Annotated in this window: 60 protein-coding genes (2 of these 60 cut by a window edge); 37 read left to right on the top strand and 23 right to left on the bottom strand. The window is 59.7% G+C overall.

The features are described 5' to 3' along the window. Positions 1-1,204 carry the 3' portion of a sigma-54-dependent transcriptional regulator gene (locus AB731_RS10850; protein ID WP_047094119.1) on the top strand. 215 nt of this gene lie to the left of the window's left edge, so 1,204 of the gene's 1,419 nt are visible here — the last part of the coding sequence; its start codon lies beyond the left edge, outside the window; it ends in the stop codon at positions 1,202-1,204. Between the two features lie 95 nt (positions 1,205-1,299). Then, positions 1,300-1,899 (top strand): hypothetical protein, encoded by a 600-nt coding sequence (locus AB731_RS10845; RefSeq protein WP_156167446.1) that lies wholly within the window; start codon positions 1,300-1,302, stop codon positions 1,897-1,899. A 15-nt stretch (positions 1,900-1,914) separates the two neighbouring features. On the opposite strand, the gene folP is transcribed toward AB731_RS10845, so the two are convergent. Both folP and AB731_RS10835 read right to left on the bottom strand, forming a co-directional pair. After that, positions 1,915-3,027 carry a dihydropteroate synthase gene (gene folP, locus AB731_RS10840; RefSeq protein ID WP_047094121.1) on the bottom strand — a complete coding sequence of 371 codons (1,113 nt, stop codon included), beginning with the start codon at positions 3,025-3,027 and terminating at the stop codon, positions 1,915-1,917. Between the two features lie 12 nt (positions 3,028-3,039). Beyond that, on the bottom strand, positions 3,040-4,185 hold the full coding sequence (locus tag AB731_RS10835) for a site-specific DNA-methyltransferase (RefSeq protein WP_269429537.1): 1,146 nt from the start codon (positions 4,183-4,185) through the stop codon (positions 3,040-3,042). A 217-nt stretch (positions 4,186-4,402) separates the two neighbouring features. On the opposite strand from AB731_RS10835, the gene AB731_RS10830 reads away from it, so the two are divergent. Then, positions 4,403-5,098 carry a sulfotransferase family protein gene (locus AB731_RS10830; protein WP_047094123.1) on the top strand — a complete coding sequence of 232 codons (696 nt, stop codon included), beginning with the start codon at positions 4,403-4,405 and terminating at the stop codon, positions 5,096-5,098. A 54-nt stretch (positions 5,099-5,152) separates the two neighbouring features. Here AB731_RS10830 and AB731_RS10825 read toward each other — a convergent pair whose 3' ends face one another. Genes AB731_RS10825 through AB731_RS10815 form a run of 3 tightly spaced genes read right to left on the bottom strand, consistent with a single transcriptional unit; the run spans position 5,153 to position 7,694 of the window. Beyond that, the gene (locus AB731_RS10825) at positions 5,153-6,058 is read right to left on the bottom strand and encodes an oxidoreductase (RefSeq protein ID WP_047094124.1); all 906 of its coding nucleotides are present in this window, start codon (positions 6,056-6,058) and stop codon (positions 5,153-5,155) included. A 60-nt stretch (positions 6,059-6,118) separates the two neighbouring features. Further along, entirely contained in the window at positions 6,119-7,045 is a 927-nt protein-coding gene (locus AB731_RS10820) for a calcium/sodium antiporter (RefSeq protein ID WP_047094125.1), read from the bottom strand. Between the two features lie 10 nt (positions 7,046-7,055). Next, positions 7,056-7,694 carry a ribonuclease HII gene (locus AB731_RS10815; RefSeq protein ID WP_047094126.1) on the bottom strand — a complete coding sequence of 213 codons (639 nt, stop codon included), beginning with the start codon at positions 7,692-7,694 and terminating at the stop codon, positions 7,056-7,058. Here AB731_RS10815 and AB731_RS10810 point away from each other — a divergent pair. From AB731_RS10810 to AB731_RS10785, 6 genes are all read left to right on the top strand, one after another. Then, positions 7,693-8,895, top strand: a complete 1,203-nt coding sequence (locus AB731_RS10810; protein ID WP_047094127.1) for a PQQ-dependent sugar dehydrogenase — start codon at positions 7,693-7,695, stop codon at positions 8,893-8,895. The genes AB731_RS10815 and AB731_RS10810 overlap by 2 nt on opposite strands. An 81-nt stretch (positions 8,896-8,976) precedes the next feature. Further along, entirely contained in the window at positions 8,977-9,498 is a 522-nt protein-coding gene (locus AB731_RS10805) for a GNAT family N-acetyltransferase (protein ID WP_047094278.1), read from the top strand. 26 nt (positions 9,499-9,524) lie between these two features. Beyond that, complete coding sequence (locus tag AB731_RS10800; RefSeq protein WP_047094128.1) at positions 9,525-10,088, top strand: DUF1285 domain-containing protein; 564 nt, start codon at positions 9,525-9,527, stop codon at positions 10,086-10,088. After that, positions 10,085-10,687, top strand: coding sequence for an NUDIX hydrolase (locus AB731_RS10795; RefSeq protein WP_052769028.1), 603 nt, complete (start codon positions 10,085-10,087; stop codon positions 10,685-10,687). The genes AB731_RS10800 and AB731_RS10795 overlap by 4 nt, the downstream gene beginning before the upstream one ends. Continuing rightward, positions 10,680-11,849: a CCA tRNA nucleotidyltransferase gene (locus AB731_RS10790; protein WP_047094129.1), complete on the top strand. Its 1,170-nt coding sequence runs from the start codon at positions 10,680-10,682 to the stop codon at positions 11,847-11,849. The genes AB731_RS10795 and AB731_RS10790 overlap by 8 nt, the downstream gene beginning before the upstream one ends. Positions 11,850-12,082: 233 nt before the next feature. Continuing rightward, entirely contained in the window at positions 12,083-12,580 is a 498-nt protein-coding gene (locus tag AB731_RS10785; RefSeq protein ID WP_156167445.1) for a hypothetical protein, read from the top strand. A gap of 62 nt (positions 12,581-12,642) precedes the next feature. Here AB731_RS10785 and parC read toward each other — a convergent pair whose 3' ends face one another. Together parC and AB731_RS10775 are read right to left on the bottom strand one after the other, a co-directional pair. Continuing rightward, positions 12,643-14,955: a DNA topoisomerase IV subunit A gene (gene parC, locus AB731_RS10780; RefSeq protein ID WP_047094131.1), complete on the bottom strand. Its 2,313-nt coding sequence runs from the start codon at positions 14,953-14,955 to the stop codon at positions 12,643-12,645. A 76-nt stretch (positions 14,956-15,031) separates the two neighbouring features. Further along, a complete protein-coding gene (locus AB731_RS10775) occupies positions 15,032-15,811 on the bottom strand; it encodes an ion transporter (protein ID WP_047094280.1) in 780 nt (259 codons plus the stop codon). A 145-nt stretch (positions 15,812-15,956) separates the two neighbouring features. Between AB731_RS10775 and AB731_RS10770 the strand changes: the two genes are divergently transcribed. Then, complete coding sequence (locus AB731_RS10770) at positions 15,957-16,517, top strand: type 1 glutamine amidotransferase domain-containing protein (protein ID WP_047094132.1); 561 nt, start codon at positions 15,957-15,959, stop codon at positions 16,515-16,517. A gap of 131 nt (positions 16,518-16,648) precedes the next feature. Continuing rightward, a complete protein-coding gene (locus AB731_RS10765) occupies positions 16,649-17,545 on the top strand; it encodes a DUF4349 domain-containing protein (RefSeq protein ID WP_047094133.1) in 897 nt (298 codons plus the stop codon). 9 nt (positions 17,546-17,554) lie between these two features. Here AB731_RS10765 and AB731_RS10760 read toward each other — a convergent pair whose 3' ends face one another. The 3 genes from AB731_RS10760 to AB731_RS10750 form a co-directional block, all read right to left on the bottom strand. Beyond that, complete coding sequence (locus AB731_RS10760) at positions 17,555-17,884, bottom strand: 2Fe-2S iron-sulfur cluster-binding protein (protein ID WP_047094134.1); 330 nt, start codon at positions 17,882-17,884, stop codon at positions 17,555-17,557. Positions 17,885-17,889: 5 nt separating this feature from the next. Next, positions 17,890-18,963 carry a cysteine desulfurase family protein gene (locus AB731_RS10755; protein WP_047094135.1) on the bottom strand — a complete coding sequence of 358 codons (1,074 nt, stop codon included), beginning with the start codon at positions 18,961-18,963 and terminating at the stop codon, positions 17,890-17,892. 252 nt (positions 18,964-19,215) lie between these two features. Then, a complete protein-coding gene (locus AB731_RS10750) occupies positions 19,216-20,241 on the bottom strand; it encodes a cysteine desulfurase family protein (RefSeq protein ID WP_082126463.1) in 1,026 nt (341 codons plus the stop codon). 104 nt (positions 20,242-20,345) lie between these two features. Here AB731_RS10750 and AB731_RS10745 point away from each other — a divergent pair, with 104 nt between their 5' ends. Together AB731_RS10745 and AB731_RS10740 are read left to right on the top strand one after the other, a co-directional pair. After that, complete coding sequence (locus tag AB731_RS10745) at positions 20,346-21,002, top strand: alpha/beta hydrolase (protein WP_047094136.1); 657 nt, start codon at positions 20,346-20,348, stop codon at positions 21,000-21,002. A gap of 161 nt (positions 21,003-21,163) precedes the next feature. Next, a complete protein-coding gene (locus AB731_RS10740; protein WP_047094137.1) occupies positions 21,164-21,859 on the top strand; it encodes a TonB family protein in 696 nt (231 codons plus the stop codon). A 19-nt stretch (positions 21,860-21,878) separates the two neighbouring features. Here AB731_RS10740 and AB731_RS10735 read toward each other — a convergent pair whose 3' ends face one another. Continuing rightward, on the bottom strand, positions 21,879-22,085 hold the full coding sequence (locus AB731_RS10735; protein ID WP_047094138.1) for a hypothetical protein: 207 nt from the start codon (positions 22,083-22,085) through the stop codon (positions 21,879-21,881). Positions 22,086-22,169: 84 nt separating this feature from the next. On the opposite strand from AB731_RS10735, the gene AB731_RS10730 reads away from it, so the two are divergent. Together AB731_RS10730 and AB731_RS14000 are read left to right on the top strand one after the other, a co-directional pair. Next, positions 22,170-24,017, top strand: a complete 1,848-nt coding sequence (locus AB731_RS10730) for a DUF885 domain-containing protein (RefSeq protein WP_047094139.1) — start codon at positions 22,170-22,172, stop codon at positions 24,015-24,017. 90 nt (positions 24,018-24,107) lie between these two features. Further along, positions 24,108-24,266: a hypothetical protein gene (locus AB731_RS14000; protein ID WP_156167444.1), complete on the top strand. Its 159-nt coding sequence runs from the start codon at positions 24,108-24,110 to the stop codon at positions 24,264-24,266. A gap of 40 nt (positions 24,267-24,306) precedes the next feature. Here the strand turns inward: AB731_RS14000 and AB731_RS10725 are convergent, their stop codons facing one another. The 3 genes from AB731_RS10725 to AB731_RS10715 all read right to left on the bottom strand — a co-directional run bounded on the left by AB731_RS10725 (position 24,307) and on the right by AB731_RS10715 (position 26,943). Further along, complete coding sequence (locus tag AB731_RS10725; RefSeq protein ID WP_047094140.1) at positions 24,307-24,831, bottom strand: DUF937 domain-containing protein; 525 nt, start codon at positions 24,829-24,831, stop codon at positions 24,307-24,309. Continuing rightward, entirely contained in the window at positions 24,832-25,152 is a 321-nt protein-coding gene (locus AB731_RS10720; RefSeq protein WP_047094141.1) for a hypothetical protein, read from the bottom strand. It lies immediately after the preceding gene. 183 nt (positions 25,153-25,335) lie between these two features. Next, a complete protein-coding gene (locus tag AB731_RS10715) occupies positions 25,336-26,943 on the bottom strand; it encodes a phosphoenolpyruvate carboxykinase (RefSeq protein ID WP_047094142.1) in 1,608 nt (535 codons plus the stop codon). A gap of 248 nt (positions 26,944-27,191) precedes the next feature. Between AB731_RS10715 and AB731_RS10710 the strand changes: the two genes are divergently transcribed. The 7 genes from AB731_RS10710 (at position 27,192) to AB731_RS10680 (ending at position 32,544) form a co-directional block, all read left to right on the top strand. Further along, on the top strand, positions 27,192-28,010 hold the full coding sequence (locus AB731_RS10710; protein WP_082126482.1) for a response regulator transcription factor: 819 nt from the start codon (positions 27,192-27,194) through the stop codon (positions 28,008-28,010). Beyond that, a complete protein-coding gene (locus AB731_RS10705) occupies positions 28,003-29,574 on the top strand; it encodes a stimulus-sensing domain-containing protein (RefSeq protein ID WP_047094143.1) in 1,572 nt (523 codons plus the stop codon). The genes AB731_RS10710 and AB731_RS10705 overlap by 8 nt, the downstream gene beginning before the upstream one ends. 10 nt (positions 29,575-29,584) lie before the next feature. Next, complete coding sequence (locus AB731_RS10700) at positions 29,585-30,004, top strand: HPr kinase/phosphorylase (protein ID WP_047094144.1); 420 nt, start codon at positions 29,585-29,587, stop codon at positions 30,002-30,004. 45 nt (positions 30,005-30,049) lie between these two features. Then, entirely contained in the window at positions 30,050-30,958 is a 909-nt protein-coding gene (rapZ, locus tag AB731_RS10695; RefSeq protein WP_047094145.1) for an RNase adapter RapZ, read from the top strand. A gap of 67 nt (positions 30,959-31,025) precedes the next feature. After that, positions 31,026-31,430, top strand: coding sequence for a PTS sugar transporter subunit IIA (locus AB731_RS10690; protein ID WP_047094146.1), 405 nt, complete (start codon positions 31,026-31,028; stop codon positions 31,428-31,430). Positions 31,431-31,455: 25 nt separating this feature from the next. Then, positions 31,456-31,731: an HPr family phosphocarrier protein gene (locus AB731_RS10685; RefSeq protein ID WP_047094147.1), complete on the top strand. Its 276-nt coding sequence runs from the start codon at positions 31,456-31,458 to the stop codon at positions 31,729-31,731. Positions 31,732-31,743: 12 nt separating this feature from the next. Further along, a complete protein-coding gene (locus AB731_RS10680) occupies positions 31,744-32,544 on the top strand; it encodes a TrmH family RNA methyltransferase (RefSeq protein ID WP_047094148.1) in 801 nt (266 codons plus the stop codon). Here the strand turns inward: AB731_RS10680 and AB731_RS10675 are convergent. Then, entirely contained in the window at positions 32,541-33,956 is a 1,416-nt protein-coding gene (locus AB731_RS10675) for a DNA recombination protein RmuC (RefSeq protein WP_047094283.1), read from the bottom strand. The genes AB731_RS10680 and AB731_RS10675 overlap by 4 nt on opposite strands. Before the next feature lie 92 nt (positions 33,957-34,048). On the opposite strand from AB731_RS10675, the gene AB731_RS10670 reads away from it, so the two are divergent. Then, positions 34,049-34,453, top strand: coding sequence for a ferredoxin (locus AB731_RS10670; protein WP_047094149.1), 405 nt, complete (start codon positions 34,049-34,051; stop codon positions 34,451-34,453). Positions 34,454-34,567: 114 nt separating this feature from the next. Then, the gene (locus tag AB731_RS10665; protein WP_231638925.1) at positions 34,568-36,640 is read left to right on the top strand and encodes a spermine/spermidine synthase domain-containing protein; all 2,073 of its coding nucleotides are present in this window, start codon (positions 34,568-34,570) and stop codon (positions 36,638-36,640) included. 76 nt (positions 36,641-36,716) lie between these two features. On the opposite strand, the gene def is transcribed toward AB731_RS10665, so the two are convergent. Both def and recR read right to left on the bottom strand, forming a co-directional pair. Next, positions 36,717-37,283, bottom strand: a complete 567-nt coding sequence (gene def / locus AB731_RS10660) for a peptide deformylase (RefSeq protein WP_047094150.1) — start codon at positions 37,281-37,283, stop codon at positions 36,717-36,719. A 35-nt stretch (positions 37,284-37,318) separates the two neighbouring features. Continuing rightward, a complete protein-coding gene (gene recR / locus AB731_RS10655) occupies positions 37,319-37,915 on the bottom strand; it encodes a recombination mediator RecR (protein WP_047094151.1) in 597 nt (198 codons plus the stop codon). 53 nt (positions 37,916-37,968) lie between these two features. Between recR and fmt the strand changes: the two genes are divergently transcribed. The 3 genes from fmt to AB731_RS10640 are packed head-to-tail and all read left to right on the top strand — an operon-like array spanning position 37,969 to position 40,744. After that, the gene (gene fmt, locus AB731_RS10650; RefSeq protein ID WP_047094152.1) at positions 37,969-38,874 is read left to right on the top strand and encodes a methionyl-tRNA formyltransferase; all 906 of its coding nucleotides are present in this window, start codon (positions 37,969-37,971) and stop codon (positions 38,872-38,874) included. Beyond that, a complete protein-coding gene (truA, locus tag AB731_RS10645) occupies positions 38,871-39,629 on the top strand; it encodes a tRNA pseudouridine(38-40) synthase TruA (protein WP_047094153.1) in 759 nt (252 codons plus the stop codon). The genes fmt and truA overlap by 4 nt, the downstream gene beginning before the upstream one ends. Before the next feature lie 2 nt (positions 39,630-39,631). Further along, the gene (locus tag AB731_RS10640; RefSeq protein ID WP_047094154.1) at positions 39,632-40,744 is read left to right on the top strand and encodes a zinc-binding dehydrogenase; all 1,113 of its coding nucleotides are present in this window, start codon (positions 39,632-39,634) and stop codon (positions 40,742-40,744) included. A 15-nt stretch (positions 40,745-40,759) separates the two neighbouring features. On the opposite strand, the gene AB731_RS10635 is transcribed toward AB731_RS10640, so the two are convergent. The 4 genes from AB731_RS10635 to cobS all read right to left on the bottom strand — a co-directional run bounded on the left by AB731_RS10635 (position 40,760) and on the right by cobS (position 47,583). Then, on the bottom strand, positions 40,760-42,949 hold the full coding sequence (locus AB731_RS10635) for a transglycosylase domain-containing protein (protein ID WP_082126462.1): 2,190 nt from the start codon (positions 42,947-42,949) through the stop codon (positions 40,760-40,762). 216 nt (positions 42,950-43,165) lie between these two features. Then, on the bottom strand, positions 43,166-44,803 hold the full coding sequence (locus AB731_RS10630) for a M28 family peptidase (RefSeq protein WP_052769030.1): 1,638 nt from the start codon (positions 44,801-44,803) through the stop codon (positions 43,166-43,168). A gap of 112 nt (positions 44,804-44,915) precedes the next feature. Beyond that, positions 44,916-46,523, bottom strand: a complete 1,608-nt coding sequence (locus tag AB731_RS10625; protein WP_052769031.1) for a M28 family peptidase — start codon at positions 46,521-46,523, stop codon at positions 44,916-44,918. A gap of 76 nt (positions 46,524-46,599) precedes the next feature. Continuing rightward, complete coding sequence (gene cobS, locus AB731_RS10620; RefSeq protein ID WP_047094157.1) at positions 46,600-47,583, bottom strand: cobaltochelatase subunit CobS; 984 nt, start codon at positions 47,581-47,583, stop codon at positions 46,600-46,602. A 71-nt stretch (positions 47,584-47,654) separates the two neighbouring features. On the opposite strand from cobS, the gene AB731_RS10615 reads away from it, so the two are divergent. The 3 genes from AB731_RS10615 to AB731_RS10605 are packed head-to-tail and all read left to right on the top strand — an operon-like array spanning position 47,655 to position 49,526. Beyond that, a complete protein-coding gene (locus AB731_RS10615; protein WP_047094158.1) occupies positions 47,655-48,014 on the top strand; it encodes a DUF1428 domain-containing protein in 360 nt (119 codons plus the stop codon). Then, complete coding sequence (locus tag AB731_RS10610) at positions 48,014-48,622, top strand: glutathione S-transferase family protein (protein ID WP_047094159.1); 609 nt, start codon at positions 48,014-48,016, stop codon at positions 48,620-48,622. Before AB731_RS10615 ends, AB731_RS10610 begins: the two co-directional genes overlap by 1 nt. A gap of 40 nt (positions 48,623-48,662) precedes the next feature. Then, positions 48,663-49,526, top strand: coding sequence for an oxygenase MpaB family protein (locus AB731_RS10605; RefSeq protein ID WP_047094160.1), 864 nt, complete (start codon positions 48,663-48,665; stop codon positions 49,524-49,526). Between the two features lies 1 nt (position 49,527). Here the strand turns inward: AB731_RS10605 and AB731_RS10600 are convergent, their stop codons facing one another. Further along, positions 49,528-50,124 (bottom strand): J domain-containing protein, encoded by a 597-nt coding sequence (locus AB731_RS10600; RefSeq protein WP_047094161.1) that lies wholly within the window; start codon positions 50,122-50,124, stop codon positions 49,528-49,530. A gap of 55 nt (positions 50,125-50,179) precedes the next feature. Here AB731_RS10600 and AB731_RS10595 point away from each other — a divergent pair, with 55 nt between their 5' ends. From AB731_RS10595 to AB731_RS10575, 5 genes are read left to right on the top strand one after another with little or no spacing between them, the layout of a single operon-like run. Next, positions 50,180-50,473 (top strand): BolA family protein, encoded by a 294-nt coding sequence (locus tag AB731_RS10595; RefSeq protein WP_047094286.1) that lies wholly within the window; start codon positions 50,180-50,182, stop codon positions 50,471-50,473. Positions 50,474-50,475: 2 nt separating this feature from the next. Continuing rightward, a complete protein-coding gene (locus AB731_RS10590; RefSeq protein WP_047094162.1) occupies positions 50,476-51,177 on the top strand; it encodes a glutathione S-transferase in 702 nt (233 codons plus the stop codon). Between the two features lie 12 nt (positions 51,178-51,189). Further along, positions 51,190-52,077, top strand: a complete 888-nt coding sequence (locus AB731_RS10585; RefSeq protein WP_047094163.1) for a pirin family protein — start codon at positions 51,190-51,192, stop codon at positions 52,075-52,077. Positions 52,078-52,117: 40 nt separating this feature from the next. Then, positions 52,118-52,624, top strand: a complete 507-nt coding sequence (locus tag AB731_RS10580; protein WP_047094164.1) for an FKBP-type peptidyl-prolyl cis-trans isomerase — start codon at positions 52,118-52,120, stop codon at positions 52,622-52,624. A gap of 2 nt (positions 52,625-52,626) precedes the next feature. Further along, positions 52,627-53,547: an alpha/beta fold hydrolase gene (locus tag AB731_RS10575; RefSeq protein ID WP_047094165.1), complete on the top strand. Its 921-nt coding sequence runs from the start codon at positions 52,627-52,629 to the stop codon at positions 53,545-53,547. 224 nt (positions 53,548-53,771) lie between these two features. Here AB731_RS10575 and AB731_RS10570 read toward each other — a convergent pair whose 3' ends face one another. Further along, on the bottom strand, positions 53,772-54,872 hold the full coding sequence (locus tag AB731_RS10570; protein ID WP_231638924.1) for a DUF2332 domain-containing protein: 1,101 nt from the start codon (positions 54,870-54,872) through the stop codon (positions 53,772-53,774). A gap of 42 nt (positions 54,873-54,914) precedes the next feature. On the opposite strand from AB731_RS10570, the gene hisG reads away from it, so the two are divergent. Then, positions 54,915-55,610, top strand: a complete 696-nt coding sequence (hisG, locus tag AB731_RS10565) for an ATP phosphoribosyltransferase (protein ID WP_047094166.1) — start codon at positions 54,915-54,917, stop codon at positions 55,608-55,610. Next, on the top strand, positions 55,610-55,994 hold the 5' portion of the coding sequence (gene hisD, locus AB731_RS10560) for a histidinol dehydrogenase (protein ID WP_047094167.1). It continues 911 nt past the right edge of the window; the window shows 385 of its 1,296 coding nt (coding positions 1-385); it begins with the start codon at positions 55,610-55,612; its stop codon lies beyond the right edge, outside the window. The genes hisG and hisD overlap by 1 nt, the downstream gene beginning before the upstream one ends.

The following is a 55,994-nucleotide window of genomic DNA, read 5'->3' as shown; positions in this document are numbered from 1 at the left end:
TGCAGAGCTGAAAGAACGTCGGCCTGCATTGCCGATTTTCATGCTGACCACCAGCACCAGCCCGCAGCTTGCCGTCGAAGCGATGCGGGCGGGCGCAACAGATTATCTGGTCAAGCCGATTGCTCCGGATCGACTGATGCATGCGCTTCTCAATGCGACAACGCGCGAAACTCCGCATGACGAACTTACTCCGCTGACAGAAAAAATGCCCGCCAACCTCGATTTCGACGCGATGGTTGGCACGGCCCCGCCCTTTCGCGATGCCTTGGCAAAGGCTGCCAAGGCCGCACGCGGTCACGGACATGTGCTGATCGAAGGCGAAAGCGGTACCGGCAAGGAAATGCTGATCCACGCGATGCAGGCTGCCAGCCCGCGCGCGAAAACGGCGTTTCGTTTGCTCAACATCTCAGGCGTTCCGGCAAGCAGCCTTGAATCGGTGCTGTTCGGACACGAAAAAGGCGCGTTTCCCGGTGCTTTCGAGCAACAAGTCGGCGCACTGCAAAACTGTGATGGCGGCACGCTGGTGCTGGACGAGATTGATCGGCTGTCGATGGACTTGCAGGATCGCCTCGCCGATGTAATCGAAAGCGGCCAGGTCAAACCCATCGGTGCGCAATACAGTTTCAAAGTCGATGTTCGTATCATCGCCGCCAGCAATCTGCCGCTGGCCGATCTGGTGGCAACCGGCCATTTCCGGGAAAACCTGCTGGCAGCGCTTTCCCGGACAGCAATCGAACTTCCGCCGCTGCGCGATCGCATTGGTGATGTTGCGGCACTGACCCGCCATTTCCTTGACCGCATTGGCGAGCAGCCCGGTCTGCGACCACTCGGCATTACATCCGACGCACTGCAATTGCTGTCCGCTTTTGAATGGCCGGGCAATGTCCGCCAATTGCAGGCCGTTCTTTTCCGCGCTGCCGTGTTCTGCGATGGAGATGCGCTGACCGCGGATGACTTCCCGCAATTGCGCGAGCTGGTTGGCGATTTCGATCCGCCCGAAGTGCCCGTTCGCGAAAGCTCCGGCGTCCAGCTATATGCCAGCGATGGGAACTTGCGGCCGCTCGAGGACATAGAGGCTGACGTGATCCGTCTTGCCATCGGCCATTATCGCGGCCGCATGACGGAAGTCGCCCGACGCCTCGGGATCGGGCGCTCGACCCTGTATCGCAAGCTTTCCGATCTGGGCATCGATAACGCCGCCTGAACCGGATGCCGGTCAAACTCCTGGGGCTCGGCCTAATCGCACAGGCAATGCGATAAGTTGTGGAACGAAACCCTACGCCCGTGCGCTATATTAACATGTGTAAGTTTCGTGCATTTGCAGCGCCCCTACTCGTGCTGATCCTTGCAGCCTGTGGCAGCGATCCTGTGGCAGATCAGCCGGGCACGCCGGCAGGCGTCCAGAGTTCGACAAACCTGAGCAACGGTGCCCTGGGCACAGTCCGCTATAAGTATGATCCTGCAGCATTGACGCGTGCCGAAGTCGATCTGGTCTTGCCGCCGGATTTTGAACAAACTGTGTTTGCGATCAAGTTCATCCCTGCACCGCTCGCATCACGATTGGGGGGCGCATATTGTTCGTTCGGAAGAGTTGCACAGGGGCAGGAATGCACTGCCAGATCCGAAATCGGGTTTGCAATAGCGCTTCTGGAGCGTCCAATCGCAGATTACACAACCGCCCTTGCCCAGGCTTCGCCTTCCATCGCGACGCTTGAACCTGTCATGGTCGATGGTCAGGAAGGGATGTCTTTCGTATTAGATTCCGAATTTGCGCATACACGGTACACCTATCTTCCATCGGGTGGGCGCACGCTGCTTCTGGTCGACCGCTATACCGACGGTGGCATTGATGCCGGGACGGAGGCGTTGGATCAAGTGCGTCGCAGTATCGACCTTTAGGCGCGGTTTCCCGCTCTAATCCGGCAGTCCGCCAAAGTCTGTCAGCGCCGCATCACGCAATCCGCGCCATACATTGCGCGCCTGCACCGTTTCGAACACATCATGTACGCGAAGCAGCTGAACACCTGCATCCATGCCGAGCTGCGCTAACGCCAGCGAACCGCCAGCGCGCTGATGCGCAGGCGCTTCATTGCTCAACGCGCCGATCATCCGCTTGCGACTTGCACCCAGCAAAAGCGGGCAACCAAGCGCATGATACATTGGCAAATGGTTGAGAACTGAGAGGTTGTCGGCAAGTGTCTTGCCAAATCCGATGCCGGGATCAAGAATCATGCGATCTTGCGAAATTCCTCCCGCCAATGCCCGGTCGCGCGCTTCCTTCAGGAAATCGAACACATCAAACGCGACTGCTGTGTAATCCGGCGCTGCATGCAGATCCTCACCCGAACCCGGCGCATGCATCAGTATGACAGGCGCACCGGACGATGCAGCGAATTCCAGGCTGCGCGGATCGTACCGCAGGGCTGATACATCATTGATAATGCGCGCCCCCGCTTCGATCGACGCTTCCATCACGGCTGGGCGGCGCGTGTCGATGCTGACTACCGCACCCATGCCTGCACAATGCGCCACCGCGGGTCGAACCCGCTCGATCTCCTCGCCTTCCCATATTGCCTTCGCGCCGGGGCGCGTGCTTTCCCCGCCAATATCGATAATGGCCGCGCCCGCTTCGTGCATGGCGGCAGCGTGCGCCTGCATTTCTTCGGGATCATCCATGAACTTGCCGCCATCGGAAAAGCTGTCCGGTGTGACATTGAGGATGCCCATGACCTGCGGCTGGTCGAGCCGGATTGTGCGGTCGCCCAGTTCCATCGCAGGGTGGGCCATGCGCAGTGCGGACCACTGGGCCTCTGCCTCGGGGCCAAGATCCGCTGGCAGCTTCGCGAAGGCATCTGCGATTCCTGATGCGTTGGTTACTTCGCGCGAAACGGTCTGCCCTTCACGCCGCACAATAACAGCAAACTCGCGTGCATAGACCATGCCGCCAGCCAACCGCACTGCATCGCCTTCGACAGCCTGCGGTCCGGATACAGTGCTGATCGGATAGACATAAAGCCTGTCTGTCATTGCCTGAAGCGCCTAATCTTCGGCTGCAAGCAGATACAGGCCGCGTGCTGCATCAATCGGCTGCACCAGTTTTTCGCCATTCGGGCCATCAGCCTCGTAATGCCAGAAGGTCCAGCCGTTACAGCTTGGCGCGTCTTGCAACACCTTGCCGACGCCGTGGATGGAGCCGGTTTCCTTGCCGCACTCCACGCTGCCATCGGCGCGCACGGTTGCTGTCCAGCGGCGCTTCTTGTCGAAAATCTCTGTCCCGGGCTTCAGTAGTCCGGCTTCCACCACGGCACCAAAGGCCACGCGCGGCTGGGTCTTTCGGCTCTGCATTGTGGCGAGCGCGCTTTCATCCAGCGGCAATTCCTTCTCAATGCGTGCTGAGGCAACCTTCCGGTAATCCGCCTCTCTCTCGCAGCCGATCCAGTCACGGCCCAGTCGTTTGGCGACAGCGCCGGTTGTGCCAGTGCCGAAAAACGGATCGAGCACCACATCGCCAGCCTCGGTCGTGGCGAGCAATACCCGGTAAAGCAAAGCCTCCGGCTTCTGCGTGGGGTGCGCCTTGTGGCCGGTATCGTCCTTCAAACGCTCTCCGCCGGAGCAGATCGGAAATATCCAGTCAGACCGCATCTGCAGTTCGTCATTCAATGTTTTCATCGCGCGGTAATTGAAGTGGTAACGGGATTTTTCCCCCTGCGAACACCACAGCAGAGTTTCATGGGCATTGGTAAAGCGGGTGCCGCGGAAATTCGGCATTGGGTTGGTCTTGCGCCACACGACATCGTTGAGAATCCAGAACCCCAGATCCTGCAAGATCGCGCCGACACGGTAGATGTTGTGGTAACTGCCGATCACCCACAGCGCGCCGTCTGGCTTAAGGACGCGTTTGCACTCTGTCAGCCAATCCCTTGTGAACTTGTCATAAATGGCAAAGCTATCGAACTGGTCCCAATCGTCGGTGACCGCATCGACATGGCTGCCATCGGGCCGGTTGAGATCGCCGCCGAGTTGCAAATTATACGGCGGGTCCGCGAACACCAGATCAACGCTGGCATCGGGCAATTTACGCATTTCTGTCACACAGTCGCCTGACAGGATCTGCCCCAATGGCAGAACTGCCTTGTCGACTGGCTTGGCACGCGTTTTTGCCTTCGTCACACGGATTTTCGTCAGTTCACCCACTGGATACCCCTTAAGTTATCCACAGGGTGTGAGTCCTCGGAGTCCCGCGGTCAAGGTGCAATAATGTCGCAGCGCTTGTGACCTTGAACGAGAACGAAACGAGTCCGGCACAAGATGTTGAGTCTTTCATCAGGGCTAAGACTCGATATGCTGGGGTGTGGCCACAAGGACTCGCCCGGCGTGTTTCGGGCAAATGGGGGGATTTTTGATGACATTGAAGGTAATCGGCGCCGGGCCGGGACGCACTGCGACGTTCTCGACCAAATTCGCGCTGGAGCACGTCGGATTTGGGCCTTGCTATCATATGGTCGAGGTCTTTCGGCGGGCGCGCCGCAACATCGCGCTGTGGCAAGATGTTGCCGACGGGAAGCCCGACTGGGATACAATCTTTGACGGATATGCTTCGACCGTCGATTATCCCGCAGCGATCTACTGGCGCCAACTGGCCGAGCATTACCCACAGGCAAAGGTTCTGCTGACGGTGCGCGATGCGGATAGCTGGGTGGAATCATGCAACGCCACGATCAATTCGCCGCGGATGCTCGCGTCCCTGGAAGGCAGCGATCTGGACCGAATGTTCAAAGGCACGTATCTCAAATCATTCGGTGAACACATCAACGATCCGCAGTGGATGGCCGATTGGTACCGCGCCTATAATCAGGAAATTATCGACACGATCCCGGCAGAGCGTCTGCTGGTTTTCCACCCGAAAGAAGGCTGGGGGCCTTTGTGTGAATTCCTCGAAGTGCCAGTCCCGGCCGAGCCGTTTCCGCGGGTCAATAGCCGTGACGAATTGGGCGATGCTTCTGACGAGCAAGGCGGCCTGCCTTCCGATCCGGAAGAGCTGGAAGGCTTCGCGGGCGGCTATATCGAAATGCTGCGCGCAAAGGCCTTTGCCGCTTGAGCAGCCGGCAGACCCGGCCCAATCCGGGCTGGGTCTGCCGATATGCGATGTGCGTTAAACGGTGAAGGCTACGCCGGTCAGTTCTTCTGACTTGGCCCACAACCGGTCTGCCAGTTTTTCGTCACGGGCGCGCTTGCTCTTGAACGCGCGGCCCGACGTGTTCCCGCGCGCCTCCAGCAATCCGCGCGGACCGAAATAATCGCCGCCCTGCGCCGCTGGATCGGTAGCCGCCTGCAACGCAGGCAATGCGCCTTGTTCCGATGTGTTGAGGATCGTTTTCATGACCGGCTGGACGATGCCTGACCATTTGATGTGCCGCGTCAATTCGGACGCTGCCACCCCCGGATGGCAGGCGATGGACGCGACGCCGGAATTGGCTGCGCGCAGTCTGCGGTCCAGTTCGATTGCGAACAACAGGTTTGCCAGCTTGCTCTGCGAATAAAAGCGGCCTTTGTCATACCCTTGCGCCGCATCGAGATTGCCGAAATCGATATCGCCGCTTTTGTGTGCGATGCTTGACTGCGTGACGATGCGCGCGCCGCCGTTTTCCGCCAGCTTATCAAACAGCAACGCGGTGAAGGCAAAATGGCCTAGATGATTGACTGCAAACTGCAATTCGGTCCCCGCCGTTGCGTGCGACAGCGGCGGCATCATTACGCCTGCATTGTTGATCAGAATATCGATCCGGTCTTCCTTGCTCGCCTTTACCGCGGATTCGCGCACGGTGGCGATGTTTTCCAGATCGAGATGGAGCGTATCGATATCGAGCCGCTCTGGCCCGCTTTTCAACTCATTCGCCGCCTGGGCAGCCTTGTCCCCATCGCGGCATGCCAGCACCACCCGTGCGCCCTTTCGCGCCAGATGGCGGGCGATTTCATATCCGATACCGGTGTTCGATCCGGTTACGATGGCGGTCTTGCCGGTCTGTTCGGGGATATCGGCAAAGGCGAATTCTTGCATGGCAGGCTCCGTTGAATAGGTTTGCCCAACCAATGCGCCGAAGCGTTCGCCTGTTCCCCGTCAGACGAACAACAGCACTGTGTTGACGACAAAAGCGGCCAGCAACAGGAAGCCCAGCCCCCGCCCGATGCGTCTTGCATAACGGCAAAGGCCGAGCAGCAGCAGTGCAGAGGCGGCCAGCACGGGCAGTTCCAGATCAAGCATTTCAGCTGAGACCGGTAGCGGAGCGATAGTCATCGTTGCGCCGCCGATCAGCAGGATGTTGTAGATATTGGATCCAACCACGTTACCTACCGCCAGATCGGATCGTCCCCGCAAGGCGGCAGCAACCGAAGCTGCAAGTTCTGGCAATGATGTTCCAACGGCAACGACCGTCAGACCGATAACCGCATCGGACACGCCGAGTTGCCCGGCAAGGTCAATCGCGCCAGTGACCAGCAATTGCCCGCCGCCGATCAATACGGCCAGGCCGCCCACGAACAATCCGATAGCGAGGGGAAGCGTCGGCTCCTTGCTTTCGTCATCCTCTACCTCTGCATCGTCCACTCTCGGATGATTGACGCGCCAGATGATGTACGCGACGAGCAATGCCAGAACGAACACGCCGATCCATACGTTGGCCATTTGGGAATAGGTCAGTGCCCACAGGGCCACTGTGGCAATCAGGGCGACAACGGCATCACGCTTGCCAACGCCGTGCATCACGATTGGCGCGATCATGGCAGTGGCCCCCAGGATCAGCAGGGAGTTGGCAATATTCGATCCCACGACATTACCCCATGCAATGCCGGGGGAGCCAATCAACGCGGCTTCGATACTGGCGACCATTTCCGGCATGGAAGTGGCTGCGCCCATGATCACGACGCCCGTCACAAGGTTGGAAATACCCAGCCGGTGAGCGATTGCCACCGCGCCGCGCACCAGCAATTCTCCGCCAATAGTAAGGCCCACAAGTCCTGCGACAATCAATGCGATAAGGGTCAACATGGCGCGGGCCTTACAGCGACATTTCAAGCTGCGCTACTGGGGCGAAAGACCTTCTGTGCAAAGGCGTTGCCCCGTGTTGCCGCAAGGCCTCCATATGTTCCTTTGAACCGTAGCCCTTGTTGCGTTCCCACCCGTAATGCGGATGATCCTGCGCAGCTGCCACCATCAGCCGGTCTCGCCACGTCTTGGCGAGGATACTGGCGGCACCGATCGCAGGTTCACGCCCGTCGCCGCCAACGATGGCTTCGGCAGGCCAGAGCCAGCGATCGCAGCGGCCATGCGGGGTAAGATTGCCATCGATCAACGTTCGGAAATCATCCCGCCGCGTTACCGTGCAAAGCCGTTCCATCGCGATGCTCATCGCGAGCATGGTCGCGCCGAAAATGTTGAGCCTGTCGATGTCTTCCACATCGACAATGCCGATGCCAAAGGCGCAACTGGCCCGAATTTCGCGTTCCGCAGTTTCGCGGGCCTTGGCGCTCAATTTCTTGGAATCGTCCACGCCCTTTGGGACAGGCTTGCACAGCAGCACCGCAGCCGCCACAACAGGCCCCGCAAGTGGCCCGCGCCCCGCCTCGTCCACTCCGGCGACGAGCGAATGCGGGCCATGCTCGGCACAAAATTCAGGTGAAGGCGTTCCCGATAACATGCGTAAAATAATCCTCAGTTCCGCCCTATTCTCTGCCTCGCTCGCGCTCGCAAGCTGCACCGGATCGCAAACGGGGGATACCAGCCCGACCTCTACTCCTGCAGCGTCCGGCGCTGCTGTCTCCGGAGAGCCGGTCGAGCTGCAAGCGACTTCGCCCTTTGCCGCCACGAGTCATGGCACTTTTGCAGAGCCTTGGGCCATTGCTTTTGAACCGGGCACCGGCGTCGCCTTCATTACCGAAAAAGCGGGAACGATGAAGTTTTACAATCCCTCCACGGGCCAGACAGGCACCGTCAGCGGGATGCCGGATGTAGTTTACGGCGGGCAAGGTGGCCTGGGCGAGATTGCTTTCGCCCCTGATTACTCCGACAGTGGGACGATCTATCTCAGCTGGGCCAAGGATGCCGGAAACGATACAACAGTCGCCGCAGTCAGCCGCGGGAATTTGGTTTGCGATCAGGCCGATGCCTGCCGCGTCGATGGTTTGACCGACATCTGGCAACAGAGCCGCGGTGGTGAACGCAAGGGCCATTATTCACACCGCATTGCATTCTCGCCAGACGGGCAACATATGTTCGTGACTAGCGGTGACCGGCAGGAACAGGACCCGGCGCAGGATTTGACGAACAATTTTGGTACCGTTGTCCGGCTTAATCTTGATGGCACGCCGGCCGCAGGCAATCCGTTTGCCGACCGCGCCTCCCCAACCAATCAGATATGGTCCTACGGCCATCGCAACTTGCTCGGTATTGCGTTCGATCCGCAGGGCGTGTTGTGGGAAATTGAGCATGGTCCGGCTGGCGGCGATGAGCTGAACCGCGTCGATCGCGGATCCAATTACGGTTGGCCGGTTCGTTCAAACGGGGACAATTACAATGGCGATGACATCCCGGATCACACGGCGGACGATGGCTTTGCCAAACCCGCCATCGGATGGACGCCGGTAATCGCTCCGGGAGGCATGATCTTCTATACCGGCGGGATGTTCGCCGATTGGCGAGGCCAGCTCCTCGTCGCCAATCTGCGCACGACCTCAATTTCGCGCATCACAACCAATGCTGCAGCCAACAGCGCTGACGAAGCAGCGCGGTATGAGTTCCCGAACCGCTTGCGCGGGATTGCGCAGGCACCCGACGGCGCAATATGGGTGATCGAGGACGGTGAAAGCGGACGGCTGCTGCGCCTGACCCCGGCTGATTGATGCGCCTGCTGATTGATAACCAGCAAGGTATCTAAGGAAACATTTGCGCATCATGGCAGCGCGCCCTACCGGCGCGCTGCCATGAATAATGTTGCAACAGCCACGCTGATCCCGCTTGCCCAAGTCGAGCCTGCGATGATCGAAGAACTTCTCGACCGTGCGTTCGGCCCGGACCGCCATGATCGCACCGCATATAAGGTGCGCGAGGGGACCGACTGGCTTCCGGCACTCAGCTTCGCCGCGCTGGATGAGGATGATATGCTCGTCGGCACGATCCAGATATGGCCTGTCGCACTGACAGATGCAGACGGGCGCCGGCATCCTCTGCTTATGGTTGGCCCGGTGGCCGTTCTGCCGGAACGCCAATCCGAAGGGTTTGGCCATGCGCTGATGGCAGGCATGGCTGCAGCGCTTGATCCCAAGGCCCCGCTACCGCAGGTGCTTATCGGGGATCCCGAATATTACGGACGCTTCGGATTTACCGCCGCACCAACGGGGGGGTGGTCAATGCCCGGGCCATTTGAACAGCATCGCCTGCTGGTCTGCACGGCCAATCCTGCCGTGCTCCCCAGCGAAGGAACGCTTGGCCCTTGGATTGGCTGACGCGCTCTGGCATCTGAGGCACGACAATGCCTTACGAAGCCCCTCCTGAACTTGCCGGATTATCGCTTGCCGAAGTGGCCGAGCTTGTTGGCTCGCGCAAATTGCCACCGATTGCATCTTGGGATCCGCCCGCAGACGGCGACAGCAAGATGCGCATCGCGGCGAATGGTGAATGGTTTCACGATGGTGGGCGGATAACCCGCCCCGCCATGGTGCGCGCCTTTGCCAGCCTTCTGCGGCGGGAGGGTGACGGCAGCTATTGGTTGGTCACCCCGCACTACAAGCAATCTGTCGAAGTAGAGGACGCGGCATTCATCGCGGTCGATCTCCGGGCGGCGGACGGCGCGCTGACGTTCCGCCTCAACATCGACGAACTGGTAATTGCGGGGACGGAAAATCCCTTGCGCGCAGAGGGCACGCCGGAAAGCCCCGCTATCTATCTTGCCGTGCGCAATGGCTGCGAGGCGCGGCTTGACCGGTCGACATGGCTGCAATTGGCCGAGCATGGCCTATCTGAAAATGGTTTGGCAGAGGGTGGCTCGCTGGTGGTCTCCAGCATGGGTACAGAATTTGAGCTGGCGCCTGCATGAGCGCGCTGTTCGACCGCGTCTCCCGCCTGTTCGATGCGAGCCACCACATCGGGATCGAAGGCATTCGCGATGATAGCGCATGGGCGGGCGGCGCATTGCGTGATGCCGCCGTATTGATGGCTGTGACAGACAGTGCGGAACCCGGCCTGCTGCTCACGCACCGGCCACAATCAATGGCAGCGCATCCGGGGCAGGTTTCTTTTCCCGGCGGGAAACTGGAAGCAGGAGAAGATCCTGTGGCCGCCGCCTTGCGCGAAGCTGAGGAGGAACTCGCCATTCCGCCTGCGCAGGTCCGCATTGTTGGCAGCGCTCGAAGCTTTGTGACCGGGACGGGATTCAATCTAACTCCCGTACTGGGTCTTGTTCCGGCGGACCTGACGATCACGCCCGATCCGCGCGAGGTCGAAGACTGGTTCGAAGCCCCGCTGCGCTTTGTGCTCGATCAGCGCAATCATGTCGCCAAGATGGGTGATTTCGGCGGGCATCAATTGCCCTACACGGAGATCGTCTGGGAAGGACACCGCATCTGGGGCATTACTGCAGGAATTATCGCCAATCTCTCGCACAGATTGGCATGGGAGGAACTGCTCGATGGCTAAGCTTCCGCACGCAGAATGGACCCGGCGCAAGGATCTTGTCCCGCTGGTTGCGGCGTTAGGCCCTGAAAACATGCGCTGGGTTGGCGGCGCGGTGCGGGACACCTTGCTTGATGTGCCTGTGAACGATGTGGATGCGGCGACCGTACTGCATCCCGAAACTGTGATGGCCAAGCTTGGGGAAGCCGGCATCAAGTCAATTCCCACCGGCATTGATCATGGCACTGTTACGGCCGTGGTAGCCGGCGGGAATGTGGAAATTACCACGCTGCGCAAGGATGTCGCCACCGATGGCCGCCGCGCCACCGTGGCCTTTGCAGAAAATTGGCGGGACGATGCAGCGCGGCGCGATTTCACGATCAATGCGCTGTATGCCCATCCCGAAACTCTGGAGATATCCGATTATTTCAGCGGGCTGGAAGATCTCGAAGCGCGGCGCGTGCGTTTCATCGGGGATGCCCATGACCGGATCCGCGAAGATCACCTGCGCATCCTGCGTTACTACCGCTTTCAGGCCCGCTTTGGTGCCGCTTTGGACCCCGCGGCAGAGACCGCTTGTGCTGAACTGGCATCAACGCTGAAGGGCATTAGCCGGGAGCGTGTAGCGATGGAAATGCTGGCGATCCTTGCCTTGCCAGACCCGCACCCGACACTCGCCCGCATGCAAGACCACGGCGTGTTGCCGGTGGTCCTGCCTGAAGCAGGTATTGCCGGATTGAAACGCTTGGCCGCACTCGTTGAGATGGAACGGGGGCAAGAAACGCCGCCGTCTGCCATCCGCCGCCTGGCCGCTTTGGTGCCGCCGGATCGCAAAACCGCAGAACAGATCGCCGCACGTTTGCGTCTGTCCAACGCACAACGAAAACTTCTCTCACGTCTGGCGCAGCGCAGCGATCTTCCAGAAGGTCCGCGCGCGCTTGCGTACCGCGAAGGTGCAGATATCGCGCGTGATTTGCTGCTTCTGGCGGGGCTTCCAATCGATACGATACAGGGATGGCAAGTGCCTGATTTTCCATTGAAAGGAGGCCAAATTGTTGCGCGCGGAATCGGTGCAGGGCCGGAAGTGGCACGCATTCTGCAAGCTGTGGAAGCGCGTTGGATTTCGGAAGGGTTTCCCCCTGCGTCACGCGTTGCAGAACTGCTCGAAGAATGTCTTTCGCAGTAAAGCCAGCAGCGTATACCTGCGAAAAGGCGGGTTGAAACACCGTACTGCGATGGTGCAGTGCACATTCAGCTAGGGTTGATATAACCGCTGGCAACGGGTGCGGACGTCTGTGGAGGTCCGATCGTGTCTGCCATTTGCATGGTGTGCCGCCCGCCGAACCAATTTCCGACAGATGTCGGGTACTTTTAAACTCGGGCAACGCTATGCAGCGCCCGACCAATGGGAAGATTTTCATGTACCGTTTCGCATTCGCCGCTGTCGCCGCCGCGACCACCGCCCTCGCCGCGCCTGCGCTGGCTCAGGATGCCGGTGCCACAATCATGGGCAATGACGACGCTGCGGTCGGCGCCGTGCTTTCGAATGACGGAACCACCATCGTCGTCGACACTGGCAGCCATCAGGTTCCGCTGGGCTCCGATGCTTTTGCTGAGCGTGAAGGCGTGTGGACATTGAATACCACGCAGGCCGAACTCGACACCGCCTGGGCGCAAATCGTTGCCGACCAGGAAGCAGCGCTCGCCGCCGCGCTTGTCGTAGGTGCCGATATCATGACATCCGATGCGCAAGCTTTGGGGACGGTAGAAGAAATTACCGAAACCGGGGTGGTTCTGACGCATGCCGATCAGCCAATGGAACTGCCACTGAACCTGTTCTCAGTGAGCGAGAGCGGCGCGCTGATTGTGCTTGCCGACATGGCCTCGATCATGGCCGCACTCAACAGCGCCAGCTGATTGCACTCACTGCCTTTAACAGAGGGCCGGTGGAGCGATCCGCCGGCCCTATTGTATGCGCCTTAGAACCGGTTGTCCTTCGGGAAGCCCTGGGGCGGCAGACGTCCGGCCGCACCACGCGCGACCTTCCACATGCCAATCTCGCTTTCGGTCCGCGTCCGGTCACCCTTTCCGCCCATGGTCCAGCTTAGGCCTTCCCCGAGTGTAAAAGTGGTTGCATCCGATAGCCCGCCATCGCGGTACCGTTGTAAAGTTACGCCCTGCCCGCGTGTCATCACAGGCATTTCTTCCAAGGCGAAGACCACCAACTTGCGGTTTTCGCCCACCACAGCGACATGATCATGTTCAGGCGCGATAGGCTGGACAACGGTCAGTTTTAAGCCGGCCTTCAGATTGACGACCTGGCGCCCTTTGCGGGTTTCAGCCAACAGTTCGTCAGTCACGGCGACAAAACCCTTGCCCAGCGTCGAAGCGAGCAGCACCTGCTTGTCCTTCGCGTGCACGACTACAGCGATAATCGTGGCCGAGGCGTCTATGTCCAGCGTGTTGCGCACCGGTTCACCAAAGCCGCGCGCGCCGGGCAATTTGTCTGCGCCAAGTGTGAAGAAGCGTCCGTCATCGCATGCCAGCAATATCTTGTCGGTCGTTTGGCAATGGACAGCAAAAGCAGGTCCGTCGCCTTCCTTGTACTTGAAATCGCCGCAACCATCGGCACCCATATCGACATGACCCTTCGCCCCGCGCACCCAGCCCTTTTGGCTAAGCACAACAGTGACCGGCTCTTTCTCGATCATAGCGTCGGGATTGAATTCGACGCTTGAGTCAGCCTCTGCAATGGTTGTCCGGCGCGCACCCAGCGCGGTTTCCGGGCCGTATTCCTTGCGCAGCGCGGCCATGTCCTTCTTGATCCGCGTTTTCTGACGGGCGGGGGATTCGAGCAGCTTTTCGAGCTCGTCCTTCTCCTTCAGCAGCGCGTCCTTCTCGGTGCGCAACTGCATTTCCTCAAGCTTGCGCAATGACCGCAGCCGCATGTTGAGGATGGCTTCGGTCTGCCGGTCAGTCAGACTGAACTCGGCCATCAGCACGGCCTTGGGCTCATCCTCGTAACGGATGATCTCGATCACCCGGTCGAGATTGAGGAAGGCAATGATATAGCCTTCAAGCAGTTCCAGCCGGTCAGCAATTTTCGCCAGCCTGTGCTGCGTGCGGCGCTGGAGAATCTCGATCTGGTGGACCGTCCAGTTGGTCAGCAGTTCCTTCAGGCCCATAACCATCGGCGTGCGCGTGTGATCGAGCACGTTAAGGTTCAGGCCGAAGCGTGTTTCCAGATCGGTGAGCTTATAGACGCTTTCCTTCAGCAATTCCGGATCGACATTGCGGCTGCGCGGGACGAGCACGATGCGCACCTGCTCGTCGCTTTCGTCGCGCACGTCCTCAAGGATCGGCAGCTTCTTGTCCGAAATCGCCTGCGCAATCTGTTCTATCAGTTTGCCCTTGGGCACTTGATACGGAATTTCGGAGATAACAAGCTGGTATCCGCCGCCCTTCTGGCGTTCGATACCGGCCAGCTGATCCGCCTCATCCTCGGCCTCAGCGGAGTAAAAGCGGCCACGCACGCGAAAAGAGCCGCGCCCTGTTTCATATGCCTTGGAGATCGCCTCGGCGCTGTCGACCACCAGTCCGCCAGTAGCGAAGTCTGGCCCGTGGAAGACTTCCATCAGCTCTTCGTGGGTGACGTCCTTGTTGAACAGGACCAGCTCAGCCGCATCGAGAACTTCTGAGACATTATGGCTGGGGATGCTGGTGGCCATGCCCACCGCAATCCCGCTCGCCCCATTGGCCAGCAGATTGGGGAACATGCCGGGCATCAGCTCCGGCTCTTCTTCCTCGCCATTGTACGTCGGGATGAAGTCGACCGTGCCTTCATCAAGCCCGGACATCAGATGCATCGCCGTCTTGGTCAGGCGCGCTTCGGTATACCGGTACGCAGCCGCATTATCTCCGTCGATATTGCCGAAGTTCCCCTGCCCTTCAACAAGCGGGTAACGCAGAGTAAACGGCTGGGCGAGGCGCACCATCGCGTCATAAACCGCCACATCGCCATGCGGGTGGTATTTACCGATCACATCACCAACAACGCGCGCGGATTTCTTGAAGGCATTGTCCGGCGACAGCTTCAATTGCCGCATCGTCCACAGCAAACGCCGGTGAACGGGTTTCAGCCCGTCCCGCAAATCGGGCAAAGAGCGCGCGGTGATCGTGGACAGCGCATATACAAGATAGCGTTCCGAAAGCGCACTTTCGAACGGTTCACGGATGATGCCCTGTTCGGAATCGTCGGGCACGGCGTTTGGGTCTTCGGGAATATCGGCCATTGATGCGTAGCCTTAGCAATCAGCGGAGTATGGTGGGAGGGCGCTTTCCACAGCTATTGCGCCCATTCTTGGCAGTTCAGGGTCCGCTCGGCGGCTGGCTCTCCCGCATGGCCGTGATTTCCGCGCGCAGGAGCCGCAATTCGTTGATAATCGTTTCGCGTTCATCATGGGCCTCTTCGTCCGTTGCCTCGGCCATGGCGTTCACGATCACACCGATGAACAGGTTGAGGACGATAAAGCTGGTGAGCAGGATAAAAGGGACAAAGAAGGCCCAAGAATAAGGATACACTTCCATCACCGGCCGCACGATCCCCATGGACCAGCTTTCCAAAGTCATGATCTGGAACAACGAATACAGCGATGCGCCAATTGTGCCGAACCAATCGGGAAATGCCTGGCCAAACAGCTTTGTCGCCATGACAGAGCTGATGTAGAACAGCAGCAGCAACATCACGATAACAGTGCCGATACTGGGTATCGCACTGAACAGGCCGTGGATGACCTTGCGCATACTCGGCACGACCGAAACCAGCCGCAGCGCGCGCAAAATGCGCAAGGCGCGCAAGACGGAAAACTGCTGCGATGCAGGAATAAGCGCGACGCTTACGATGACAAGATCGAAGACATTCCAGCCGTTGCGGAAAAAGTTCATTCGATAAGCGAACAATTTCATCGCCAGCTCAACCACAAAGATGGTGAGCGCCAATGTGTCGAGAGCAACGATAACGCCGCCATAATTGGCCATGATGCCAGACGAGGTTTCGAGACCAAGCCCGATTGCATTGATAACAATTACCGCAGTTATGACGTAATCAAACCATTGTGCTGATACGATCAGTTCGACCTTTGCACGCATCAAAATACCCTCAAGTCGATAAGTAAAGAGCCGCCGCAGCGGCATATTTCGGCTCGCCCTATCACGCCAACGCCCTGTCGGACAGGCCGGAACGAAAGCGGCGCGCCACCCGTTGTGCTATCAAAGCAATTACAAGGAATTACCTATGACACAGCGTATTATGATCCTCTCCACCGACGGTTTCGAACAGTCTGAACTGGAAAGCCCGAAGGCAGCCCTCGACGATGCCGGATACGAGACTGTAGTGGTCAGTCTGGAAGACGGCCAGATACGCGGATTTTCTGATAAAGAGTGGGGCGACCCGGTGAACGTGGATATGACTGTAGACAAAGCCAACGCCGCGGACTTCGACGCTTTGATGCTGCCAGGTGGCCAGATCAACCCGGACATTCTTCGTATGAATGACAAAGCGGTGCAACTGGTCCGTGACTTTAACGCAGCCGGCAAGCCCATTGCAGCCGTCTGCCATGCCCCGTGGATGCTCGTCGAAGCTGGTATTGTGAAGGGTCGGACTGTTACCAGCTGGCCTTCTGTTCGAACCGATTTGAAGAATGCCGGCGGAAACGTGGTCGACTCGGAAGTCGCGGAGGATGGAAATTTGATCACAAGCCGCAACCCGGACGATCTTCCAGCTTTCAACGCGGCGCTTATTGCGCAGCTCAAGAAGCAAGCTGAGAAGAGCGAGCGGAAGCTGCAAACCGCCTGAATTTAAACGATTTTCAGGTCCTTACATTGGCCCCGCCACGCATCAGCGCGGCGGGGCCTTTTGCGTCTCCGCTTGCCAATTAAACACAATTAAGGCAATTGTGGCTAAATCATGGCAAAAAGGAGGCCGGAATGAGGCAGAGAACTTTTTTGGTTGGTGTGGCAACGACTTGTATGGCGCTTACGGCGTGCAGCGAGGCCGAATTTAGCGAAACAGCGGACATGAGTGAGGCAGTGCAGGTCGATGCAGAACTCAGCGACACTGCGGCTGGCGGAGGGGAGCTTTCCGCCGACGAAAACGCAGCAATCCGATCTCGCCCGGACGTTGCCATCAGTATCCCGCGCATGGCGTATATCTACGATTACGGCTTCCGGCTGGAGGCAGAGCAAATTTCCGATCTGCAGGAACGTCATGCCGATATGTGTCAGGCGGCCGGCCCCTACGTCTGCCAGATCGTGACGCAAAGCCACTCCGGCCGCGTCGATGATGGCTACGCCAGCGGACGGCTCGAACTTGCTGTTGTCGCAGACCAGGCCCGCGCCTTTGGCACCCGGCTTGGCTCCGCGGCTGAAAGCGCTGGCGGAGAACAGATCAACACCGCCATCACGGGCGAAGATCTGACCAAGAACATGGTCGATACCGAAGCCCGCCTGCGCAGCCGCATTGCCCTGCGCGACCGGATGATGGAAGTCCTGCGCACCCGGCAGGGAACTGTGCAGGAACTGGTGGAGGCGGAACGCAGCGTCGCCCGCATCAATGAAGAGATCGACGGCGCACGCAGCTGGCTAGACGAAATGCGCCAGCGGGTTGCCTTCACCCGCATCAATATCGATTACTCGACAGCGGCCGCCCCGGCGAATGACTTCCTTGGTCCGGTGAGTACAGCGGTGTCATCGCTTGGCAGTATCCTTGGCTATCTGCTGGCGATCATGATTGTGCTTGGCGCCATCGCTATTCCCGTCACAGCAGGCGTTTACGGCGTGCGTTGGGCGAAAGCGAAGCTTGTAGGAAACCCCGCGGAGGCCTGAAATCGCTCTCTAGAAACCTTGGGCGTCCACACTGTCGGACGGGATGCTGACGGTCAGGCCGTCCAGTGTCTCGTCCAACAGGATCTGGCACGACAGGCGGCTGGTCGCCTGCACATCGGCGGCGAGATCGAGCATGTCTTCCTCCTCCTCCGCCGCTTCGGGCAATTTCCCGAACCAGTCGCGCGCAACAATCACGTGGCAGGTGGAGCAAGCCATCTGGCCTTCGCACGTACCTTCCAGGGGCATTCCGGCGGCCTGAGCGGTGGCGAGCAGGCTCTCGCCATTCGCCGCCTCAGCTTCGACCTTGGCACCGTCGCGGGTGATGAAAGTGATCTTGATCGCGATTATCCTTGCTGCGTTGCAGCATTGGTAAGGATTTTCGCGGCCTCTTCAAGTTGTTCAATGGTGGTGTAGCGGCCAAAGCCGAGCCGGATGGAGCTTTTCGCTTGTGCATCCGACAAGCCGATCGCGCGTAGCACATGGCTCGCCCGGCCTGATCCGCTGGCGCAGGCAGACCCTGCGGAGAACATCACATCGCGGCAATCGCTCATCAATCGCGCCACATCCAGCCCGTCCTTACGCAGGTTGAGATTGCCGAGATAGCGCGCCTCTGCACTGCCGTTCAGCTCCCACCCGTCAAACATATCGCGCGCCTGGTGCCACAGCGCCGCAACGTGATCGGCATCCGCTGCCATCCGCTCTTTCGCAACAGCCGCCGCCGCGCCGAACCCGGCGATCAGCGCGGGGCTGAGCGTGCCGGAGCGGAGGTCCGCTTCCTGTCCGCCGCCGGTCTGCACGGGGGTGAGGTTCACGCCGTTGCGCACCCATAAGGCGCCCACGCCTTTCGGCCCGTGCAATTTATGCGCGCTCACCGCGATCAAATCCGCATTGGCGACCGGCATTTTTCCGTAAGCCTGCACCGCGTCGATCAGATACAGCGCGCCCGCCTCCTTGGCCTTGCGGTGGAATTCGACCGTCGGCTGGATCACGCCGATTTCGTTGTTCACCTGCATCACCGCGACAAGCCTGGTGTTGGCGGGAATATCCTGCCTGGCGTTGCACTGGCCATCTGCCGCTACGTTCAGCTCATGACAATTGCCTAGTGCATGGGCGGTATCGAGAACCGCGGCGTGCTCGATGGCCGAGACGCTGATCGCGCCTTCTCCCGGACAACCCCGTATTGCGAGATTGATCGCTTCTGTCGCGCCGCTGGTGAAGATCACTTGCCCGCCCGGCGGAAACAAAGCTGCCACCTGATCGCGTGCCAGATCAATCGCGGCCGCCGCCATGCGGCCCATCCGGTGCGAGCTGTGCGGATTGCCGAAACCAATACCGTCCGGCCCGTCTAGCCATTTCAGCATGGCATCACGCGCTTCCGGTGCGAGCGGAGTGGTGGCCTGATAATCGAGATAAATCATCGTGATCTTCTAAACCTTTCGCCACCTGTTTGTCGAAGGGCGAATCCGGCGCGAAGCGGGTTTTCGCACCGAAGTAGGGTGACAAAGGTTACAGGGTGTAACCCGCCGCAAAGTGCCGGAAACCCGGAGGAAACTGTCAGTTTTCCTGGTGCGAGCAAGGGTGACACTGTGTCTGAGAGATTTTTGGGGGGAGCGCTGGTGGACATTTGTGACGTGTGGGTTTGCGCAGCAGTGTAGGAAAGAACGAACGGGTCAGCCCAAAGAGGACCACGCCGCTGCAAACGCATCCAATTCCTCTGAAGTAGTGTTCCACCCCAGCGACACGCGAATTGTGCGGCGCGCCGTATCTGCGTCCAGCCCGAATGCCTGCAACACGCGGCTTGGCTTCATGGAGCCGGAGGAACACGCGCTGCCCGCCGATACCGCAAAGCCCATCGCATCCAGCCTGATGAGCAGCGCCTGCGCGCTCATCGTAGGATGCATGAGCGGCAGGATATAATCGACCTGCTCGCCAATGACCTGACGCATGCCATCAAACTTGCCTAGAAAAGCGGCGCGTTCGTCCGGCAAGGTCGCCCAATCACTGTTCTCCAGCGCAGCGGCCATGCCCATCACATCGGGCAAATTTTCGGTCCCGCGCCGATAGCCGCGCTCATGCCCGCCGGATGGCTTCAGCATCGCGAAATCCTTCACCAGCAGGGCGCCAACTCCGATAGGACCGCCGAATTTGTGCGCGGACAGGATGGCCATGTCGGCCAGCAACGGGATTGCAAGCTTGCCAGCACTTTGCGCGCAGTCGGCCAGTGACAGTCCGCTTGCTCCGGCGACTATCGGCGCAATTTGCGCATAATCCTGAATGGTGCCGGTCTCCGAATTCACGTGCTGCACGGCGACAAGCGGGCGCTCCCGGTCCACAGCTTCCGCCAGAATTTCCAGATCAGGCGCGCCATTGCGGCCCATTGGCAAATTTTCCGCATCGGGCACCGTGCCAAGAATACAGTCATGCTCCACCAGACTTACCAACCGTGCCCCTGCGTTTGCGTGGACAAGAGCAAGCGCCGCCGCCTCGCTCGCGCCGCTGGTGAAGATCAGCTCTCCCTCCCAGCCGAGCGCGTTCTTGCAGCGCTCCCGCGCATCTTCCAGCGCGGCTTTGGCCTTGCGCCCTTCTGCATGGGGAGAGCTGGGATTGGCCCAGATCGCAAAGCCTTCCTCCATCGCGGCACGCGCCTGCGGGCGCAGCGGCGTGGTCGCGGCGTGGTCCAGATAAACACGGGTCATGTCAGATTGATTGCGAAACGCAGCATAATGCCTATATAGCCGCCAACTTCGCCCGCGCCAGTGGTGCGCGGGGACAACCACATCAGCCAAGGCCAAACACGCCCATGCCGCACGTCATTTTTCCCGGCCCCGAAGGCCGTCTCGAAGGTCGCTTCTCCCCCGGTCCGCGTCCGCGCGCTCCCGTTGCCATGATCCTGCACCCGCATTCGCAGGGCGGCGGCACCATGAACGACCGGATCGTCCAGTCGCTGTACAAGACTTTCGTCAATCGCGGTTTTGCCACATTGCGGTTCAACTTTCGCGGTGTCGGGCGCAGCCAGGGCAGCTTCGACAACGGTATCGGTGAGCTTTCCGATGCGGCGAGCGCGCTCGATTGGGTGCAGCAAATCCACCCTGAAGCGCAGGTAACCTGGGTTGCAGGCGTCAGCTTTGGCGCGCTGATCGGCATGCAATTGCTGATGCGCCGCCCGGAAATTCGCGGCTTCATCTCGGTTGCACCGCCTGCAAACATGTATGATTTCAGCTTCCTCGCCCCCTGCCCCGCCTCCGGCATTTTTGTGCAGGGCGCGGCAGATACCGTGGTTCAGCCGAACTCTGTCGTGAAGCTGGTGGAAAAGCTGCGCACGCAGAAGCACATCACCATCCATCACGATGAAATTCCGCGGGCCAATCACTTCTTCGAGAACGAGCAGGAGGAATTGATGAAGTCAGTCGACAATTATCTCGACTTCCGACTCGACCCGAGCTGCCCGATTACCTGATGCGCTGAAACCTGCGCTGCGGCGGGGTTTTCGGCCTCAAATGCCTGAATTCAAAAGCCGGCCCCTGCCCTTGCAGCGGGCCGGTTTTTCGTGCGCGCTTGCCAACAACGATCCTTTATGTGTATGTTACAGTATAACATTACTAATGAGAGGAACTTACCATGGCCTATACAGATGCAGGATCAGACCCCGCTATCCGCGGCAAAGCGGCTGTTACAGTTATAGGGATCCATGCCCTTCTGGGGTTCGGACTGGTTGCCGGCCTCGCGGTGAAATCCATCATTGTCGAACCGGAACCCGACATTATCGGAACCGAAGTGATTTATGATGTGCCACCGCCTGTCGATCCGATTGAACCCGTGCCGGAAACACCCGTTCCGCCAACAAGCACACCGCAGGTGCCGGACAGTCCATTCGTCTTCACCACCCCCACCGATATCACCGTGGCACCGGTAACCGACAGCGAACCGTTTGTGGTGCGCGTTCCTACGCCTTCGCCAATCCCGATGCCCGGCACCAACCCCGGGCCGGTTCCAACGCCCAGTCCTGAGCCAATAATCGCGCCGGTCAGCGCGACGCCGAATAACGGCCCGACCGGCTGGATCACGAACAATGATTATTCGCGCAGCGATCTGACGCGCGGGCGTGAGGGTACCGCTAGCTACCGGCTTGTCGTTGGCAGTGATGGCCGTGTGGATGCCTGTGAAATCACGTCCGGCACGGGCCATGCCAGCCTTGATCGCACAACCTGCCGCCTGATCGAGCGCCGCGCACGGTTCAATGCGGCGACTGACAACCGCGGTGCGCGGGTTGTGGGCACCTATAGCGGCAGCGTCACCTGGAGAATTCCGGAATAGGAGCGCACTACCTAATAGGCTAGTTTTCCCCGCTGGCGGCGACATCCGACAAGGATCCGCCGTCAGCTGTGGGGATTAGCCAGATCGCGACATTGACGATCATGACTGCGGCCAGCACCGCCATCAGCACCGCCTGTTTTGTGTTGCCGCGCCGGTAAAGGAAGAAGGCGCCCGCCAGCAGAGCGAATGCAGCAAGGATCACGATAGAAACGATAAAGTCGAACATAGTGCAGCCAATAGCGGCCTGCGGCGACCTGCGCCAGAGCCTGCCCGCTTGACGAGGGCGGCGTCTTGGGCGACCACCGCTGCCATGCAAAAACTGATCAACGCTCCGCTGTCCCGCCGCACTTTCATCGGCGCGCTTGGGACCACTACCGCTCTCACTGTGCTGCCGGGATGCGCAACTATTCCTGTATCCGGGATCGCGAATGCCGGGCAATCTGCCGGGCAAGCGCTGCTGGACGATATTGCATGGAACCTGCTCCGCCATGAGCCGACCCGCGCCAGCAGTCTTGGCGTGGACACGGGCGAACATGCGTATTTGCGAAGCCAGCTGGGCGATGCGACGCAGGCCGGGCAGAACGCCAAGGCCGCAACACTTTCCGCCGATCTTGAACGCGCACGGCAGTTCCCGAAAATCGGCCTTGATCCGGCGATGCGGACAAGTTTCGAAGTTGTCGAAAGCGCCTATGCGACGGCGGTTGAAGGCCTTGCCTTGCCCTATGGCGATATTCCTGTCGGCAGCTGGCGCACTGCGCCTTATCCGGTCATCCAGAATGTTGGCGCTTATGTAGATTTGCCGCGCTTCCTCGATTCCGATCATCCGGTGCGCGACGAGGCCGATGCCGAAGCCTATATTGCGCGTCTGGAAGAGGTCCCCGGTGTACTTGCCGGAGAGCTGGAGCGGATGCAATCGGCGCGCAATATGGGCGTTATCCCGCCCGATTTCCTGCTCGACCGAGCGCTTGACCAGATGGAGCGCCAGTTGCGCGATTCCATGGAAGGCGGCGCACTTGTGGAATCGGTCGTCAGGCGCACGAACGAGGAAGGCATTGCCGGTAACTGGCAGTCGCGCGCGAATTCCATCGTGACCGGCCAGATCGCCCCTGCGCTCGAGCGCCAATTCGCGGAATTGCGTGTACAGCGCGGCATCGCCGGTAGCGCACCCGGCATGAGCGCGCAGCCGGAAGGTGACGAATGGTACCGCTGGAGCCTCAAATCCAGCACGACAACCACCATGTCACCCACCGAAATCCATCAACTTGGCATCGATACGCTGGCCGATATCCACGGCCAGATGGACCCGATATTGCGCAGCCTTGGTTATACCGAAGGCAATCCCGGCCAGAGGATGATCCAGCTTTCACAGGATGACCGCTTCAAATTTGCCGAAGGTGACGCGGGACGCGCGGAAATCATGCGCTTTCTGGAAGAGCGGATTGACTGGATCCGAGGCGAAATGCCGCGCGCATTCAGGCGCGTGATTAATCCGGAGGTCGCAGTACGCCGCATACCCCAGAACGAAGAACTGGGTGCGCCTACTGCCTATGGCGGTGCCCCGGCAGTAGATGGATCACGCCCCGGTACGTTCTGGATCAATCTGCGCGATACCGATTTGCACCGGAAATATGATTTGCCGACACTCACTCATCACGAAGCGATTCCCGGCCATGTATGGGAAGGCGAATATTCCAACCAGCTGCCGCTGATCCGCGCTATTCTTGCTTTCAATGCCTTCAGTGAAGGCTGGGCGCTTTATGCCGAGCAATTGGGAGACGAAATGGGCGCTTATGACGACAATCCCGCATGGCGGCTCGGCTACCTGCAGGCGATGGCATACCGCGCCATTCGCCTGGTGGTGGATACCGGCCTGCACGCGCAAGGATGGGGCCGGCAGCAAGCCATCGACTTCTTCCACAGCAATAGCGGTGTCGGCGTTGCAGAAACGACCAATGAGATCGACCGCTATTGCAGCTGGCCCGGCCAGGCCTGCGGTTACATGGTCGGCAAGCTTGAAATCCTGCGCCAGCGAGAGCGCGCTATGCAAGCCTTGGGCAGCGCTTACGATCTGCGCGACTTCAATCTTGCGGTGGTCGAGGGCGGGAATGCTCCGCTCGATGTGCTCGCCGGGAATATCACGCGCTATTTAGGCAGCTGACCTGCAAAGCTGGCGTTAGCCATCTTTGGTACGGCGAATTTAACCATTGCTGGCCGACCCTCGCTGCTGGACGCGAGGAGGAGTCCACCAATGATGACATTTCTCGTGATTGCCGCGATGGGCGTAATGCTGCTGATGCTGGTGCCGCGCCCTGACGTGCGCTGGCAGCGCCTCGGCTCTCGCGGAGGCGCTGCCATGCTTATCGGGCTCGGTCTTTTCGGCAGTGTCCATGCGGCGCTAACGCTTTAGCCGGTTGGCGTAACCGGCCTGCAATTACCGCGTGGACCAATTACCTTTTAGCCATGCTGCCGATAATCGAACCAAGAATACCGCCCAAGGCACCGCCTCCGGCAGTGCCGGAGGCTGCACTGGCTTGCCCTGCACTTCCCTGGGTTGCCTGACGGGTCATGTATCCAACCACAGCCATGGCGAGGATCGGCAGCATCCGCTTCAGCAGCGATTCGTCCAGGCCGGTAACCGCCGCGACTTCGCCCGCGACCGAACGGCTGACATCCTTGTTACCGAAGATGTTGCCAAGGATATCGTTGCCTTGCTGGACCGGGGTCGGCTGCTTGCCGAGCACCGCATCAAGCAGGCCTCCTCCAGCGCCGCCGCCAAGCAGGGCACCGGCAAGGCCGCCCAGTCCGCCCAGCGGGTCCGAACCGCCGCCTGCGGTGGAGCTGCGTCCCATTCCGGCCACGATGGCTGGCAGCAATGCGCCGGCACCGGTGCGGGCCGTCTGCTCGTCAATATCAAGTTCGCGCGCCATGCTTTCGATGACGCCCGTTTGCTGCAATATCTGTGCAAGGCTCATCTACTTTTTCCCGAACAGGCCGCTGGCCATGCCAGCGATATCGTTCAAAGGATTTCCGTCGTGATCCTTGTCCAGCATCTGCATGAAACCGGTGAGCGAGCCTTCGCCGCCAACTTGCTCCATCACCTTTGACAGCACGCCCTTGTCGATGCCGCTCTTGTCGGCTGCGACTTGCAATGTGTCACCATCGGCCTGATGGCCTTCTGTCAGTGAAGCGATCGCCTTTTCTGCGGTTTCCTGATCGATACCAAGCTTGTCCGCCATGTTTTTCACCGTAGGGTGATTGTGCACCGCGCTGCTGATTTGATCGAAAATGCTCATGGGTCGTTCTCCTGTTGGTTATGATTTTGAAACGAACGAGACCATGATTCGTGCCCTGTGAAGTGCGTGGTGAAGTGCGTGGTGAAGTGCGTGGTGAAGTGCGTGGCCCCGCTCCGGCCCAGACTATCGTCTGTTCCGTGCGGGGCCATCCCCTCCAATTGTAAAAAAGTGTCAGGCGGGCTGTTATGCGAGCTGGGGCGCAGCCTTCCTTACGCCTTCATCGACATGGGCGGCGAAGGGCTGGAAATTGTCCACAAACAACTGCACCAGCTTTTCTGCCGTGCGGTCGTACGCGTCCTTGTCCGCCCATGTGCTGCGCGGATCGAGGATTGTCTGGTCGATCCCGGCCTCTGCCAGAGCTGGCACGCTGACAGGGACTTCAAAGCCGAAGTTCGCGTCCTTACGGTATTCCACCGTGTCCATCTTGCCATCAAGCGCGGCATTGAGCAGTGCCCGGGTGGCCTTGATCGGCATACGGTTGCCGGTGCCGTATTTGCCGCCGGTCCAGCCGGTGTTGATCAGCCAGCACTGCACCCCGCCCCTGGCAATCCGCTCTTTCAGCAGATTGCCGTAAACTGACGGGTGGCGCGGCATGAAGGGCGCACCGAAACAGGTGCTGAAGGTCGCCTCTGGCTCAGTCACACCGATTTCGGTTCCGGCAACCTTGGCAGTGTAGCCGGACAGAAAGTGATACATGGCCTGATCGGGTGTCAGCCGCGCAATCGGAGGCAGAACGCCAAACGCATCGGCGGTCAGCATGATCACATTCGATGGCACGGGGCCAAGGTTTTCTGCAGACGTATTGGGAATATATTCAATCGGATACGCCCCGCGCGAATTTTCCGCGAGGCTGTTATCGTCGAAGTCCAGTTCGCGGGTTTGCGGGTCCATCACGACGTTTTCCAGCACCGTGCCGAACATGCGGGTTGTGGCATAAATCTCCGGCTCTGCCTCTTCGGAAAGACGGATCATCTTGGCATAGCAACCACCTTCGAAATTGAAGACGGACTGGTCGGACCAGCCATGTTCGTCATCGCCAATCAGAGTGCGGCTGGCATCGGCGGAAAGCGTAGTCTTGCCGGTTCCCGACAGGCCGAAAAATACGGCTGTCTTGCCATCCGCGCCAGTATTCGCGCTGCAATGCATCGGCATCACGCCCTTGGTCGGCAGCAGGTAATTCAGCACACCGAACACGCTCTTCTTCATTTCGCCGGCATACCGCGTGCCGCCAATCAGAATCAGCTTTTCAGAAAGATTTACCGCGACCACAGTTTCGCTGCGGGTCCCGTGGCGCGCCGGATCTGCCCGAAAACTGGGCAAATCGATGATTGTGTATTCAGGATCGAAGCCGTCCAGCTCTTCGACAGTTGGGCGGCACAGCAAAGTGCGGATAAACAGATTGTGCCATGCCAATTCGTTTACCACCCGCACTTTTACCCGGTGTTCAGGCTGGGAGCCGCCGAACAGATCCGCGACGTATAGCGTATCTTTTTTACCCAGTGCGGCGAGGAAATCTGTCTTGAGCGCGGCGAAATGTTCCGGCGTCATTGAGGCATTGTTGTCCCACCACACGGTATTTTCCGTCTCGGCATCGCGGACGATAAACTTGTCTTTCGCGCTGCGCCCGGTGTGTTTGCCGGTTTCTACAACCAGAGGTCCGCCTTGCGCCAGCAGGCCCTCTCCATTGGCAACGGCTCTTTCAACCAGTTCTGGCCGGTTAAGGTTCGCGTGGATGGTTGCAGATGTTGCGAAACCCTGGGCGGAAAGCGGGACAGAAAGCGAAGCGGACAAGATGATGCTCCTAAAAAAGCGCAAATGGTATGATGCACATGCATTGCTGGTGCATTCGTATGCGCGAGAAAGTTGAGCTGCGCATAGGGGCGCGAAAATGCTGCGTCAATTTGCCAAATGGTGGATTCTTACGCTTTTCCCGATGTTACCGTTCACAATCCGATAAAATGGTTTTCCTCCGGGGCAACGTGCAGCAAAGTTGTGCAAAGGGCCGCGAAAAGTTAGTCCCGCTGCAGGCAAGGCAGGCAATGACTCAGGCAAACGATCAACATACCAGTGAAAAGCAGACACATGATCTGCCCGAAACCGCGCAGAACCGCGGCGCGGAAGACGATTCTGCTGCGAATGACAGCCAACGCGTCATCGCGCTGGTCGATGATGATCGCAACATTCTGACCACCTTGTCTATCGCGCTGCAGGCCGAAGGTTATGCCACCCGGGTCTATTCCGATGGAGAGGCCGCGCTGGCCGCGCTGCAATCCAATCCGCCCGATCTTGCCGTGTTCGACATCAAGATGCCGCGTATGGACGGGATGGAACTGTTGCAGCGGCTTCGCGCTGATTCAGATCTTCCGGTGATCTTCCTGACCAGCAAGGACCAGGAAGAAGACGAGGAAGCCGGCCTTGCGATGGGCGCAGACGATTATATCGCCAAACCATTCAGCCAGCGACTGCTGCTCGCCCGTATCCGTGCAATCTTGCGCCGCGCCGCTCCGGTAGAGGAAGGCCACGACCCCGCCCCCGGCGCACCAACCGCCGCGAACGGTCTGATTGTTCGCGGCCGCTTATCGATGGATCCTGCACGTCATCAGGTGACTTGGGACGGTGACAATGTCAGCCTGACGGTCACCGAATTCCTAATATTGGAAGCCCTTGCCCAGCGCCCCGGCGTTATCAAAAGCCGCAATCAGCTGATGGACGCAGCCTATCCTGACGACATCTTCGTCGATGACCGCACAGTAGATTCGCATATCAAGCGCTTGCGCCGCAAATTCCGCGCCGTCGACCCGGGTTTTGGTGCGATCGAAACGCTTTACGGGGCGGGATACAGCTTCTCAGATGGCTGAAGAGACAGAGGAAGCCAGCCGCCTTGAACGGCTCGCCTTTCCCATTGGGACATCGCTCACCAAGCGGATACTTGCTGTCAATCTCATCCCGTTGCTGGTGCTGGCGGGCAGCTTGTTTTTCCTCGATTCCTACCGCCGGCAATTGCTGGACGAACGCTTCAAATTGGCCCGTATCGAAGCGCAGATCACAGCCGAGGCGCTGGCCGGTGCCAACGTCGCGCGGCAAGAAGCCCTGCTCAGCCAGATCGGCCGAGAACAGAGCATGCGGCTGCGCATGTATGATGGCGACGGCAAGCTGATCGCGGACAGCTTTTTGCTGGATGATCCCAGTTTTGCATTTGACGATCCGGTGGCAGAGCCGCTGCTGGAAGATGTTGCCCGGTGGACAGATGATGCCGTGAACGTCGTGGTCGGCGCGCCAGTGGCCCCGGCCTATATCGAACCGGAAAGCACCGATGCCGATGCCTGGCCGGAGCTTGCCCGCGTGCGCCAACAGGGTCTCAGCCAGATCGAATTGCGCCGCGCGCCCGATGGTACGCCTGTAATCAATGCCGCCGCGCCCGTCGGCAGTAATGGTGCAAGCCTGCTGACCACGCGCAACGCAGTGGATATCACGCAGGCTGTGCGCAGCGCGCGTAGCAGTCTGATGACGATTATTCTGCTGACATTGTTGGTGTCGACAGTGCTGTCGCTCTATCTGGCGTCCACGATCATCGATCCTTTGCGGCGGCTCGTCCGGGCAACGCAGCGTGTACGGCTCGGCCGGGAGCGCGACATCGAAGTCCCGCGAATGCAGGAACGGGGCGATGAAATCGGGATGCTCGCCCGTGCAGTATCGGACATGACGGCCACCCTGCGCCACCGGATTGATGCGGTGGAAAGCTTCGCTGCCGATGTCGCGCATGAAATCAAGAACCCGCTCGCATCGCTGCGCAGCGCGACGGAATCGATGCCGAAGGTGACAGATCCTGATCTGCTGGCGCAATTGGTCGATGTCGCAGCCCATGATGTGCAGCGGATCGACCGGCTTGTTTCGGAGATTTCCGAAGCCAGCCGCATCGATGCAGAACTTAGCCGTGCCAAGTTCGAACCTGTCGACCTGTGCCTGCTGTTCGCCAATGTTGTCGCGCGCAAGCAGGATCGCGGCGAAACGCGCGGCTGCCAGATCGAAGTACAACGCCAGCAAACACCGGCGCGTGTCATGGGCGTGCCGATCCGGCTGGAACGTGTCGCTGAAAACCTGCTCGACAATGCCATCTCCTTCTCGCCTGAGGGGGGCCGGATACTGGTAAGCATCACCCAGGCCGATGGCCGCGTGGCAGCCAGCGTTTGCGATGAAGGCCCGGGCATCCCCGAAGACGCACGCGAGAAGGTATTCCGCCGCTTCCACTCGCATCGGCCGGATGAGGAAAGTTTCGGCAATCACAGCGGTCTTGGCCTTGCCATCGGGCGCACAATTGCAGAAGCGCACGATGGTACGCTGCGGGTGGAGGATGCGCCGGCCGAATTGGGCGGTGCATGCCTGACACTGGAATTGCCTGCCGCGCGGACACCAGGCGTTTGAAGGGACAAAAATGACCGACGTTATGGCAAATGTCAGCTGCGTATCCATGCGCGGACGGGGAGTCCTGATTTGCGGAGAACCCGGCAGCGGGAAGTCCAGCTTGGCGCTTGCCTTGCTTGATCGGGGCGGCGTACTGGTGGGCGATGACGGCGTATCCCTGGAATGGGACGGCACACGCATCCTTGCCTCGCCCCCGCCGAACACCGAAGGGTTGATCGAAATCCGCAATGTCGGCCTGCTTGAAGTGCCCGCAACCAGCGCGCCTGTTTCGATCGTGATCAATCTTGCACCGGATGCTGATCGATTGCCGTTAGGCCACGGCCAAGCCTTGTTGATCGGGCGGGAAATACCGCAGGTCGATCTTTATCCTGACACCTATGTTCTGGCGATGCGGGCCGAAGCTGCGTTGGAAATCCACGGCCTGCCCTAAGGTCGGGACTTCACTTTTGTTCAATCTGCGCCCACATCACGTTTTATGGGAGAGAAGCCTCAAGTAACGCCTCAGCGCATACTGCTGGTCACAGGAATGCTCGGCGCGGGAAAATCCACCGCGCTACGGGAACTTGAAGATCTGGGATGGGAATCCATCGACAATTTTCCGATCCGCCTGCTGGATAGGCTGGTGGGCCAGGACAGTGATGCATTCTCCCTGGCCATCGGATTTGACTGCCGCACCCGCGGGTTTGTGCCATCCGATGTGATCGATCAGGTCAAACACTGGGTGGAGGAAGAAAATATTCCGATCACCACGCTGTTCCTCGATTGCACCGGCAACGAGCTGGAGCGGCGCTTCAATGAAACACGCCGGCGGCATTTCCTGGCGCAGGATCTTCCTGTCGCATCGGGAATAGCGGCAGAGCGCGAATTGCTGGCCCCGCTGCGGCGCTGGGCCGATGTGCTGATCGACACGACCGATTTTACCGTGAACGATCTGAAACAGACGATCCGTGAGCAATTTTCACAATCCGCGCCGCAGCAGATGACGGTTACCGTTTCCAGCTTCGGTTTTTCGCGCGGAACGCCGCCCACTGCCGATCTGGTCTTCGACATGCGTTTCCTCGACAATCCGCATTGGCAGGAAGGCCTGCGTGAGCAGACCGGGCTGGATGCGCCGGTGGGTGAATTTATCGAGCGAAACGCGGTTTTTGCGTCCTCTTTCGAAAAGATTCGTTCATTGCTGCTGGAACTGCTTCCGCACTACGCAGAGCAAGGCAAGGCCTATGTAAACATTGCGTTCGGTTGTACCGGCGGGAGACACCGCTCTGTCTACACGGCGGAGAAGATGGCGCAGGTCTTGCGCGACGCAGGCTTTTCGCCCACGGTCCTCCATCGCAATCTTGGATCGCGCGCAGCGGAACTCGTGGAAGGCACACAGCACCCGTGACCGGCTATCGCACTTCCCCTACTGCGCATGAACCAAAACAGTCGCGCCGCAAGAGCATGCATTCCTGATGATCGGTATAATCCTGGTTACCCACGGCCGCCTGGCCGAAGAATTCGTTGCCGCGATGGAGCATGTCGTCGGCACGCAGGAAGATGTAGCAACGATCTGCATCGGTCCGCATGACGATATGGAACAACGCCGGGCCGATATCGCCGATGCCATCGCGCGGGTCGATAGCGGATCTGGCGCAATCATGCTGACCGATCTGTTCGGGGGCACGCCTTCCAATCTGGCCATATCCTTGCTGCAGCCGGGCAAGACCGAAGTGATCGCTGGCATCAACTTGCCCATGCTGATCCGGTTGGCGGGCGCGCGCAAGGACATGCCTCTGACCAAGGCGGCAGAAGCCGCGCGCGAGGCTGGCCGTACATATATCACCGTGGCGTCCGAGTTTCTCGGTCAGCACGCATGAATTCCGGGCCGAGGGGAGCTTTCGTTTGAACGGGCACAGCAAACAAATCCTGATCGTCAACAAGCGCGGCCTGCACGCCCGCGCCAGCGCCAAATTCGTAGCCGCTGCCGCTGCCATGGACGGCACCACGGTTACGGTCACCAAAGACAGCAATTCTGCGCTGGGCGGTTCGATCCTCGGCCTGATGATGTTGGGCGCGGCAAAGGGTGATACCATCACGCTGACAGTCGAAGGCGAAGCCGCCGCAGCGCGCCTGGTTGAACTGGCGATGCTGGTCGAAACCGGCTTCGGCGAAGACTAGGCAATTTGCGCCATGCGCCGCACAATAACCGGCTATTCCAATCCCACGGTCAAATATCTGCGCAGCCTGCGCGATAAGAAACACCGCAAGCGCGAAGGCAAGTTCCTCGCCGAAGGCCTGCGCTTGTTGACCGACGCGCTGGAAAGCGGACGCGTACCTGAAATGCTGGTGATGGCCGAAGCGCGCGATCCGCACCCCTTGCTTGATGCGCTGGAAGACGCAGTGGATGCTGCGGGCGGCGAAGTGATCGAGACCTCGCCAGACATTCTTTCAAAAATCACCGGCAAGGATAACCCGCAAAGCGTCACCGGCGTTTTCGCAGAATTTGACACCTCGCTTGGCGCGCTGAACCGGTCCGCCGCGCCGATCTGGCTGGTGGCACAGGCACTGCGCGATCCGGGCAATCTGGGCACCATGCTGCGCACCGGGGATGCGCTGGGCGCTGGCGGGCTGATCCTGATCGACGATTGCGCCGATCCGTTCAGCGTAGAGGCGGTGCGCGCCAGCATGGGCGCCGTTTTCACGCAAGCTATCGCCCGCGCGCCGTGGGACGAATTTATCGCATGGCTTCGTCAAGCAGAAGGACAGCTTGTCGCCGCAAGCCTGCGCGATGCAGTACCCTATCGCGGCGCGCCCTACTCTGCGCCGTGTTTTGTGCTGGTCGGCAACGAATCGCGCGGCCTGCCAGAGGAATATGAGGCCGCCTGCGATCTGCGCGTGACCATGCCGATGCGCGGGCGGGCGGACAGTCTGAACGCCGCCGTTGCCGCCGCCGTGCTGGGGTATGAAGTGCTCGCCTCGCTGGAAAGCTAGTCGCCCGAAGACAGCAGAGTTTTCTCATCACCGGACACATCCGCGCTGGTATAACGCGGCGCGCTTTCGACCAGCGGAACCTCGTCGATTTCCTTCTTGCCGATCTCGATGCCCTTTTCCTGCATCCGCCGCGCGGAGGAGAGGACGTTGCGTTCAAAGCTGCCGACGAACTTGTTGTAATTGTTTACCGCCGTTTCCAAACCGCCGCCGACCCGTTTCAGGTGCGAAGCTGCGGTTTCCAGCCGCGAATACAGCTCTGCCCCCATCCGCCCGATTTCCTGTGCTTCGGAAGCCAGCGCATCCTGCCGCCAGACCTGCGCCACAGTGCGGGCAATGGCGACGAGGTTGGTCGGTGTGGCCAGCAGCACGCGGTTGTCGAAGGCGTAATCCCACAGCGTCGGGTCCGCTTCCAATGCGGCGGCAACGAAGTGCTCTCCCGGCACGAACATCACGACGTAATCGGGCGCTTCTTCAAATTGGCTCTGGTAACTTTTCGCACCTAGCGTCTGCACGTGGTTACGCATGCTCTTGGCATGCAGCGCCATGTGCCGCGCCCGCTCGTCATCGTCATCGGCCTCGAACGCGGCCTGATAGGCGTTCAATGACACCTTGGAATCAATCACCAGCTTCTTCTGACCCGGCACATTCACAATCGCATCGGGCCGCATCCGGCCTTCATCGGTGTCCATCGATTGCTCAAGGTGGAAATCGGTATGCTCTGCCAGCCCGCACTGTTCGAGCAGGTTTTGCAGCGCCCGCTCTCCCCAGCGCCCGCGCGCCTTGGGCGCATTGGTGAGCGAATTACCGAGCCGCTGCGCTTCGCGCCGCACCTCTTCCTGCCCCAGCCGCATTGTTTCGATCTGCTGGTTCAGCTTGGCAAAGGCATCGGTGCGCTGCCGCTCCAAGGAACCAACCTGCTCTTCATATTTGAGCAGACGGTCGTTGACGGGTTTCAGCAGATTGGCGACCGCTTCCTTGTTTGCCCGCTCTGAATTTCCAAAACGTTCGGCAGCATCGGCGATGAATTTTTCCTGCGCCTTGCCCAGCACTTCACTGCCCGCAGCGCGGAACTGGATGAGCAATTCCTCGCGCGCTTCTTTCATCAAGGTGATCTGCTTGTCGTGATTGGCCGCATCGGCCTTCAGCGTTGCGAGATCTGCGCGCAGCCCTTCCCGGTCAACCCGCACGGTTTCCAGCTGCTCCGCCAAAACATCGGCCTTTTCCGCCCGCACGCTTGCGCCTTCCAATTCGACAATCGCCTTGCGAAATTTGTCGTCCAGCTCCCGCGCGTCGCCTTCCCTCGCCGCAAGCCGCTCCCGCAAATCAGCGACAGGACGGGATCCGAAGAACCAGCCAGCGACCGCACCCAGCACAAGCGCGGCAAGAATGAGAAGAATTGCAGTTGTTTCCATGTCCGGAACATAGCTGGAACGCGAAAAATCGCAAAGCGCAATTCGGAACAAATCCCCCGCCCCGTTCGCTCCATATCGGAAGGAGAAAATTCATGTCGATCAAGGAAATGATCCAAGACCACCCGCAAGTCGGGGCTGATTACAACGAACAATTGGGCGAAACCGTCAAGCACGCGATGTATTGCGCCGCGATAGCCAATTCGTGTGTCGATGCCTGCAATGCAGAACCCGGTGATATGTCCGAATGCATCCGCAAATGCTCCGACGCATCGGACATCTGTCAGGCCGTCAGCACGGTCGCCGCGCGCCGCACACACGGCAACACCGTGGTCATCAAATCGTTGCTGGAAGCATGCATTATCGCGTGCAAGGTGTGTGCGGAAGAATGCGCGAAGCACGACAACGCCCATTGCCGCCGGTGTGAGCGGATGTGCCGCGAAACTATGGAAGATTGCGTCAAGGCGCTGGAGGGCATGGTCGACGCGGCCACTGCCTAAGGAAATATCGGTTGCTCCGCCGCCTGCACCCAGTTGCTGGCGGCGGGCGATCTTAGGATGTTCTTAACCATAAGCGCCGTAGTGCAACCCTGACGTTTCTCAGGGGATTCTTTCGTGGATATTGCACAAACCAACCCGGCTGCGCTTGCCGGAAATTCCGAAACCAGCGCATCCGAAACGCAGACGGGCGAGAGCGAGACCGGCATTGCCACCCGCCTTGTCCTGTCAGCTGGCCTGATGCTGTTTGTGGAGCTGGCGCTGATCCGCTGGCTTGGTTCCAACGTGGTCCACCTGTCCTATTTTTCCAATTTTGTGCTGCTCGGGAGTTTCCTAGGCATTGGCGCCGGCTTCCTGATCAGCCGCAAGAGCTGGTCTGTGTGGCCGTGGTCGCTGCCGCTTCTCACATTGCTGACGATCGGCGTTATCCGCTACCCGATGAGTATTCAGCGCGAAGGCGGGGACATCATCTATTTCACCGCGCTTGAACTGGCCGGGCCGCCCGCCTGGCTCGCGCTTCCGCTGATTTTCTGTCTTGTCGCCGTGATTCTTGCTGGCCCGGCAGAGCTGGTTGGCCGCTGCTTCGCAAAACTGCCAGCATTGAAGGCTTATCGCTGGGACCTGATCGGTTCGCTGGCCGGTATCGTTGCATTCTCTGCGCTCAGTTTCCTGCACGCTCCCAGCATCATCTGGGGTCTGCTCGCCGCCGTTCTTTACATCGGCCTGTCGGACAAGAAGCGCCGTATCGCGATGATCGCCTGGACGGTTCCGCTGCTCGTCATCCTGTTCAACGAAAGCGTGGACGAAAACATCAGCTGGTCACCCTATTACAAGATCCAGACGCTGGAGAGCGATCCGCCAATCGATGGCGTGCTCAAAATCCGCGCCAACGGCGTGCCGCATCAGGTGATGGCGCCAAACAGCCTGCGCCGCGACATGGGTTACTCCATCTATTTCACGCCGTATGAACGCCGCGCTCCGGGCGAATTGGGCGATGTGCTGATTATCGGCGCTGGCTCCGGCTCAGACGTTGCCGTTGCGCTTCAGAACGGTGCCCGCAGTGTGGATGCCGTGGATATTGATCCGCGCATCATGGAAATCGGCGTCGAGAACAATATCGACCGGCCTTATCAGGACCCGCGCGTTACCCGCCATATCAATGACGGCCGCGCCTTCCTGCAAGGCACGGAAAAGAAATACGACTTCATCCTGTTCGCTTTGCCAGACAGCCTGACGCTGGTGAACGGTGCTTCGCAGATTCGTCTGGAAAGTTTCCTTTTCACCGAAGAGGCACTGCGCTCCGTGCGTTCGCGGCTGAATGAAGGCGGTTCTTTCGCCATGTACAATTACTACCGCGAAGACTGGCTGATTGACCGCTTGGCCAATACTGCCGCAACTGCCTTCGGCCACACGCCATGCGTCGACACTTTCGATGGCGCGCAGGCTGTGATCACCGTGGGACTGACGCCTGCCGATCAGGTTTGCGAGGGCATTTGGCAGCCTGTCAGCAGCGAAGCCGACATGGCGCCTGCCAATGACAATTCGCCTTTCATCTACTTCAAAGGCGACAACTTCCCCCCGCTTTATATCGTAACGCTGGGACTGATTTTGCTGGCCTCACTGATCACGGTTCGCACACTGGGTGGTCCGCTGAGCGAAATGCGCCCCTATGCCGATCTGTTCTTCATGGGCGCAGCCTTCATGCTGCTGGAAACGAAGAACATTGCGACCTTTGCGCTGCTGTTCGGCACCACGTGGTTCGTGAATGCGCTGGTGTTTGGCGGCGTGCTGATCGTGGTGCTGTGCGCGGTGGAATATACCCGCAAGTTCAAGACCCCGCCGATTGGCTGGTGCTATGCTGCGATGCTGGCATCACTGGTGGCCGCGTTCTTCATCCCTGAAGAATGGTTGCTGGCCATGTCTTTCGGCCCGCGTCTGGTGGCAGCGACACTGATCGCCTTCGTGCCGATCTTCATCGCCAACGTGGCCTTCTCCAAGCGTTTCCGTGAAAGCGGTGACACACGTTCCGCCTTTGCGGTGAACCTGCTCGGCACCATTCTGGGCGGCTGCCTGGAATATGCTTCGCTGTTCACCGGCTACAACAATCTGCTGATTGTAGTGGGCGCGCTGTATTTGCTGGCCTTCGTGCTGATCCCGAAGGTCCGCCCGCAGGTGGCCGCTGCTGGCTGAAACTGAACTCTTCTATACCCGAACCAGAAAGGGCCGCTCTGATGGAGCGGCCCTTTTTGTGTTCACAGAATAAAACTCACGCGGCCTGTCTGGCCTTGGCGAGCTTTTTCAAAGCCATGCCGCGCTTCAGGCGGCTGAGATGGTCGATAAACAGGATGCCGTTCAGGTGATCCATCTCGTGCTGGATGCACACGGCCAGCATGCCGGTCATTTCTTCTTCGTGGGTTTTGCCATCAAGGTCCTGCCAGCGCACGCGGCAGCGCGCGGGGCGTTCTACATCGGCGTAGATATCGGGAACCGACAGGCAGCCTTCCTGATAAGTACCGGTGTCTTCACTCGGGTCGAGGATTTCCGGGTTCACGAATACCCGCTTGTCGTTGATGACCGGCTGATGGGTATGCTTCGTCCCGTCATGCTCGCATGCCTCAGGCTCCGCATCCGGGTCCTCTTCCTGCAAGTCGATCACCAGCAAACGCAGCGGCTCGCCAACCTGGATCGCGGCAAGGCCGATGCCGTGCGCGTCATACATCGTCTCGAACATGTCATCGACAAGCGTCTTCAAGCCATCGTCGAATTTTTCGACGGGCGAAGAGATAATTTTAAGCCGGGGGTCCGGCGCTTCAAGGATTTCACGGATAGCCATGTCGGCAATTTAGTGCGGATCGCCGCCGGTTTCAATCAGGAGAGTGGCCTTCGCGCACGCAAAGCCTGCGCCAGCGTGCCTTCGTCGAGGTAATCCAGTTCTCCGCCAACCGGCAGACCGTGCGCGAGTTGCGTGATGCGGATTGGAAAATCCTCCAGCCGTTCGGCAATATAGTGCGCCGTTGTTTGCCCCTCCAGCGTCGCATTCATGGCGAGCACGACTTCGTCTATTCCGCCTGCCTCGACCCGGCCAAGAAGCTGGTCGATCGAGAGGTCTTCCGGCCTGACACCATCCAGCGCAGACAATTTTCCGCCCAGCACATGATAGCGCCCGGTATACAGGCGTGCGCGATCCAGCGCCCACAGGTCCGCTACATCCTCCACCACGCAAATGCTTTTCACGTCGCGGCGCGGATCGGCGCAGATGCTGCACGGGTTTTGCGTATCGACATTGCCACAGGACTCGCATTCGACCAGCTTGTCCCGGACGGCGCTCAATGCCGCTATCACTTGATCGAGGGCGGTCTCACGGTGCTTCACCAGCCACAGCACAGCCCGCCGCGCAGAACGCGGCCCAAGGCCGGGAAGCCGCGCCAATGCGGAGGCCAGATCTTCGATCTCTTGCGATGCCATTGGGGGACAGATAGGGGCTGGCGGGACTTCGAGAAAGGCCGGAGCATCATGTCATGCGCATAATTTTCATGGGAACGCCGGATTTCGCGGTGCCGACACTGAATGCACTGGTGGAAGCCGGGCATGAGGTGGCGGCTGTGTATACCCAGCCGCCCAGCCGGTCTGGCCGGGGCAAGCAGGAACGGCCCTCCCCTGTCCACGCCCGCGCCGAGGCGTTGGGAATCGAGGTGCGGCATCCTGTCAGCCTGAAAGGTGCCGGCGAACAGGCTGCCTTTGCCGCGCTCGATGCCGATATTGCAGTCGTTGCCGCCTACGGCCTGCTGTTGCCGCAGGCCATTCTGGACGCGCCGAAGCACGGATGCCTGAACGTCCACGGTTCGCTGCTGCCGCGCTGGCGTGGTGCCGCGCCGATCCACCGCGCTGTGCAGGCAGGCGACGCGGAGACCGGCATCACGATCATGCGTATGGAGCTGGGCCTCGACACCGGGCCGATGTTGCTGAAGGGTTCTACGCCGATCGCCGGCAAGACCACCGGTGAATTGCATGATGAATTGGCCGCAATGGGCGCTTCGTTGATGGTGGAAGCTCTGGCGCGCTTCGATACGTTGGAAGCGGAAACGCAGGACGATGCCCTCGCCACCTATGCGCCCAAGATCGACAAGGCCGAGGCGAAGCTCGATTTCACCAAGCTCGCCGATGTTCTGGAGCGCGAGGTCCGGGCATTCGCGCCTTTCCCCGGCAGCTGGTTCATGCTTGGCGGCGAACGGGTGAAATTGCTTCTGGCGGAACTTGCCGATGGAAAGGGTCCGCCCGGAACCATCCTGGATGATCGGCTCACCATATCCTGCGGCGAAGGAGCGTTACGCCCGCTAAGGTTGCAACGTGCCGGAAAGCCGGTGATGAGCGCGGAAGACTTCCTGCGCGGCAATGCAATCACCGCAGGCATGATCGCCGGATGACGCGCTTCGCTCTCACCGTGGAATTCGACGGCACGCCTTTCTTCGGCCTCCAGCGCCAGAAAAAAGGCCCCAGCGTGCAGCAGAGCATTGAGGATGCAGCCCATGCGGTGACGGGAGAGGAGGTCACGCTGCACAGCGCCGGGCGCACCGATAGCGGGGTCCACGCGCTGGCAATGCGGTGCCATCTCGATATAGAGAAAGACATCGAGCCATTCCGGCTCAGCCAGGCAATCAACGCACATCTGCGGCCCGATCCGGTCGCGATCACCCACTGCGAAATCAAGCCGGACGATTGGCACGCGCGCTTTTCCTGCATTGGCCGATCTTACGAATACCGCATCCGCAACCGCCGCGCTCCGCTGACGCTGGAAAAGAACCGCGCCTGGCATGTCGCACGTCCGCTGGATGCAGATGCCATGCACGAAGCGGCGCAATCGCTGGTCGGGCAGCATGATTTTACCACTTTCCGCTCTGCCCATTGCCAGTCCAATGATCCGGTCAAAACGCTCGACACGTTGAACGTGAGCCGTGAAGGCGATCTGGTCATCATCCGGGCCGCTGCGCGCAGTTTCCTGCACCATCAGGTTCGATCCATGGTCGGCACGCTGGCTATGGTAGGGCATGGACAATGGCCTGTGGAGCAGGTGGCAAAAGCACTGGAAGCGCGGGACCGGGCCGCTCTTGGGCTTAATGCCCCGCCGCAGGGCCTATATTTCGTCGCCGCGCGTTACCCAGATGACATTCAGGAGAATTAGACATGACCACGACTGGCCGCCAACTTGTTTCGACCCTCACTGCCGACGGCAAGCTGACCCTTGCGCTGGAAGAAAAGACCTTCCCAGCCCCCACCGGCAATCAAGTGCTGGTAAAAATGGAAGCCGCGCCGATCAATCCGTCTGACCTGTTCCTGATGACAACGGGCGCGGATCTGGAAAATGCGCAATACACGCCCGGCTCCATCGTGATGCAATTGCACCCGCAAGTCGCCGCAGCGCAGTCTTCCCGCCACGGCAAGCCGCAAACAGTTGGCAATGAAGGCGCAGGCACAGTCATTGCAGCGGGCGATGGCGAAATGGCGCAGAAACTGGTGGGCGCGCGCGTCGCCTGTGTTCCGGGCAATGCCTTTGGCGAATATGCACTGGCGGAGGCGATGATGTGCATTCCGCTGGGCGATCACACGTCAGAACAAGGCGCAAGTTCCTTCGTTAATCCGATGACCGCGCTGGGTTTTGTGGAAACTGCCAAGCGCGAGGGCAACAAGGCCATTATTCACGCTGCCGCTGCATCGAACCTAGGCCAGATGCTTAACCGCATTTGTCAGGAAGACGGCATCGGCCTCGTCAACATTGTCCGGCGCGAGGAGCAGGCAGCTACCTTGACCGACCAGGGCGCAAGCCATGTGGTGAACTCCTCGGCTGACGGTTTCGAGAAATCGCTTGCCGCAGCAATTGGAGAGACGCAGGCGTTTCTCGGCTTCGATCCCATCGGCGGCGGGACCACCAGCGACATCTGCCTGCGCGCCATGGAGCGCGTTGCTGCCGCACAAATGACCGAATTCAGCCGTTACGGTTCAGACCAGGCGAAAAAGATGTACATTTACGGCAGGCTGGACATGTCGCCCACGATCCTGACGCCAAGTTACGGATTTGGCTGGACGGTTTCGGGATGGCTGCTGATGCCGTTCCTTGCCAGCTGCGACATGCCAACGATGATGGGTCTGCGCCAACGCGTGGTGAACGGCCTGACCACTACCTTTGCCAGTTCCTACAAAGCCCGTGTGGGGCTTGAAGAAATGCTGACGAAGGATGCCATCATGGATTACGCCAAGATGAAAACTGGCGAGAAATATCTGGTCACGCCGCACGGCTGATCATGCGGCGGCGCGTCAGGGTTCGACCTCGATGCCCTCGCGCCGCAATTCTTCTTCCAGCCTTCGCGCGGCGGCTTCCTCGTCGAATTCGAACGAGAAGTCGCCGTCGCGCACGCCAATTTCCACCGGTACACCGTCGATATCGCTGACAATCACCGCTTCCCCGTCACGGATTATCAGGCGGCGACCGTCGCCAAGCGGAATATCTTGCAGATCGGGTACATCCATTGGTTCCACCGGACCGCTGGGATCGGGTGAAGGCGTGGGCCGCGGCGGTGATGCCTCTGCACCCAAGGCACCGCGCATGAACTGGCTCCAGATACGCGCAGGCAGTCCGCCGCCCGATATGCCGTTCAACGGCGAATTGTCGTCATTGCCTATCCATATCCCGACCACCAGATCCCCGGCATACCCGACAAACAGCGCATCGCGGTTGTCCTGTGTGGTGCCGGTCTTGCCGAAATTCGCTATGTTAAGCGTCGCAGCGCGCCCGGTTCCGCCGTTAATCGCAGCGCGCAACATTTCTTCGATATCGGCATGATCGCTGCTGTTCAGACTGCCGCGCCCGTTCCACATCCAGTCAAACCACCCGGCCTCTTCCTGAGGGAAGGCGCGCGGCTCCAGCGGGAAGGAGTTGGCAGCAACTCCGGCATAGGCGGCTGTCAATTCCAGCAGGCTCATGGTCGATGTGCCAAGCGCCAAGCTCGGGTCACCATCGGCCAGGGCAGACGTTACGCCCAGTTCGCGCGCGGTTTCGATGACCGCTTCACTGCCGACTTCATTGAATAGACGCACCGCCGCGACATTGGAGGATTGGGCAAAGGCTTCGCGCAAGGTGATCGTATCTGAATAACGGTCATTGGAATTGCCGGGCCGATAGCTGCCTTGCGTGAACTGCGTGTTCGGGATCGTATCACCCGGCTCCCATCCGGCGCGCAAAGCGGCGAGATAAACGAACAGCTTGAAGGTCGAACCGGGCTGACGGCGGGCCTGCGTTGCGCGGTTGAAAGGACTGGCCGCATAATCGCGCCCACCGATCATGGCGACAACTTCGCCGTTGGTACGCATTGCCACCAAAGCCACCTGCGCATCGCCCAGCGGCGCGCGGTCGATCACCTGGCGGGCGATGTTCTGAATGCGCGAATCCAGCGTGGTTGTCAGCGTTTGGCGGGAATAGGAAACATCGCTTAACTGGCGCGCCTGCGGCAATGCCCAATCCGCGAAATAGGTACCCGTCGGCAGGTCATTCCTGGTGCGAACGTCGAGCGCGGGGAAGCCCATCGCGTCAGCTTCAGCTTGCGTCACATAGCCTGCTGCTACCAGCGCGCCCTTCACCAGATCGTACCGTGCTGCAGCAAGTTCGGGGTTTCGCGTCGGGGCAAGCCGACTGGGGGCCTGCAACAAACCCGCCAGCATCGCAGCCTGTTCAGGCCGCAAATTTTCTGGCTGGCGGTAAAAATAATGCAGGCTCGCCGCGCGAATGCCGTACATATTATCACCGAAATAGGCGTTTGAGAGATATCGTTCGAGTATCTCATCCTTGGTCAGCCACGCTTCCAGCCAGAACGCAATCAGTGCCTCTCGCGCCTTTCGGGTCAGCGTCTGTTCCGGACTGAGGAAAGTAAACTTGGCCAGCTGCTGCGTAATCGTGGAGCCGCCTCCAACGCCAGTGAACGCAGCCCGCGCCACGCCGCGCGGATCAACGCCCCAATGGTTGTAGAACCGGCGATCCTCGATGGCCAGAAACGGCTCTATCACATGTGCTGGCAAATCTGCCACGAACACCGGCTCATCGACCATGGCCCCATTGCGGGCAATGGGCGTGCCGTCTGCGGCCAGCAACGTAATTTGCGGCGGAACAATGGGCTGCAGTGATTTATTCAGCGGCGCGGTGATAGCCAGATAAGCTACCAGCACGAAGAACAGCATCAGGATCGCTGCAGTCCAGCGGCTGATCCACCACAGCCATGATCGTCCGCGAAGCCGCTCCGGCAGGAAGCGGCGTAAACCTTTGCGCGGCGGCAGGGGCGCAGGATAATGGCCAGGAGCGTAGTGACCGGACGGGAAAGCCCCCGCCAGTCCATCATCGTCATCGTCCAAATCGTAAAGCGGAGACCAAGGCGAGTTTTCCAGCGCGAGATCGCGCTCGGACCAATCGTCCGCCCGGTCATCCCGCTTGCGCCGGGAAAAGGGATTGCGCCACATCGTTCTCACACCGCTGTATTAACAGAGCAATACAGTAAAGGCGAGTAGGTAATTGGCATCTGGCCGGCTCCACCATTTCGCAACATAGCGCCCAGTCGATGTGCGCCACATGCTGAATAACAGCTTAGTCCCGGCACCTCCAACGATTGCGAACGGAATCGCGATTGCCGCGCGCGCCTGAAAGTGGCCCCCCTCTGGCGACGCAACCGGCCTGCCTTATTCTTCGCCGACAACTGGTCCGCCGAATGTGTCACCGAAGAAATCCCCCGCAAGCCACGCCGGCCGCTCATTCATGTCAGCAACATTACGGGCAACCAGATAGCCAATGTCGGCAAAGCGGCCCAGCTGTTCGTAATCGATGCGGAATGCCTCATCCGATGGCTGGTGGTAATGCTCGGCCAGAAATTCGTTCTGCGCCTCTTCTCCGCCATTGCCGAAACCAAGATCGACATAAACTGCCGGAATGCCCGCCTGCACGTAGGAATATTGGTCAGACCGGAAGAAGAAACCTTCACCCGGATTTGGATCGGGCACAAGCTTCAGGCCGTATTGGCCCACTGCCGCGCCGACATAGGGGAAGATGTTGGACCGATCTGCACCGAACGCGACCACATCGTCGAACGGCCATGTCAGGATTGGCATATCGACATTGACGTTCACGGCCAGTTCGCCTGTTTCAATGCCGGGGTTGGCGGCGTGGTAAGAAGATCCCAAAAGGCCCATTTCTTCCGCGCCAAGCGCCACGAACATGACCGGACGACGCGCTGGTTCCGCCGCGATCAGCCGCGCCATTTCAAGCAGGGTTGCCACGCCGGAGGCATTGTCCATCGCGCCGTTGAACAACCGGTCATTCTCTGCGCTGTGTCCGGCCTGGATGCCGACATGGTCAAGGTGCGCCGTTACGACTACATATTGATCCGCCAGCGATGGGTCGGTGCCCGGCTGGATCGCGATAACATTGCTGGTGTCGAGCAGATGTTCATGGCTGTTGGCATAGCTGACCCGCGCCTCCCCGGTCAGTTCAAAGCTGCGCATCGGCGCCATTCCGCCCGCTTGCGCTACCGCAATTGCGTCAAAATCCAGGGCTTGCCCGGCCATGATTGCGCGTGACAATTCTGGTGAGGCCACCAGCTGAAATTCCATATCGCCCGCACGGTCGAAGGCGACGCCATCAGGGCCGACCCACGTCGTACCTCCGGTATTGCCGACAAAACTGCGACCACGTTCCCAAGACACGCGCCGTTCCAGAGTTGGCGTGAAAAGCAGTATGGAACCAACCGCTCCACGAGCCCCGAAGCGGTCTGCACCGGCCTGCTGCATGTGCATGGCGAGCAGCGGGTCCATACCTTCGGGCATGCCGAACACCCAAACGGCGATTTTTCCCTGCAGATCGACATCGGCAAAGCTATCATGCCCGAGGTCCGGTGCATCAAGGCCGTAACCGACAAAGACCATTGGCGCACTAACCCGGCCGCGTCCGTCTTCTCCGCCCGCGCTGGCAAGTCCGCCGCCGACGAAATCGTTGCCGAAGCTGGCTTTCACCCGGCTTCCATCAGCGCCAACGATTGCAAGGCGTGCATCGCCAGCCTGTGAATGACGCACGAGGGAGAAGTGCTGTTCCCAGCCGCCATCATCACCGCCGGGCTGCAAGCCAAGGCTGGCGAACCGTTCCGACACATACGCGGCAGCCATGTCATATCCTGGAGTACCCGCTTCGCGGCCTTCCATGTCATCATCGGCAAGAATGCGCACGTCGCGTTCCAGCGCGGCGCGATCTGTCAGCGGATTTTCCGTTGATGGCGTTTGATCCGGCGCTTCTGCAGCCAGCGGCGCGGCGAGAACGCACGTCGCCATGGCAGCGAATAGAGATAGTTTTTTCATATGGTTAGCTTCAGCCCATCAGAAGATTTCTTGCGATGGATCGATAGCTACACGGGATTATCGCCTGCGCAAGTACCCGCCGCGCTTATTCGGCAGGAGCCGCAGGCGCACCGCCAAATGTCATGCCGAAGAAATCACCGGGAAGCCATGCGGGGCGCTCCGCCATGTTGCCCACATTGCGGGCGATAAGATAATTGACGCCAGTGAAGCGGGCCAGACCGCCAAAATCAATCAGGCCGATTTCATCGGATGGCTGATGGTAATGTTCCGAAAAGACAACGGCCTGCGCCACTTCACCGCCATTGGCGAAACCAAGGTCAAGATACACCGCCGGAATACCCGCAATCACATAGGAATATTGGTCAGACCGGGTGAAGAAGCCCTGCTCCGGCTGCGGATCGGGGCTGAGGGTCAGGCCGTATTCCTCCGCAGCTGAACGTACCGCCGGGTAAAGCGTCGAACGCTCCGCCCCGAAGGCCACCACATCCTGAAAATCATAGGTGACAACAGGCATATCGAGATTGACGTTGGCGATTATCTGGCCCGTCGCCAGTCCTTGGTTGCGCGCATGGTAGCTGGAACCGATCAGCCCCTTTTCCTCCGCCGTCAAAGCCACGACAAGGAACGGGCGCGCAGCAGGCGTTTCCATCAGCAGGCGGGAAACTTCGAGCATGGAGGCAACGCCGACCGCATTGTCGAGTGCGCCGTTAAATATCTCGTCGTCACCCACTTCCTCGGTCGGCTGAATTCCGACATGGTCGAGATGCGCGGTCAGCACGACATATTCATCCGCCAAAGCAGGATCGCTGCCGGGGATCATGCCGATCACATTGGGGCTGTCGATATCGTCAAATTCACTGGCAAAGGTGATCGTGGCGCTGCGATCAAGCGCAAAGCTGGGCAGCGATGCGACGTCAGATTCTTCGGCAGCAGCAAGATCATCAAAATCGAATTGCTGCCCGTCCAGCAGCGCACGGCTGATATCTTCCGAAAGATAGCCTGATCCGGCGATGTTTGGCCCCTGCGAAAAGGCCATTCCATCCGGCCCGATCCACGTCATTGAGGAACTGTGCGACAAGTAGCCAACCAACCAATCCCAGCCGAATGTCTCAGCCATGCTTGGAGTGAACAGCGTCAATACACCAATGGCGCCGCGATCGGACAGGCGCTGATTGGTGCTGGACTGGAAATGCGCGGCCTCTTCGCTGTTCAAGCTGACCGGGCCGCCTCTGACACGCACGGCGATGGCGCCTTCCAGATCGACGCCTTCAAAACTATCGTAACCGGGCATGTCGAGGGCATAACCGACAAACACGAGCGGCGCGGTTACCGTGCCGCTTTGCACCTGCGGCCCGCCCCGCACGACGAAATCCACCTCGGGAACGAGCGCGTCCATGCCTTCGATGGAAATCGTATTGCCGCTTTCGGCTGCGCTATAGGTCCGCAGGGGAACATGCTGAAAGTAGGTGCCATTATCGCCTGCAGGTTCCAGCCCGAGCGCCGCCATGCGGCCCGCAACATATCCTGCCGCGCGTTCATGCCCGCGTGTTCCGGCTTCACGGCCTTCCATGTCGTCGGCGGCCAGGATGGTGAGATCGCGTTCCAGCAGGTCGTTATCGACAACGACCTGCGCGGTGGCTGGTGATGCCAGCAGAGCAAGCGGAGCAAAGAGCGAGGCGGGGGCGAATTTCATACGGGAAGCTCCTGCAGGCTCAGAGGCCTGTACTATATCCGCAGCCCTCCCCCCGGGCACTGCTGCAAACTTGGCCTCAGGCTTTCGCCACAACGCTTTCAGGAAGTTCCTTGTTGAACACCCGCTGGTAATATTCGGCCACCAGCATCCGCTCTGCCTCGTCACATTTGTTGAGGAAGCTGAGGCGGAAGGCGAAGCCTGCATCGCCGAAAATCTCGGTGTTCTGCGCCCATGTAATGACTGTACGCGGGCTCATCACGGTCGAGATATCGCCGTTCATGAAGCCTTGGCGCGTCAGGTCCGCCACGCGGATCATATCCGCCACCAGATCATCGCCCAAAGTGGTCTTCGCGCCGACGATCTTGCGTTCGGTTTCGGCAGGCAGATAATTCAGGCCCACGACGATGTTCCAGCGGTCCATCTGGCCCTGGTTGATTGCCTGCGTGCCATGATACAATCCGCTGGTATCGCCAAGGCCAACAGTATTGGCGGTGGCGAACAGGCGGAAGTTCGGGTCGGGGCGGATAACGCGGTTCTGATCGAGCAGGGTGAGTTTACCAGCCTGTTCCAGCACGCGCTGGATAACGAACATCACATCCGGGCGGCCCGCGTCATATTCGTCGAACACCAGCGCCACAGGGTGCTGCAAAGCCCATGGCAGGAGGCCTTCACGGAATTCTGTTACCTGAAGGCCATCGCGCAGCACGATGGCGTCGCGCCCGACAAGGTCGATCCGGCTGATATGCGCATCAAGGTTGATGCGAACCGTGGGCCAGTTGAGGCGCGCGGCAACCTGTTCGATGTGAGTCGATTTGCCCGTGCCGTGATAACCTTGGACCATCACGCGGCGATTGAAGGCAAATCCCGCCAAGATCGCCAGCGTGGTGTCCGCATCGAAGACATAGGTTTCATCAAGGTCGGGCACGCGCTCATCCGCCTTCGAAAAAGCGGGCACTTTCATGTCGATATCGATGCCAAACGTCTCGCGGACGTCAACTTCGATGTCGGGCGCGGCCATTACCGTGCGTTCGGATTCGCTTGCGTTGGTCATATCATTCATCGCCCGGCTGCCTAGACGTGGCGCCCGCCTGCTGCAACAAGGTATTGGGGCGGTATAGAGGGAGAGAGGATATGTATGTCCAGGGATTCCTTCTGGCAGTGCCGGAAGACAAGAAGAACGAATACGCTGCGATAGCCAAAAAATCCGGTGCGTGGTTTCGCGAACATGGTGTCACCGAAATCGTCGAAGCATGGGAAGATGACGTGCCCGACGGCAAAACCACAGATTTTCGCCGCGCGACCAAGGCAGCGGCTGGCGAGAAGATCGTTTTCAGCTGGATGATCTGGCCGGACAAGGTCACATGCGAGGCAGCTTCTGCAAAAATGGAAGCCGATCCATTCTGGGCCGAGCAAATGGGCAACATGCCGTTTGACGGAAAACGCATGATCTGGGGTGGATTCTCTCCGATCTTTACGACCGGGAGGGATTGATGGCCGGCAGCTACACCCTGTTCTTCAATCCGATGAGCCGCGCGCTGATCGCCAAATGGGCCTTTGCGGAAGTGGGTGTCGAACCGAAGCTGGCGATGGTGGAATGGGATGCCAAGCCTGCTGCGCTGCTTCAGGCGAATCCCATGGGCAAACTGCCAACTATCATCCACCATGCCAAAGGCGGTGACCGCGTTGTTACCGAAGCGGCGGCGATCTGCCACTATCTCGCGGAAATGGAAGCGCCCGATCTGCTTCCCCGCGAAGATGAAAAGGCGGATTACTTTCGCTGGATGTTTTTTGCCGCTGGGCCTGCCGAAAGCGCCATCATGAACAAGGCGATGGGGTGGGAGCCGGAGGGCGTGAAGCAGGAAGCTACTGTTGGCTTTGGCAGCTATGACCGGATGGTCGATACGCTAGACAACTGGTTCCAGCATCACGATTACGTGTGCGGCAAGCGCTTCACGATGGCTGATGTCTATGTTGGCGCACAAGTGGATTGGGGCCTGAATTTCGGCACGCTGACCGAACGCGACAGCTTCAAGGCATATCAGGCGCGCTTGCAAGGCCGCGACGCCTACAAAGCAGCGATGGCACCTCCGGCAGGCTAATCCCCCTCGACATCGCGCAGCGCTTGCCCACATTGGCGGTATGGCCCGACCACCCTTTGCTGATCCTGTAGAATTTGCCCGGCAAAAGCTGGTCGAACGCGTGCGGGCTGCGTTCAATGATAGCGCCAAGGGGGAGAAACCGATCCCGCCTTCGGATGATGCGCTGTTCGCGCCTGACACGCCGATCCGCATGGTCCATGCCGATCTGGTCAGCATGATGGTCGGCGGAATGGCGGCGCTGCTGCTGCAAATGCTCCACCCGCATGCGCTGAAAGGCGTGCTGGATTTCTCCAATTTCCGCGAGGATATGCACGGCCGCCTGCGCCGCACAGCGCGCTTTATCGCGGTGACTACTTACGGGCACAAAGACGATGCTGAAGCGGCCATAGAGCGGGTCAACCGCATTCACGCTGCCGTAAAAGGCACCTTGGCCGACGGTACGCCATATGAGGCCCGCAATCCGAATACCTTGGCATGGGTGCACCTGACCGAAGCGATGATGTTTCTCGAAGCGTGGCTGGTCCATGTCCGGCCAAACATGCCGATGGCTCAGCAGGACGAGTATTTTCGCCAGTTCGCCGTGATTGCGCGCAAGCTGGGCGCTGATCCGGTTCCTGAAACCAAGGCGGAAGCCCAGGCATTGTTCCGCGCAATGCGCAGCGATCTTCGCCCTTCGCCTGAGGCGCGCGAAATTGCGCAGCTGGTGCTGAATGAAACCCCGCCCGGACCTGCCGGGCGGGTTCAGCCCTTCATGGCCAATGCTGCGGTCAGCCTGCTGCCGCCGTTTGCCCGCACAATGCTGGATCTGGAGCCACCCGGCCTTGCCGCCTTGCCAACACGGCTCGTCACCGGCGCGCTGGGCGGGACGATGCGCTGGGCTTTCAAGCAGAACCCGCGCCGCTGATTTACTCGAAAGCCGCTGCTTTGCGCAGAAGCTGATAGGCTTCCACCACTTGTTGCAACCGCGCCTCATGGCTGCGATCACCGCCGTTGCGGTCGGGATGATAACGGCGGACCAGATCGGAATATCGGCGACGCAGCTCTGGCCGGTCAGCCTTCGGACCAAGCCCCATGGCGCTCAGCGCCTCGCGTTCTCTTGGCGTAAACCGGCCGTAACTTTCACGGGAATGCGTCTGGCGATGCGCAGCGCGGCGGATGCCTTCTGCCCGCGCGCCTATGGCATCCAGCGGATCGGTGAAGTCCGCCCAGCGCGGCATTCCGTCAATCCCAGCCGTCGGGCGGAAGGCCTTGCTTTCGGTCTGCCAGCCGGATCCTGGCGCTTGGGCCGCGTAAATCTCATCAGCATTCATGCCTTCGAACCAATCATAGCCGTCATTGAATTCGCGCACATGGTCGAGGCAGAACCAGCGCCAGTCGCCCGGCCCGTCAAAAGAATTGCCCTGCCGGCCCGGCGCGCGAAATTCGCCTGCCTCTTGGCAAGTCGGATGTTCGCACACCCTGCCATCGCTATCGTAGCGTCCGTGGAACCGTTGGTTTCGCATGAACGCCATTGAATGGGGATTGCGCCAGCCGATTGGAACCCCCAACTCTGCCAGCATGAGCGGACCAGTCAAAAACGAGATCGAGCAATTGCTGACGCATGCGCTTTCCCCCACCCACCTCGACGTCATCAATGACAGTGCCCAGCACTCCGGTCATTCGGGCGATGACGGCAGCGGAGAATCGCATTTCACTGTTGTCGTTGAAAGCGCGGCCTTCGATGGCAAGAACCGCCTTGCGCGGCAACGCATGGTGCTCGGCGCGCTGGGCGATATTCCCGGCAACCGCGTCCATGCTTTCGCCATGAAATGCTACGCTCCCGGTGAGAGAGATGGGGGCGAAAGAGCTTAGACATGGAACTCTGGTATTGGCCCGACTTGCCCGGACGCGGCGAATTTATCCGCCTGTACTGCGAGGCGAGCGAAATCGAATATACAGATATGGCGCGCGAGCAGAGCGCAGACGCGCTGGTGGAGCACATGCATGAATTGCAGGGCCGCCGACCTTTCGCCCCGCCATACATCGTCGACGATGAAGTGGTGCTGGGGCAGACACCGCTGATTTTGCAATATCTGTCTGACAAGCACGGGCTCGGTTCGGGCGAGATGGATGTCGACCTGCAATTGTTCCAGCTGCAAATGGATATCGCCGATTTCGTGGAGGAGGTTCACAGCGTCCACCACCCTATTGCACATGACCTGTTTTATTCGGACCAGATGGACGCAGCCTTTGAAAAGGCCGCCTATTTCCGCGCCCAGCGTATCCCGAAATATCTCATCCATTTCGACAATGCGATTGCATCGAGTGGCGGTCCTTTCACGCTCGGCCAGCAGTGGACACACGTCGACACCAGCCTGTTCCAGCTGATGGAAGGGCTTGATTATGCCTTCCCCAATTACATGAAGGCGATGCAGGGCAGCTGGCCGCATCTGGAAGGCGTGCAAGGCATCGTCCCCGATATCGAACCGCTGGCAGAATATCTCGCCAGCGAACGCCGGATCGAATTCAACGAAGACGGTATTTTCCGGCATTATGAAGAGCTGGACGACCAGTAAGGAACGGGCTGCATGAGCATCCTCAAGACCGTAACCCCCGTCAGCCATGATCTTGGCGCATTTACCGTCCGGCGGGCTGTGCCCTCCAGAGAAGCGCGCATGGTCGGGCCATTCGTGTTCGTCGACCAGTTCGGCCCGGCGCAACTTGATCTGGGCAGCGGCATGGACGTGCGGCCTCACCCTCATATCAACCTTTCGACCGTCACGTGGCTCTTCGACGGCGCGATTGATCACCGGGACAGCCTCGGCACTTTCTCCACCATCCGCCCCGGCACCGTGAATTTGATGACCGCCGGGCGCGGTATCGTGCATTCAGAACGCACCCCGCAGGAAGAGCGCGAGCGTGGCCCATCGCTTTACGGAATGCAGACATGGCTTGCGCTGCCCGATGGTAAGGAAGAGATCGATCCGGCCTTCGAAGCGGTCAGCGATTTGCCGTGGATCGACGGAGACGGAGCGCGGGCCTGCGTCATCATGGGCGAACTGTGGGGCGCGCGTGCGCCGACCACCTGCCATGCAGAAACGATCTATGCCGAAATCCTGCTGACCGAGGGCGGCTCCATCCCCATCGATGCAGAGGCGGACGAACGCGCGGTCATGCTGGTCGGCGGAGAAGCTGCGCTGGATGGTCAGCCCATCGCGCTGTACGATCTGGTCGTGCTGAAACCCGGAGCGGCCATGACGCTATCCAGCCGCACCGGCGCGCGGGTGATGCTGCTCGGCGGAGAAGCCTTTGCCACGAAGCGCCATGTCTGGTGGAATTTCGTCAGCAGCGACCGCGAACGGATCAATCAGGCCAAGGAAGACTGGCGTGAACGGCGCTTCGCCGCTGTTCCGGGTGATGAAGAGGAATGGATACCTCTGCCCGATGGAGAGCCGAAAACCGTGAGCTATCCTTAGAGGCTTTCGCGTGCCCGCCGATTGTGGCTATGGAGACGTCATGAAAAACACATTTCTCACACCCATCGCATTGGGCGCCGCCCTTCTCCTTTCCACTCCGGCATTCGCGCAGGATGCGCCAGCGCCCGAACCCGGTGCGCCGGGCAGCATGGAATGGCACAATGCCCAGCAGGCTGCACTGCACACGCTTGATGCGGCAGATGGCTGGTTCCGGCTTCCCCGCGGTATAATGTTCCGCCGGACTGCAGGTGATGGCACCGGGCCAGCTCCGGTAGTTTCGGACGAAATTACAATTCACTACACCGGCACTTTTGTTAACGGCGAAGTGTTCGACAGCTCTGTCGAGCGCGGCGAGCCAGCGACTTTTCCGCTGTCGCGTCTGATCGAAGGCTGGCAGGTGGCCATTCCATACATGGGCGTGGGCGACACGGCTGAAATCGTGATTCCGGCAACGGCTGCCTACGGACTGGGCGGCGGCAGAATGCCGGGCGGTGCGACCTTGCAATTCACTATCGAATTGCTCGGCATTCCCAGCAAGGGCGTTTGACTATGGCCGATCTGTCCCGCGTCAAACTTGCCAACGGCATTGAACTGGACGTTTGGGACAGCGGCCCGAAAGATGCGCCCGCGCTGATTTTCCTGCACGGTTTTCCGGAAAACCACCGCACTTGGCGGCACCAGATAGAGCATCTCAATTCCCGCTTCCGCTGCATTGCGCCCGATCAGCGCGGCTACGGCAATTCCTCCCGCCCCGAAGGCGTGGAGCATTACGAGCCTATGGTCGTCGCGCAGGATATTGGCCTTCTGGCGCAGGCGCTGGAGCTTGGCAGCTACACCATCATCGGCCACGATTGGGGCGGCGCGATTGCGTGGCTGGTGGCCGCTTTTGGCCAGGCGAGCGGCCATGTCACGCGCGCCGTGATCGCCAACGCCCCGCATCCGGTGCTGTTTGCAGAGCTGCTTCTGAAAGACCGCGAGCAGCGTGCCGCCAGCCAATATATGCGCACTTTCCGCGATCCGGCGCACGATCCCTTGGTGCGCGAGCACGGTCTTGGCGCATTGCTGCTGAAGGCGATTTCGTGGGACCGCAAGATTGCCAATGATCCGGCGGAGCAAGCGCTGCAAATGGAAGAGTGGGCCGACCAGACCCGCGCCTTTGCCATGCTCAACTGGTACCGCGCCAGTGGACTTTACGTGCCGAGTATGGACGAACCATTCGGCCTGCCCGCAAGCTATGCCGCCCCGCCCTTCCCCAAGCTGAAAATCCCGACGCTGGTGATCTGGGGCATGGAAGACGAAGCTTTGCTTCCCGCCAACGTCGACGGCCTGACTGACTGGGTGGAGAACCTGACGGTAGAGCGGATTGCGGACGCAGGGCACTTCATTCCATGGGAATCGCCCGATGCCGTGAATGCCGCGCTAGATGGTTTTCTCGCGCAGATCTTTTTGGCGGACGGCACATCAACTTGACGACGTACTTAACCCAGATTGCAAAGCATCTGTTAAAGGGGCATAGCCGTTCTCACAGTCGCTAGCTCTCTTTTCTACATCAACAATGACGGGCTTGATCCAGCAAGCCCTTTGTTCTTGTGAACTTTTTCTATTAATCCCACCTGATGACATAATTCTCTTCCCCCGTATTGACCAAATTTCATTGATTATTTTGATCATAAGGTCAGCGAACGATAATATTGTCAATCAGGCGCTTTCCAATCCACCCACGCACCATGCGGGTGTATCTCTGCGAGCAGCACTTCATCGTCGCCGCCGGGCCAATAGCGCAGCCGGCATTCCTGCTTGAAGGTCGCGCGGTTTGTTTCGGCCTTGATCCACGCGAGCGGCTTGTCCCCGGTCGCCAGAGCGCCCGCCGTTTCCATCGCGGCGGTTATCGCATCGCAGGCCTCATCCGGCATATATTGCCACATCACCGTGTGGAACAACACCCGCGTGATGCCCGGTTGCTGCTGCTGCGCCAACATATCTGCCACAAAAGCAGCGGCGTCTTGCTGCACCAGATCGGGCGGCGTTTCATTGGCCATGGCAATAGCGGCTTCCATTCGCACCATCCGTTCCGTTGCATCGGGCCAGACGAAGGCTTTGAGGCGCAGGGCCTGCTGCGAAACCGTCAAATCCACGGGCGACAGATCACATCCGCGAGCAGAGACGATTTCGACCGGACCTGCCGGTGGAGGAGGGCCTCGCCATGCTGGCGCAATGTGCATCTGCGAATTGCCTGGCCCAGCCTCTAACCCGCCAAGGTTGAAGTGAAAGCGGCCCATCATCGTGTTGATGCCGGCGCTCGCGCCAATCTCGTTCAGTGCGAATTTCGGTCCCAACCGGCCTGACAGCCACATGAGCCCTGCCATGATCCCGGCCGATCGCCCCGCTTCATTGGTTTGCGGCGGACCGTCGAGCCACGGCAGCAGCCTGTGATCAAATTTTCGCGCTGTTTCCACCACCAGCGCGTCCACCAGGCTCTGGTCGGACATCAACCCGCTGTAAATTTCCCCAAGCCGCGGCTCTTCTCCTGCCAAGTACAATGCGTGGAGGCCTCCGGTGACGCGCAGCGGCATTGCGTCGGCCATTGTCAGCCCCTGCCAATTGGCCAGCCGCCTGCCGGTTGCGGTATCGCTTTCGAGGACTGCCAGCAGGGCGCGGATTATGCGCGCGGTGGCCGGCGCACCGGCATTTTCTGCGTGATCGGCCTGCCACGCGATCGCTTCTGCAACCCCGGCAATCTCCATCACCAATTCCCCGCCTGATCCGGGCACTTTGGTCCCTGGTCCTTCGGCCATGCGCATTGCCCTTTACCTGCATCGCCCCTACATCGCGCGGCGATGACCAAAGTATCCCCCGCAAATGGCAATCCCGAGGGCCAATTCGGCCCGCTGATTTTCGCCGTCCCCAAGGGCCGCATTCTGGAAGAAGCGGTGCCCGTAATGGAACGCGCTGGCGTAGTGCCCGAAGCTGCGTTTCACGACAAGGCTGACAGATCGCTCAGCTTTGCCGATGAAACTGGCGATATGCGCATTTTTCGCGTGCGCGCTTTCGATGTCGCGACCTTCGTAGCCTTTGGCGCCGCGCAGATGGGCATTGTGGGATCGGATGTGATCGAAGAATTCGACTATTCCGAACTTTATGCCCCGATCGACCTTGGCATCGGTGAATGCCGTCTGTCTGTCGCTGAGCCGAAAGAACCGGTTGAATACAAATATGGCAACGCCAGTCACCTGCGCGTCGCCACCAAATATCCGGGCATCACCAGCCGCTATTTCGAACGGCAAGGCATTCAGGCAGAATGTATCAAGCTGAACGGCGCAATGGAACTTGCGCCTTACAGCGGGCTGGCCGGGCGAATCGTCGATCTGGTTTCCTCGGGGCAAACGCTCAAATCAAACGGGCTGGTCGAAAAAGACACGATCATGCAAATTACCAGCCGCCTGATTGTGAACCGTGCCGCACTGAAGACCGATCCGCGGGTTTCAGCACTTGTGGAACGGTTCCGCACTGCCATGATCGAGGACGCTGCGTGATGAAGCGCCTTTATTCGACCGACGCAGGTTTCGAACAGCAATTCACGCGCATGGTGAACGACCGGCGCGAGAGCGACGAGAGTGTGGCGCAAGACGTGCAGGAAATCTTGCGCGAAGTGCGCCGCGACGGCGACAATACCTTGCGCAATCTGACCATGCGGTTTGACAAGCATGCGTTGACAGATGATCCATCCAGCTGGCGTATCGGCAAGGATCAATGCGCCGCAGCCTACAATGATCTTGCATCAGAGGCGAAAACCGCACTCAACCTCGCGGCAGACCGCATCCGAGCCTATCACGAAGGGCAATTGCCGCAGGACCGCGACTACCGCGATGATGCCAATGTCCGGCTGGGCGCAAGGTGGTCACCGGTGGAGGCCGCAG

The sequence above is a fragment of the Aurantiacibacter marinus genome, from assembly GCF_001021555.1.
Classification (GTDB): Bacteria; Pseudomonadota; Alphaproteobacteria; order Sphingomonadales; family Sphingomonadaceae; genus Alteraurantiacibacter; species Alteraurantiacibacter marinus.
Note: the sequence above shows the minus strand (reverse complement) of the source record. Positions and strands in the feature narration are given on the sequence as shown.

Coding starts and splice junctions, on each gene's coding strand:
- AB731_RS10845 (WP_156167446.1), top strand. CDS start 1,300: ATGTGTAAGTTTCGTGCATTTGCAGCGCCCCTACTCGTGCTGATCCTT.
- folP (WP_047094121.1), bottom strand. CDS start 3,027: ATGACAGACAGGCTTTATGTCTATCCGATCAGCACTGTATCCGGACCG.
- AB731_RS10830 (WP_047094123.1), top strand. CDS start 4,403: ATGACATTGAAGGTAATCGGCGCCGGGCCGGGACGCACTGCGACGTTC.
- AB731_RS10825 (WP_047094124.1), bottom strand. CDS start 6,058: ATGCAAGAATTCGCCTTTGCCGATATCCCCGAACAGACCGGCAAGACC.
- AB731_RS10820 (WP_047094125.1), bottom strand. CDS start 7,045: ATGTTGACCCTTATCGCATTGATTGTCGCAGGACTTGTGGGCCTTACT.
- AB731_RS10810 (WP_047094127.1), top strand. CDS start 7,693: ATGCGTAAAATAATCCTCAGTTCCGCCCTATTCTCTGCCTCGCTCGCG.
- AB731_RS10815 (WP_047094126.1), bottom strand. CDS start 7,694: ATGTTATCGGGAACGCCTTCACCTGAATTTTGTGCCGAGCATGGCCCG.
- AB731_RS10805 (WP_047094278.1), top strand. CDS start 8,977: ATGAATAATGTTGCAACAGCCACGCTGATCCCGCTTGCCCAAGTCGAG.
- AB731_RS10800 (WP_047094128.1), top strand. CDS start 9,525: ATGCCTTACGAAGCCCCTCCTGAACTTGCCGGATTATCGCTTGCCGAA.
- AB731_RS10795 (WP_052769028.1), top strand. CDS start 10,085: ATGAGCGCGCTGTTCGACCGCGTCTCCCGCCTGTTCGATGCGAGCCAC.
- AB731_RS10790 (WP_047094129.1), top strand. CDS start 10,680: ATGGCTAAGCTTCCGCACGCAGAATGGACCCGGCGCAAGGATCTTGTC.
- AB731_RS10785 (WP_156167445.1), top strand. CDS start 12,083: ATGTACCGTTTCGCATTCGCCGCTGTCGCCGCCGCGACCACCGCCCTC.
- parC (WP_047094131.1), bottom strand. CDS start 14,955: ATGGCCGATATTCCCGAAGACCCAAACGCCGTGCCCGACGATTCCGAA.
- AB731_RS10775 (WP_047094280.1), bottom strand. CDS start 15,811: ATGCGTGCAAAGGTCGAACTGATCGTATCAGCACAATGGTTTGATTAC.
- AB731_RS10770 (WP_047094132.1), top strand. CDS start 15,957: ATGACACAGCGTATTATGATCCTCTCCACCGACGGTTTCGAACAGTCT.
- AB731_RS10765 (WP_047094133.1), top strand. CDS start 16,649: ATGAGGCAGAGAACTTTTTTGGTTGGTGTGGCAACGACTTGTATGGCG.
- AB731_RS10755 (WP_047094135.1), bottom strand. CDS start 18,963: ATGATTTATCTCGATTATCAGGCCACCACTCCGCTCGCACCGGAAGCG.
- AB731_RS10750 (WP_082126463.1), bottom strand. CDS start 20,241: ATGACCCGTGTTTATCTGGACCACGCCGCGACCACGCCGCTGCGCCCG.
- AB731_RS10745 (WP_047094136.1), top strand. CDS start 20,346: ATGCCGCACGTCATTTTTCCCGGCCCCGAAGGCCGTCTCGAAGGTCGC.
- AB731_RS10740 (WP_047094137.1), top strand. CDS start 21,164: ATGGCCTATACAGATGCAGGATCAGACCCCGCTATCCGCGGCAAAGCG.
- AB731_RS10735 (WP_047094138.1), bottom strand. CDS start 22,085: ATGTTCGACTTTATCGTTTCTATCGTGATCCTTGCTGCATTCGCTCTG.
- AB731_RS10730 (WP_047094139.1), top strand. CDS start 22,170: ATGCAAAAACTGATCAACGCTCCGCTGTCCCGCCGCACTTTCATCGGC.
- AB731_RS14000 (WP_156167444.1), top strand. CDS start 24,108: ATGATGACATTTCTCGTGATTGCCGCGATGGGCGTAATGCTGCTGATG.
- AB731_RS10725 (WP_047094140.1), bottom strand. CDS start 24,831: ATGAGCCTTGCACAGATATTGCAGCAAACGGGCGTCATCGAAAGCATG.
- AB731_RS10720 (WP_047094141.1), bottom strand. CDS start 25,152: ATGAGCATTTTCGATCAAATCAGCAGCGCGGTGCACAATCACCCTACG.
- AB731_RS10710 (WP_082126482.1), top strand. CDS start 27,192: ATGACTCAGGCAAACGATCAACATACCAGTGAAAAGCAGACACATGAT.
- AB731_RS10705 (WP_047094143.1), top strand. CDS start 28,003: ATGGCTGAAGAGACAGAGGAAGCCAGCCGCCTTGAACGGCTCGCCTTT.
- AB731_RS10700 (WP_047094144.1), top strand. CDS start 29,585: ATGACCGACGTTATGGCAAATGTCAGCTGCGTATCCATGCGCGGACGG.
- rapZ (WP_047094145.1), top strand. CDS start 30,050: ATGGGAGAGAAGCCTCAAGTAACGCCTCAGCGCATACTGCTGGTCACA.
- AB731_RS10690 (WP_047094146.1), top strand. CDS start 31,026: ATGATCGGTATAATCCTGGTTACCCACGGCCGCCTGGCCGAAGAATTC.
- AB731_RS10680 (WP_047094148.1), top strand. CDS start 31,744: ATGCGCCGCACAATAACCGGCTATTCCAATCCCACGGTCAAATATCTG.
- AB731_RS10675 (WP_047094283.1), bottom strand. CDS start 33,956: ATGGAAACAACTGCAATTCTTCTCATTCTTGCCGCGCTTGTGCTGGGT.
- AB731_RS10670 (WP_047094149.1), top strand. CDS start 34,049: ATGTCGATCAAGGAAATGATCCAAGACCACCCGCAAGTCGGGGCTGAT.
- def (WP_047094150.1), bottom strand. CDS start 37,283: ATGGCTATCCGTGAAATCCTTGAAGCGCCGGACCCCCGGCTTAAAATT.
- recR (WP_047094151.1), bottom strand. CDS start 37,915: ATGGCATCGCAAGAGATCGAAGATCTGGCCTCCGCATTGGCGCGGCTT.
- fmt (WP_047094152.1), top strand. CDS start 37,969: ATGCGCATAATTTTCATGGGAACGCCGGATTTCGCGGTGCCGACACTG.
- truA (WP_047094153.1), top strand. CDS start 38,871: ATGACGCGCTTCGCTCTCACCGTGGAATTCGACGGCACGCCTTTCTTC.
- AB731_RS10640 (WP_047094154.1), top strand. CDS start 39,632: ATGACCACGACTGGCCGCCAACTTGTTTCGACCCTCACTGCCGACGGC.
- AB731_RS10635 (WP_082126462.1), bottom strand. CDS start 42,949: ATGTGGCGCAATCCCTTTTCCCGGCGCAAGCGGGATGACCGGGCGGAC.
- AB731_RS10630 (WP_052769030.1), bottom strand. CDS start 44,803: ATGGCGACGTGCGTTCTCGCCGCGCCGCTGGCTGCAGAAGCGCCGGAT.
- AB731_RS10625 (WP_052769031.1), bottom strand. CDS start 46,523: ATGAAATTCGCCCCCGCCTCGCTCTTTGCTCCGCTTGCTCTGCTGGCA.
- cobS (WP_047094157.1), bottom strand. CDS start 47,583: ATGAATGATATGACCAACGCAAGCGAATCCGAACGCACGGTAATGGCC.
- AB731_RS10615 (WP_047094158.1), top strand. CDS start 47,655: ATGTATGTCCAGGGATTCCTTCTGGCAGTGCCGGAAGACAAGAAGAAC.
- AB731_RS10610 (WP_047094159.1), top strand. CDS start 48,014: ATGGCCGGCAGCTACACCCTGTTCTTCAATCCGATGAGCCGCGCGCTG.
- AB731_RS10605 (WP_047094160.1), top strand. CDS start 48,663: ATGGCCCGACCACCCTTTGCTGATCCTGTAGAATTTGCCCGGCAAAAG.
- AB731_RS10600 (WP_047094161.1), bottom strand. CDS start 50,124: ATGCGAAACCAACGGTTCCACGGACGCTACGATAGCGATGGCAGGGTG.
- AB731_RS10595 (WP_047094286.1), top strand. CDS start 50,180: ATGAGCGGACCAGTCAAAAACGAGATCGAGCAATTGCTGACGCATGCG.
- AB731_RS10590 (WP_047094162.1), top strand. CDS start 50,476: ATGGAACTCTGGTATTGGCCCGACTTGCCCGGACGCGGCGAATTTATC.
- AB731_RS10585 (WP_047094163.1), top strand. CDS start 51,190: ATGAGCATCCTCAAGACCGTAACCCCCGTCAGCCATGATCTTGGCGCA.
- AB731_RS10580 (WP_047094164.1), top strand. CDS start 52,118: ATGAAAAACACATTTCTCACACCCATCGCATTGGGCGCCGCCCTTCTC.
- AB731_RS10575 (WP_047094165.1), top strand. CDS start 52,627: ATGGCCGATCTGTCCCGCGTCAAACTTGCCAACGGCATTGAACTGGAC.
- AB731_RS10570 (WP_231638924.1), bottom strand. CDS start 54,872: ATGGCCGAAGGACCAGGGACCAAAGTGCCCGGATCAGGCGGGGAATTG.
- hisG (WP_047094166.1), top strand. CDS start 54,915: ATGACCAAAGTATCCCCCGCAAATGGCAATCCCGAGGGCCAATTCGGC.